General features: G+C 40.9%; 61 protein-coding genes (1 of these 61 cut by a window edge). 31 read left to right on the top strand and 30 right to left on the bottom strand.

Annotation, left to right across the window (positions count from 1 at the left end):
* On the bottom strand, positions 1-370 hold the 5' end (the start) of the coding sequence (locus ACM0OR_RS01365) for a LysR family transcriptional regulator (protein WP_414574702.1). It extends 644 nt beyond the left edge of the window; 370 of the gene's 1,014 nt are visible here — the first part of the coding sequence; its start codon is at positions 368-370; its stop codon lies beyond the left edge, outside the window.
* Positions 371-566: 196 nt separating this feature from the next.
* Between ACM0OR_RS01365 and ACM0OR_RS01360 the strand changes: the two genes are divergently transcribed.
* The 4 genes from ACM0OR_RS01360 to ACM0OR_RS01345 all read left to right on the top strand — a co-directional run bounded on the left by ACM0OR_RS01360 (position 567) and on the right by ACM0OR_RS01345 (position 6,428).
* Positions 567-1,283 carry an NnrU family protein gene (locus ACM0OR_RS01360; RefSeq protein WP_190702403.1) on the top strand — a complete coding sequence of 239 codons (717 nt, stop codon included), beginning with the start codon at positions 567-569 and terminating at the stop codon, positions 1,281-1,283.
* Positions 1,284-1,661: 378 nt separating this feature from the next.
* On the top strand, positions 1,662-2,048 hold the full coding sequence (locus ACM0OR_RS01355; RefSeq protein WP_323268927.1) for a thioredoxin family protein: 387 nt from the start codon (positions 1,662-1,664) through the stop codon (positions 2,046-2,048).
* 393 nt (positions 2,049-2,441) lie between these two features.
* Positions 2,442-4,538 (top strand): NAD(P)H-quinone oxidoreductase subunit 5, encoded by a 2,097-nt coding sequence (locus ACM0OR_RS01350; protein ID WP_414574701.1) that lies wholly within the window; start codon positions 2,442-2,444, stop codon positions 4,536-4,538.
* Positions 4,539-4,850: 312 nt separating this feature from the next.
* Complete coding sequence (locus ACM0OR_RS01345; protein ID WP_323269213.1) at positions 4,851-6,428, top strand: NAD(P)H-quinone oxidoreductase subunit 4; 1,578 nt, start codon at positions 4,851-4,853, stop codon at positions 6,426-6,428.
* 80 nt (positions 6,429-6,508) lie between these two features.
* On the opposite strand, the gene ACM0OR_RS01340 is transcribed toward ACM0OR_RS01345, so the two are convergent.
* Entirely contained in the window at positions 6,509-6,793 is a 285-nt protein-coding gene (locus tag ACM0OR_RS01340) for a hypothetical protein (protein ID WP_414574700.1), read from the bottom strand.
* Between the two features lie 311 nt (positions 6,794-7,104).
* Here ACM0OR_RS01340 and ACM0OR_RS01335 point away from each other — a divergent pair, with 311 nt between their 5' ends.
* Together ACM0OR_RS01335 and ACM0OR_RS01330 are read left to right on the top strand one after the other, a co-directional pair.
* The gene (locus tag ACM0OR_RS01335; RefSeq protein WP_414574699.1) at positions 7,105-7,824 is read left to right on the top strand and encodes a Uma2 family endonuclease; all 720 of its coding nucleotides are present in this window, start codon (positions 7,105-7,107) and stop codon (positions 7,822-7,824) included.
* 351 nt (positions 7,825-8,175) lie between these two features.
* Positions 8,176-8,865: a hypothetical protein gene (locus ACM0OR_RS01330; protein WP_414574698.1), complete on the top strand. Its 690-nt coding sequence runs from the start codon at positions 8,176-8,178 to the stop codon at positions 8,863-8,865.
* On the opposite strand, the gene ACM0OR_RS01325 is transcribed toward ACM0OR_RS01330, so the two are convergent.
* A complete protein-coding gene (locus ACM0OR_RS01325) occupies positions 8,862-8,945 on the bottom strand; it encodes a DUF433 domain-containing protein (RefSeq protein ID WP_414574773.1) in 84 nt (27 codons plus the stop codon). The genes ACM0OR_RS01330 and ACM0OR_RS01325 overlap by 4 nt on opposite strands.
* Before the next feature lie 237 nt (positions 8,946-9,182).
* Here ACM0OR_RS01325 and ACM0OR_RS01320 point away from each other — a divergent pair, with 237 nt between their 5' ends.
* The 3 genes from ACM0OR_RS01320 to ACM0OR_RS01310 all read left to right on the top strand — a co-directional run bounded on the left by ACM0OR_RS01320 (position 9,183) and on the right by ACM0OR_RS01310 (position 10,117).
* Positions 9,183-9,425, top strand: coding sequence for a CopG family ribbon-helix-helix protein (locus ACM0OR_RS01320; protein ID WP_414574697.1), 243 nt, complete (start codon positions 9,183-9,185; stop codon positions 9,423-9,425).
* Positions 9,415-9,693, top strand: a complete 279-nt coding sequence (locus ACM0OR_RS01315) for a type II toxin-antitoxin system RelE/ParE family toxin (protein ID WP_414574696.1) — start codon at positions 9,415-9,417, stop codon at positions 9,691-9,693. The genes ACM0OR_RS01320 and ACM0OR_RS01315 overlap by 11 nt, the downstream gene beginning before the upstream one ends.
* Positions 9,694-9,883: 190 nt before the next feature.
* Entirely contained in the window at positions 9,884-10,117 is a 234-nt protein-coding gene (locus tag ACM0OR_RS01310; RefSeq protein WP_414574695.1) for a DUF433 domain-containing protein, read from the top strand.
* Between the two features lie 26 nt (positions 10,118-10,143).
* Here the strand turns inward: ACM0OR_RS01310 and ACM0OR_RS01305 are convergent, their stop codons facing one another.
* Both ACM0OR_RS01305 and ACM0OR_RS01300 read right to left on the bottom strand, forming a co-directional pair.
* Entirely contained in the window at positions 10,144-10,350 is a 207-nt protein-coding gene (locus tag ACM0OR_RS01305; protein WP_414574694.1) for a type II toxin-antitoxin system HicA family toxin, read from the bottom strand.
* Entirely contained in the window at positions 10,347-10,547 is a 201-nt protein-coding gene (locus ACM0OR_RS01300) for a type II toxin-antitoxin system HicB family antitoxin (protein WP_190702374.1), read from the bottom strand. The genes ACM0OR_RS01305 and ACM0OR_RS01300 overlap by 4 nt, the downstream gene beginning before the upstream one ends.
* A gap of 209 nt (positions 10,548-10,756) precedes the next feature.
* Here ACM0OR_RS01300 and ACM0OR_RS01295 point away from each other — a divergent pair, with 209 nt between their 5' ends.
* Positions 10,757-11,128, top strand: coding sequence for a hypothetical protein (locus ACM0OR_RS01295; RefSeq protein WP_414574693.1), 372 nt, complete (start codon positions 10,757-10,759; stop codon positions 11,126-11,128).
* A gap of 89 nt (positions 11,129-11,217) precedes the next feature.
* On the opposite strand, the gene ACM0OR_RS01290 is transcribed toward ACM0OR_RS01295, so the two are convergent.
* The 3 genes from ACM0OR_RS01290 to ACM0OR_RS01280 all read right to left on the bottom strand — a co-directional run bounded on the left by ACM0OR_RS01290 (position 11,218) and on the right by ACM0OR_RS01280 (position 13,981).
* On the bottom strand, positions 11,218-12,039 hold the full coding sequence (locus ACM0OR_RS01290; protein WP_414574692.1) for a hypothetical protein: 822 nt from the start codon (positions 12,037-12,039) through the stop codon (positions 11,218-11,220).
* A 175-nt stretch (positions 12,040-12,214) separates the two neighbouring features.
* On the bottom strand, positions 12,215-12,487 hold the full coding sequence (locus tag ACM0OR_RS01285) for a DUF1049 domain-containing protein (RefSeq protein WP_414574691.1): 273 nt from the start codon (positions 12,485-12,487) through the stop codon (positions 12,215-12,217).
* Positions 12,488-12,556: 69 nt separating this feature from the next.
* A complete protein-coding gene (locus tag ACM0OR_RS01280; RefSeq protein ID WP_414574690.1) occupies positions 12,557-13,981 on the bottom strand; it encodes a phosphoglucomutase/phosphomannomutase family protein in 1,425 nt (474 codons plus the stop codon).
* Between the two features lie 107 nt (positions 13,982-14,088).
* On the opposite strand from ACM0OR_RS01280, the gene ACM0OR_RS01275 reads away from it, so the two are divergent.
* A complete protein-coding gene (locus ACM0OR_RS01275) occupies positions 14,089-14,976 on the top strand; it encodes a PD-(D/E)XK nuclease family protein (protein WP_414574689.1) in 888 nt (295 codons plus the stop codon).
* A 286-nt stretch (positions 14,977-15,262) separates the two neighbouring features.
* Here the strand turns inward: ACM0OR_RS01275 and ACM0OR_RS01270 are convergent, their stop codons facing one another.
* The 4 genes from ACM0OR_RS01270 to ACM0OR_RS01255 form a co-directional block, all read right to left on the bottom strand.
* Entirely contained in the window at positions 15,263-16,135 is an 873-nt protein-coding gene (locus ACM0OR_RS01270; RefSeq protein ID WP_414574688.1) for a DUF2382 domain-containing protein, read from the bottom strand.
* A 251-nt stretch (positions 16,136-16,386) separates the two neighbouring features.
* Positions 16,387-17,334 carry an S-layer homology domain-containing protein gene (locus tag ACM0OR_RS01265; RefSeq protein WP_414574687.1) on the bottom strand — a complete coding sequence of 316 codons (948 nt, stop codon included), beginning with the start codon at positions 17,332-17,334 and terminating at the stop codon, positions 16,387-16,389.
* Positions 17,335-17,621: 287 nt separating this feature from the next.
* The gene (locus ACM0OR_RS01260) at positions 17,622-17,861 is read right to left on the bottom strand and encodes a hypothetical protein (protein ID WP_414574686.1); all 240 of its coding nucleotides are present in this window, start codon (positions 17,859-17,861) and stop codon (positions 17,622-17,624) included.
* A gap of 137 nt (positions 17,862-17,998) precedes the next feature.
* Positions 17,999-18,640, bottom strand: a complete 642-nt coding sequence (locus ACM0OR_RS01255; RefSeq protein WP_414574685.1) for a PAP/fibrillin family protein — start codon at positions 18,638-18,640, stop codon at positions 17,999-18,001.
* 216 nt (positions 18,641-18,856) lie between these two features.
* Here ACM0OR_RS01255 and ACM0OR_RS01250 point away from each other — a divergent pair, with 216 nt between their 5' ends.
* The 6 genes from ACM0OR_RS01250 (at position 18,857) to ACM0OR_RS01225 (ending at position 23,645) form a co-directional block, all read left to right on the top strand.
* Complete coding sequence (locus tag ACM0OR_RS01250; protein WP_414574684.1) at positions 18,857-19,510, top strand: hypothetical protein; 654 nt, start codon at positions 18,857-18,859, stop codon at positions 19,508-19,510.
* A 64-nt stretch (positions 19,511-19,574) separates the two neighbouring features.
* Positions 19,575-20,921 carry a four-carbon acid sugar kinase family protein gene (locus ACM0OR_RS01245; RefSeq protein WP_414574683.1) on the top strand — a complete coding sequence of 449 codons (1,347 nt, stop codon included), beginning with the start codon at positions 19,575-19,577 and terminating at the stop codon, positions 20,919-20,921.
* A gap of 129 nt (positions 20,922-21,050) precedes the next feature.
* Complete coding sequence (gene minC / locus ACM0OR_RS01240) at positions 21,051-22,118, top strand: septum site-determining protein MinC (protein ID WP_414574682.1); 1,068 nt, start codon at positions 21,051-21,053, stop codon at positions 22,116-22,118.
* 46 nt (positions 22,119-22,164) lie between these two features.
* Positions 22,165-22,971, top strand: coding sequence for a septum site-determining protein MinD (gene minD / locus ACM0OR_RS01235; protein ID WP_190702347.1), 807 nt, complete (start codon positions 22,165-22,167; stop codon positions 22,969-22,971).
* 32 nt (positions 22,972-23,003) lie between these two features.
* Positions 23,004-23,300 (top strand): cell division topological specificity factor MinE, encoded by a 297-nt coding sequence (gene minE / locus ACM0OR_RS01230; protein ID WP_323268856.1) that lies wholly within the window; start codon positions 23,004-23,006, stop codon positions 23,298-23,300.
* 204 nt (positions 23,301-23,504) lie between these two features.
* Positions 23,505-23,645 (top strand): hypothetical protein, encoded by a 141-nt coding sequence (locus ACM0OR_RS01225; RefSeq protein ID WP_414574681.1) that lies wholly within the window; start codon positions 23,505-23,507, stop codon positions 23,643-23,645.
* On the opposite strand, the gene ACM0OR_RS01220 is transcribed toward ACM0OR_RS01225, so the two are convergent.
* Positions 23,642-24,907, bottom strand: a complete 1,266-nt coding sequence (locus ACM0OR_RS01220; protein WP_323268855.1) for a hypothetical protein — start codon at positions 24,905-24,907, stop codon at positions 23,642-23,644. The genes ACM0OR_RS01225 and ACM0OR_RS01220 overlap by 4 nt on opposite strands.
* A gap of 844 nt (positions 24,908-25,751) precedes the next feature.
* On the opposite strand from ACM0OR_RS01220, the gene fmt reads away from it, so the two are divergent.
* Positions 25,752-26,762 carry a methionyl-tRNA formyltransferase gene (gene fmt / locus ACM0OR_RS01215; protein ID WP_323268854.1) on the top strand — a complete coding sequence of 337 codons (1,011 nt, stop codon included), beginning with the start codon at positions 25,752-25,754 and terminating at the stop codon, positions 26,760-26,762.
* A 64-nt stretch (positions 26,763-26,826) separates the two neighbouring features.
* Here the strand turns inward: fmt and ACM0OR_RS01210 are convergent, their stop codons facing one another.
* On the bottom strand, positions 26,827-27,177 hold the full coding sequence (locus ACM0OR_RS01210; protein WP_190702318.1) for a DUF6464 family protein: 351 nt from the start codon (positions 27,175-27,177) through the stop codon (positions 26,827-26,829).
* Between the two features lie 753 nt (positions 27,178-27,930).
* On the opposite strand from ACM0OR_RS01210, the gene ACM0OR_RS01205 reads away from it, so the two are divergent.
* From ACM0OR_RS01205 to psaI, 5 genes are all read left to right on the top strand, one after another.
* Complete coding sequence (locus ACM0OR_RS01205) at positions 27,931-28,707, top strand: RNA polymerase sigma factor SigF (RefSeq protein ID WP_190702315.1); 777 nt, start codon at positions 27,931-27,933, stop codon at positions 28,705-28,707.
* Between the two features lie 157 nt (positions 28,708-28,864).
* A complete protein-coding gene (locus ACM0OR_RS01200) occupies positions 28,865-29,692 on the top strand; it encodes a hypothetical protein (RefSeq protein ID WP_323268853.1) in 828 nt (275 codons plus the stop codon).
* 2 nt (positions 29,693-29,694) lie between these two features.
* Positions 29,695-29,940: a hypothetical protein gene (locus ACM0OR_RS01195; RefSeq protein WP_414574680.1), complete on the top strand. Its 246-nt coding sequence runs from the start codon at positions 29,695-29,697 to the stop codon at positions 29,938-29,940.
* A 247-nt stretch (positions 29,941-30,187) separates the two neighbouring features.
* Complete coding sequence (locus ACM0OR_RS01190; RefSeq protein WP_414574679.1) at positions 30,188-32,800, top strand: hypothetical protein; 2,613 nt, start codon at positions 30,188-30,190, stop codon at positions 32,798-32,800.
* 110 nt (positions 32,801-32,910) lie between these two features.
* A complete protein-coding gene (psaI, locus tag ACM0OR_RS01185; RefSeq protein ID WP_323268850.1) occupies positions 32,911-33,021 on the top strand; it encodes a photosystem I reaction center subunit VIII in 111 nt (36 codons plus the stop codon).
* A 114-nt stretch (positions 33,022-33,135) separates the two neighbouring features.
* On the opposite strand, the gene ACM0OR_RS01180 is transcribed toward psaI, so the two are convergent.
* The 6 genes from ACM0OR_RS01180 to ACM0OR_RS01155 all read right to left on the bottom strand — a co-directional run bounded on the left by ACM0OR_RS01180 (position 33,136) and on the right by ACM0OR_RS01155 (position 35,511).
* Positions 33,136-33,258: a photosystem II reaction center protein J gene (locus tag ACM0OR_RS01180; protein ID WP_015139786.1), complete on the bottom strand. Its 123-nt coding sequence runs from the start codon at positions 33,256-33,258 to the stop codon at positions 33,136-33,138.
* A gap of 71 nt (positions 33,259-33,329) precedes the next feature.
* Positions 33,330-33,449, bottom strand: a complete 120-nt coding sequence (locus ACM0OR_RS01175; RefSeq protein ID WP_214438853.1) for a photosystem II reaction center protein L — start codon at positions 33,447-33,449, stop codon at positions 33,330-33,332.
* Positions 33,450-33,452: 3 nt separating this feature from the next.
* Entirely contained in the window at positions 33,453-33,590 is a 138-nt protein-coding gene (gene psbF, locus ACM0OR_RS01170) for a cytochrome b559 subunit beta (protein ID WP_011318656.1), read from the bottom strand.
* A gap of 9 nt (positions 33,591-33,599) precedes the next feature.
* The gene (gene psbE / locus ACM0OR_RS01165; protein ID WP_190702302.1) at positions 33,600-33,848 is read right to left on the bottom strand and encodes a cytochrome b559 subunit alpha; all 249 of its coding nucleotides are present in this window, start codon (positions 33,846-33,848) and stop codon (positions 33,600-33,602) included.
* Positions 33,849-33,967: 119 nt separating this feature from the next.
* Entirely contained in the window at positions 33,968-34,990 is a 1,023-nt protein-coding gene (locus ACM0OR_RS01160) for a photosynthesis system II assembly factor Ycf48 (protein ID WP_414574772.1), read from the bottom strand.
* Positions 34,991-35,175: 185 nt separating this feature from the next.
* Positions 35,176-35,511, bottom strand: a complete 336-nt coding sequence (locus ACM0OR_RS01155; protein ID WP_190702299.1) for a rubredoxin — start codon at positions 35,509-35,511, stop codon at positions 35,176-35,178.
* 195 nt (positions 35,512-35,706) lie between these two features.
* Here ACM0OR_RS01155 and ndhC point away from each other — a divergent pair, with 195 nt between their 5' ends.
* The 3 genes from ndhC to ACM0OR_RS01140 are packed head-to-tail and all read left to right on the top strand — an operon-like array spanning position 35,707 to position 37,317.
* Positions 35,707-36,069, top strand: coding sequence for a photosynthetic/respiratory NAD(P)H-quinone oxidoreductase subunit C (ndhC, locus tag ACM0OR_RS01150; protein WP_190702296.1), 363 nt, complete (start codon positions 35,707-35,709; stop codon positions 36,067-36,069).
* Positions 36,060-36,797, top strand: a complete 738-nt coding sequence (ndhK, locus tag ACM0OR_RS01145) for a photosynthetic/respiratory NAD(P)H-quinone oxidoreductase subunit K (protein ID WP_414574678.1) — start codon at positions 36,060-36,062, stop codon at positions 36,795-36,797. Before ndhC ends, ndhK begins: the two co-directional genes overlap by 10 nt.
* Positions 36,790-37,317, top strand: a complete 528-nt coding sequence (locus tag ACM0OR_RS01140; RefSeq protein ID WP_190702292.1) for an NAD(P)H-quinone oxidoreductase subunit J — start codon at positions 36,790-36,792, stop codon at positions 37,315-37,317. The genes ndhK and ACM0OR_RS01140 overlap by 8 nt, the downstream gene beginning before the upstream one ends.
* Before the next feature lie 308 nt (positions 37,318-37,625).
* On the opposite strand, the gene ACM0OR_RS01135 is transcribed toward ACM0OR_RS01140, so the two are convergent.
* Positions 37,626-38,459: a photosystem II manganese-stabilizing polypeptide gene (locus ACM0OR_RS01135; RefSeq protein ID WP_414574677.1), complete on the bottom strand. Its 834-nt coding sequence runs from the start codon at positions 38,457-38,459 to the stop codon at positions 37,626-37,628.
* A 386-nt stretch (positions 38,460-38,845) separates the two neighbouring features.
* Between ACM0OR_RS01135 and ACM0OR_RS01130 the strand changes: the two genes are divergently transcribed.
* Entirely contained in the window at positions 38,846-39,208 is a 363-nt protein-coding gene (locus tag ACM0OR_RS01130; protein ID WP_414574676.1) for a hypothetical protein, read from the top strand.
* 16 nt (positions 39,209-39,224) lie between these two features.
* On the opposite strand, the gene ACM0OR_RS01125 is transcribed toward ACM0OR_RS01130, so the two are convergent.
* Positions 39,225-44,210 (bottom strand): hypothetical protein, encoded by a 4,986-nt coding sequence (locus tag ACM0OR_RS01125; RefSeq protein WP_414574675.1) that lies wholly within the window; start codon positions 44,208-44,210, stop codon positions 39,225-39,227.
* Between the two features lie 250 nt (positions 44,211-44,460).
* Entirely contained in the window at positions 44,461-45,792 is a 1,332-nt protein-coding gene (locus ACM0OR_RS01120) for an ATP-binding protein (RefSeq protein ID WP_323266043.1), read from the bottom strand.
* A 508-nt stretch (positions 45,793-46,300) separates the two neighbouring features.
* Between ACM0OR_RS01120 and ACM0OR_RS01115 the strand changes: the two genes are divergently transcribed.
* The 3 genes from ACM0OR_RS01115 to ftsZ all read left to right on the top strand — a co-directional run bounded on the left by ACM0OR_RS01115 (position 46,301) and on the right by ftsZ (position 49,239).
* A complete protein-coding gene (locus tag ACM0OR_RS01115) occupies positions 46,301-47,137 on the top strand; it encodes a cell division protein FtsQ/DivIB (protein WP_414574674.1) in 837 nt (278 codons plus the stop codon).
* Positions 47,138-47,674: 537 nt separating this feature from the next.
* The gene (locus tag ACM0OR_RS01110) at positions 47,675-47,860 is read left to right on the top strand and encodes a hypothetical protein (protein ID WP_414574673.1); all 186 of its coding nucleotides are present in this window, start codon (positions 47,675-47,677) and stop codon (positions 47,858-47,860) included.
* Between the two features lie 92 nt (positions 47,861-47,952).
* Positions 47,953-49,239: a cell division protein FtsZ gene (ftsZ, locus tag ACM0OR_RS01105; protein WP_190706243.1), complete on the top strand. Its 1,287-nt coding sequence runs from the start codon at positions 47,953-47,955 to the stop codon at positions 49,237-49,239.
* Positions 49,240-49,522: 283 nt separating this feature from the next.
* Here the strand turns inward: ftsZ and gshB are convergent, their stop codons facing one another.
* From gshB to ACM0OR_RS01075, 6 genes are all read right to left on the bottom strand, one after another.
* Positions 49,523-50,491, bottom strand: a complete 969-nt coding sequence (gene gshB, locus ACM0OR_RS01100) for a glutathione synthase (RefSeq protein ID WP_414574672.1) — start codon at positions 50,489-50,491, stop codon at positions 49,523-49,525.
* A gap of 149 nt (positions 50,492-50,640) precedes the next feature.
* Positions 50,641-50,904: a glutaredoxin 3 gene (gene grxC, locus ACM0OR_RS01095; protein ID WP_323266039.1), complete on the bottom strand. Its 264-nt coding sequence runs from the start codon at positions 50,902-50,904 to the stop codon at positions 50,641-50,643.
* A gap of 131 nt (positions 50,905-51,035) precedes the next feature.
* Complete coding sequence (locus tag ACM0OR_RS01090; RefSeq protein ID WP_414574671.1) at positions 51,036-51,836, bottom strand: cistern family PEP-CTERM protein; 801 nt, start codon at positions 51,834-51,836, stop codon at positions 51,036-51,038.
* A gap of 337 nt (positions 51,837-52,173) precedes the next feature.
* Complete coding sequence (hflX, locus tag ACM0OR_RS01085; RefSeq protein WP_414574670.1) at positions 52,174-53,757, bottom strand: GTPase HflX; 1,584 nt, start codon at positions 53,755-53,757, stop codon at positions 52,174-52,176.
* A 282-nt stretch (positions 53,758-54,039) separates the two neighbouring features.
* Entirely contained in the window at positions 54,040-54,369 is a 330-nt protein-coding gene (locus tag ACM0OR_RS01080) for a type II toxin-antitoxin system PemK/MazF family toxin (RefSeq protein ID WP_414574669.1), read from the bottom strand.
* Entirely contained in the window at positions 54,347-54,568 is a 222-nt protein-coding gene (locus ACM0OR_RS01075) for a hypothetical protein (protein WP_414574668.1), read from the bottom strand. The genes ACM0OR_RS01080 and ACM0OR_RS01075 overlap by 23 nt, the downstream gene beginning before the upstream one ends.
* 122 nt (positions 54,569-54,690) lie before the next feature.
* Here ACM0OR_RS01075 and ACM0OR_RS01070 point away from each other — a divergent pair, with 122 nt between their 5' ends.
* Positions 54,691-55,332 (top strand): Uma2 family endonuclease, encoded by a 642-nt coding sequence (locus tag ACM0OR_RS01070; protein ID WP_414574667.1) that lies wholly within the window; start codon positions 54,691-54,693, stop codon positions 55,330-55,332.
* A 34-nt stretch (positions 55,333-55,366) separates the two neighbouring features.
* Here ACM0OR_RS01070 and ACM0OR_RS01065 read toward each other — a convergent pair.
* A partial coding sequence (locus ACM0OR_RS01065; RefSeq protein WP_414574666.1) for a tetratricopeptide repeat protein occupies positions 55,367-56,026 on the bottom strand: 660 nt, incomplete at its 5' end.

Below are 56,026 nucleotides of genomic sequence, written 5' to 3'. Positions count from 1 at the left end.
CGGGATATTTTTGGCGGAACATCCCAATCATTTTAGGCAGTAGATAAGTCCCAGTGGTTTGAGAAGCACCAACAATTAAAGTACCGCCTTGGAGATTTTGTAAATCCTCAATAGCGCGGCAAGTTTCCTGACACAAACTGAGAATTTTTTCACCGTAGCTCAATAGTAGATGTCCTGCTTCGGTTAATTGGGCGCGTCGTCCGCCACGGTCAAATAAGGGGACATCCAACTGCCGTTCTAAGTTCTGCACTTGCAAACTCACAGCAGGTTGGGAGACATAGAGACTATCAGCAGCGCGCTTGAAACTCCCTTCTACCGCGATCGCTTTGAGAATACGTAACTGATCTAAAGTGAATGGAAGGTCAGACATAAGGCTCAACCCACAAACTTTGAAAGGAGCAACTTTGGCAATCAATCATATCCATCATGATTGATTACATTTTGAATTTAGAGGCTTGACTGGAAAAAGACAGTACCACAACATTTTGACGCAAGTCCCCTGTTGAATACTTTGTGGTATTGGTTGTATATCGTTAACTTTTCTTTAAATTACTTTACCTGTTTTTATGATTTTGAATCCTTGGTTAGCTCCGAGTCATTTTGTCATGCTGGGGTTACTGTTAATTTTTGCGATCGCCCACAGTGGAGGGGCAGCTTTGCGACCTTGGGCAGAAAAGCGCATCGGGCCAAGGCTTTATCGCATTATTTTTGCATTAATTAGTCTACCGTTGGCTGTCATAGTCATTACTTACTTTTTTAATCACCGTTATGAAGGAGCGCAACTTTGGCAATTACAGGGTGTACCAGGGGTAAAAGCCACAGTCTGGGTATTGTCAGCGATTTCATTCTTATTTTTATATCCTGCCACCTTCAATCTACTAGAAATTGCTGCTATTCAAAAGCCCCAAGTACATCTATATGAGACAGGTGTGATCAGAATTACCCGTCACCCCCAGATGGTGGGGCAAATAATTTGGTGTATTGCCCATACCCTGTGGTTAGGGACTAGCTTTACCCTAGTGACATCTATTGGCTTAGTGTTGCATCATTTATTTGGGGTATGGCATGGCGATCGCCGCTTACACTACCGCTACGGCGAAGCCTTTGAAATTGTGAAACAACGCACGTCTATCATGCCCTTCGCGGCAATTATTGATGGTCGTCAATCTCTTAAATGGCAGGAATTTGTCCGTCCTGCTTACTTAGGTGTTGCTATTTTCATCGGATTACTTTGGTGGGCGCATCCCTTGTTAATTATGGCGACCAGTAGGGTAAATTGGTAGTTTTGACTGATCCCCAATCCCCAAAAAAATACTAACCCAGGAAAAAATTCCCCTGATCAATTGCTACCAAATCAATGTAGAATTAATTGAAATAGCTGTTAGTCAGGGTGTGGTCATTGGGTTCCATATTTTTATATGCGTAAGTCACTAAGCAATCACTTTCTTTGGGGAGTATACAGCACAGCACTTAAAACACCCTTTCTGCAAGAAGTTGCCAGGACTTGAATAACCTAATTTTTGCCGTTAAAATCGTGCTGACTTTTGTGTCAGAAACAACAACAATTTTGAAAAATACCTGCTACGAAGCGTTGACTAGCTTGCTAACTTCTTCTGCTGATAGCTAGTTTGATAATAAAAACCTATAATTCTAGAGGCATCATGGTGTTGTCGGTTAGTGAGCGGACATTTACTCAAGAAGTTTTAGAATCTCCAGTTCCGGTTTTAGTGAATTTTGAAGCACCTTGGTGTGGACTATGTCGCATTATCCACCCTTTACTGCTGGAATTTCAAGTTCAATGTAGTGATCAAATTAAGCTAGTTGGGATTAACGCTGATGAAAATTTCAAGCTATCTAACACCTATCGCCTCAAGTCGCTGCCAACCTTACTGCTAATTGAAAATGGCATAATTCGGCATCGTCTAGAAGGTTTCCGTGGTAGAGATGACTTACGCCTAGCTTTAGAGGAAATTAAACTCAACTACAGTAATCGTCCAAAAGCTTACAGTAGCGTCACAACATCCGAATTAGAATTACATTTAGCCTAATTGGGCATTGGGCAATTCAATGCGTGGATTGTGGATTGATGATTGTGAATAGAGATTTAATCTAAAATCCGTCTTAAAAAATTTCCTACGACGGGAAACCCGCCGTAGGAAATTTTGTCTACGACACGCTACGCGAACGCAAAATCCAAAATCTAAAATTCCCAGTCCCCAGTCCCCAGTATTTATTTAATTTTGAATTTTGAATTTTGAATTAATTTGTCCCTAAATCTAAAACCATGCTTAACACCCCACTCAAATGTGTTCGAGTGGGGTATTTTATCATCTAGGGTGTGTGTCACAATTGTTAACAGTTCCGACCTGGACAGTTGCTGCCGGCAAGACCGTACAGTAGAGTCCAAAGTTAGTCAAGAATCCTAAAAGTACCCGTCAGTGATGGAAGTAATCTATCAATACGCCTGGCTGATCCCGGTATTGCCACTTTTGGGGGCAATGCTAGTCGGTCTAGGCTTGATTTCGTTTAACGAGACGACAAACCGCCTGCGGCAGCTAAATGCTGTGTTGATCATTTCCCTGATGGGCGCAGCGATGGGTCTGTCCCTTGCCTTGCTATGGAGTCAACTCCAAGGACACCCAACCTATCTCCACACCCTAGAATGGGCAGCAGCAGGCAATTTCCACTTGAGCATGGGCTACACTATCGACAACCTCACATCCCTGATGTTGGTGATTGTCACAACGGTAGCCTTCTTAGTCATGGTTTACACTGATGGCTATATGGCTCATGACCCAGGATATGTGAGATTTTACGCCTATCTCAGCTTGTTTGGCTCATCAATGTTGGGTTTAGTGATCAGCCCTAACCTAGTACAGATTTATATCTTCTGGGAACTAGTGGGGATGTGTTCCTACTTGCTAGTTGGCTTCTGGTACGATCGCAAGTCAGCCGCAGATGCAGCCCAAAAAGCATTTGTCACCAACCGCGTCGGCGACTTCGGTCTACTCCTCGGCATTCTGGGGCTATTTTGGGCTACAGGCAGCTTCGATTTTACCGTGATGGGCGATCGCCTAGCAGAACTGGTAGAAACAGGCTCATTGAGCAATTTCCTGGCAGTTGTGTTTGCGATTTTAGTTTTCCTCGGCCCAGTTGCTAAATCCGCTCAATTTCCCCTACACGTCTGGCTACCAGACGCAATGGAAGGCCCCACCCCCATTTCTGCCTTAATCCACGCCGCAACAATGGTGGCTGCTGGGGTATTCCTGATTGCCCGGATGTACCCGGTTTTTGAACACGTTCCAGCCGCAATGAACGTGATTGCCTTTACAGGGGCATTTACGGCGTTCTTGGGGGCTACCATTGCCATGACCCAAAACGACATTAAGAAGGGTTTGGCTTACTCCACCATCTCCCAGTTAGGCTACATGGTTATGGCCATGGGAGTAGGTGCGTATAGTGCTGGTTTATTTCACCTGATGACTCACGCCTATTTCAAGGCGATGTTGTTCTTGGGTTCTGGTTCAGTGATTCACGGCATGGAAGGTGTCGTAGGTCATGACCCAGTATTGGCACAAGATATGCGCTTAATGGGTGGACTGCGGAAGTATATGCCCGCTACCGGACTGACATTCTTAATTGGTTGCATGGCAATTTCTGGGCTTCCTCCCTTTGCTGGCTTCTGGTCAAAGGATGAAATTCTCGGTTCAGCCTATGCTGCTAACCCACTTCTCTGGTTTATTGGCTGGATTACTGCCGGAATTACAGCTTTCTATATGTTTAGAATGTATTTCTCGACATTTGAAGGTAAATTCCGGGGTAATGACGAGAAAATCAAAGATAAGCTCAAGAAAGCTGCAACAATTGTTCTCGAACTAGATTCAGCATCAGCAGCACCAGTACCAAATTTTGGCCCTGGGGCAATGAAAAAAGGAGAATTGGCAGCTACAGGGGATCATCATGGTGATCACGGCCATCATAGTCATTCTCCCCATGAGTCGCCTTGGACGATGACCTTACCCTTGCTAGTGTTGGCTATACCTTCAATGTTGATTGGTTTAGTAGGTACACCCTACAACAATTACTTTGAACGGTTTATCTTCTCCCCGACAGAAAGCATGGCTGAAGTTCTCGAAAAAGCCGCCGAGTTCGACCCCAATGAGTTTTATGTCATGGCGGGTGGTTCAGTCGGTGTTTCCTTAATTGGGATTACCTTGGCTTCTTTGATGTATTTGCAGCGCAAAATTGACCCAGCTGCGATCGCCGCTAAAATCAAGCCACTTTACGAACTATCCCTGAACAAGTGGTACTTTGATGACATCTACCACCGTGTCTTTGTCCTGGGTTTACGCCGCCTAGCTAGACAAGTCATGGAAGTAGATTTCCGAGTGGTTGATGGTGCAGTTAACCTTACAGGCTTTTTCACCCTTGTTAGTGGTGAAGGTCTAAAATACCTAGAAAATGGTCGTGTTCAATTCTACGCCCTCATCGTATTTGGGGCAGTTTTGGGCTTAGTTATTTTCTTTGGTGTAACTTAATTGATCAGTGGGTGCTGAGTCCTGATTTATGAGTCATGAGTAGGAAAATATCAGGAGTCAAGATAATGTAGCTTATGTCTTTACTCAGCACTCCCAACTTTCAACTCACAATTGTGTTAGTTCAGCATTTACTACGTATTACCCAGGCATTAAGTTTAATCAGGATGAAGGCATTGCTACCGAGGAGGCGACCTTCATCTTGATTCATTTTTATTAAATCAACATAACATTGACACTCAAAGCTAGAAAAAGCTGTTAGTTAATAGCTAGTGGCTTTTTGGCAAACATGATTTTGATAGCAGACGAATTGTGATGAATACAGCTAATTTCCCGTGGCTGACGACGATTATCTTGTTACCGATCGCTGCGTCGCTACTGCTCCCCATTATCCCAGATAAAGACGGGAAAACAGTGCGTTGGTACTCTCTGATTGTCGGGCTGATAGATTTCGCGCTGATTGTTTACGTCTTTTATACCGGGTATGACTTTTCCAATCCCGATTTGCAATTGGTGGAGAGTTACCCCTGGGTTCCCCAACTAGATTTGAATTGGTCAGTAGGGGTAGATGGCTTGTCTATGCCCTTGATTCTGTTGACTGGATTCATTACCACCTTGGCAACTTTAGCGGCTTGGCCAGTGACACTCAAGCCGAAACTGTTTTACTTTTTGCTGTTGGCCATGTACGGCGGTCAAATCGCCGTGTTTGCTGTCCAGGATATGCTGCTATTTTTCCTGGTGTGGGAATTGGAATTGATTCCCGTTTACCTACTGCTAGCAATTTGGGGCGGTAAAAAACGCCAATACGCAGCCACCAAGTTTATTTTGTACACGGCTGGCGGTTCGCTGTTTATTTTAATCGCAGCCTTGACAATGGCCTTTTATGGCAATGATGTCACCTTTGATATGCGATCGCTCGCTCTCAAAGATTACGCTTTAAATTTCCAATTGTTAATTTACGGTGGCTTGTTGATTGCCTACGCCGTCAAGTTGCCCATTATTCCCCTGCATACTTGGCTACCTGATGCCCACGGTGAAGCTACAGCCCCCGTACATATGTTACTGGCTGGTATTCTTCTGAAAATGGGTGGTTATGCCCTAGTTCGGATGAACGCCCAGATGCTACCCGATGCCCATGCTTATTTTGCCCCGGCTCTGGTAATTCTGGGGGTAGTTAACATCATCTATGCGGCCTTAACATCCTTTGCCCAGCGTAACCTCAAGCGCAAAATTGCTTATTCCTCAATTTCTCACATGGGCTTTGTGATTATTGGGTTTGCCTCCTTCACCGATTTGGGATTAAGTGGGGCAGTATTGCAAATGGTGTCACATGGATTAATTGGCGCGAGTTTGTTCTTCCTTGTCGGTGCAACCTATGACCGAACACACACCCTGATGTTGGATGAAATGGGTGGTATCGGTAAGCGGATGCAGAAGATTTTCGCCATGTTCACCACTTGTTCAATGGCTTCCTTGGCATTGCCAGGTATGAGTGGTTTCGTGGCAGAGTTAATGATATTTGTCGGCTTTGCTACCAGCGATGCTTATAGCCCTACATTTAAAGTCATCGTCGTATTTTTGATGGCAGTGGGAGTGATTTTAACTCCAATTTACTTGCTATCAATGTTACGGGAAATTTTCTACGGACAAGAAAACGAAGAATTAGTTTCTCATCAAGCTTTGATAGACGCTGAACCCCGTGAAGTTTTTATCATTGCTTGTCTGTTAGTACCAATTATTGGTATTGGTTTTTATCCCAAGTTACTGACTCAGATGTACGACGCTACAACTGTACAACTGACAGCTAGGTTGCGTGATTCTGTACCCACCTTGGTAGATCAAAAACCAGAAGCAGCAGCAGTTTCTTTGAATGCACCAGCAATTGGTAATTAATTGGGATTTGTTGAGAATTACGAAATTTTAGAACCCCGGTTTCTTGGAGAAATCGGGGTTCTCTGCTCACTATCACAACACTAATTAGGGATGTTGGGGAAAAATAACTTGATAGCTCCGGCTGTCAATGCTAAGACAAAGCCAACTACCACAGAACGATTGATAAATTCTTGGGTATCTAACCGCTTGCCGATGCCCTTAACCTCTGTTTCCAATGCCTTAATTTCTCCCTTGAGTTCAGCTTCAAGTTTGATTTGGCCAATTTTAATATCTGTAATATCTTTTTGTAGGACATCTAGCTTTTGGTTGATTTGCCCTAAGATTTCCTCTAATGAATAAGTGACTGTAATAGGGGTTTGACTCATAAGTTACACTCTTATTAAGAAAATCAAAATATTTTCTATTCCTCCTTAACTTTATTATCCTTTGATAGTGCCTAGCACCGCTAGGCGGAAGTCAAAAGTCAAAAATCAAAAGTCCTGTATTTTAAGATTTTGAACGATTGAGAATGGTATCTTGATTTCCGCCGCGCTTTACTAATATCTGATGAAAACCCACAATTTATAGAGAGTGCGTTATGTCCAGCATATTGATGTACGCTATCTTTAGTTACTTGTTAGTCAATTTATGTTCAATAAATTTCTATATCTAAAATTAGAATCTGTGAAAACCTCTCATGTTAAACTACAATTCGTTACACTGTTTACCATCTTCCGAAGAGCTACCGAACTCCGAGGATACGCCTGTGGATAATGAAATACAAGATTTAATTCCTAGTTTACTAAAAGCTACACTGGCTTTGGTTTGGTTAGACCGATGGGATTGGTACTTTGGTGTCAAGATGGGTATTTATTATGACCCAAAAAAACCAGCGATCGTCCCTGATGGTTTTCTCAGTGTAGGAGTCAAACGTTTTGTTGATGGGGATTTACGCCTCAGCTATGTGCTGTGGGAAGAAGAAAATCCGCCAATTATAGCAATAGAAGTAGCCTCGCCCAAACATCTAGGAGAATACAGCACCAAAAAAGAAGTTTATGCTGAGATGGGAATTTTGTACTACGTTGTGTACAATCCTTTCCGGCGCAAAAATCCGGCTTTGGAAGTCTATCGCCTAGAAGATGGGGAATACTTGCTCATGTCAGGAAATCCCATTTGGTTGCCAGAAATTGGTTTAGGAATTGGGAGGGAACGAGGACTTTATCAAGGAATCGCTAGGGAATGGTTGTATTGGTATGACAATCAAAAACGTAGATTGCTGACACCAGAAGAACTAATTTTCGTAGCACAAGAAAAAGCAAATGTGGAAGAACGGCAACGTTTAGAAGCAGAAGAACGGGTGAAAATGCTAGAAACCAGGTTAAAGGCGTTAGGTTTCGAGCCAGAAACTATAGTGTGAGATCATCTTTGGGTGCGATCGCATAACCACTGCATAATTCACTAAATTTGAAAATTTCTGTAATAATTTTTCACTTTCACATTAACCTGCTTTATATCTTAACCTCACATCAAGGCTCAGATTTCCTTGATGTGAGGTTTAATTTATGGGAGTGTCCGATTGGATTTTTAAACGCAGAGGGGCGCGGAGGTTCACGCGGAGGAGCGCGGAGGGTTAACCGGAGTATTTTATGATGTTAATTAGCTTGACGGTTGGGGAATTATATCTATTAACGATACTCAGCATTTGACTATGTAATTTATCAAAGTTGGGTGTCTGCTCAATCTATTTAGCAAAATCGTCAAGCTAATTATGGATGTTAAATTAGGGTTCGGCTCTATCCCAAAAGCTCAATATGTTTTTGTCAGCAAAGAAAACGATCACTGTTGGTATATGCTCTCAGATGATACTAAACCAATTCCGATTTATGATAGAGCTTTGACAGGATTAATTACAGGCGTAGAAGTTAATAAAAAAGTAGAGACATCACACGGTGAAGCCTGGAAAATAGATTTACATATTTTGGTAGATAAACCTTATGTAATTCGCTCAGGTAGTGAATCTTATTTTTCTAAAAGTTTGTTACTTTCACTGGATGCTTTGACATATGAACAATTGTGTCATCCATTGACAATTGCAGTTAGCCCTGGTGATAAAACAATCGTATTTTGTACAATCTATAATCCAGTAACTTATCGTGCTGTAGGTGTTAGCTGGGATGGACATAAAGAAATAGATTGGCCAGCTTTAGGGCAGAAAGTTAGTCTGAAAATTAACAATATTCAAAATTCCCATCAAGAGTTAAATTCATCTGAACATCGTGCAGGTTTCATTGCTCAAACTGATACATATTTATCACAATTAAATTGGAGTCCAGAACAGGGACGAGAGTTTTTACAGCAAAAATATGGCAAGCGATCGCGCTATCATCTTTCTGAAACAGAAATGCTAGATTTTATCGATTACCTGAAGCTACAATTAACCCATAGCTACCAAACTTAGCTGTTGTTTTTTCTGTCAACTGCGTAACTGAGACAAGCTAAAATGTCTTCTTGCCTCAAATAAGGAAAATCATCAAGTATTTCCTTATATAGCGGTTATCGTTTTAGTGAGGTACAAGAACCCCACCCCCAACCCCCTCCCCGCACGCAAGGAGGGGGCTATGATATACATCATGTGATTAAGAAACGCTATAGGTCATACCAGAGGCAAGATAAGATAACACTCATACTGCAAAGAGAATTTTTAACAATGTATTGCACTGCAAGACAAAATAATGCAAAGTAATATTATGGAAAATAATCTAAGCTAAAACAGTTATGAGTAAAGAAAATATTACATTTCGGATAGAGAGTGACAAAAAACTCGCACTAGAAGCAATTGCCAAAGGTATAAACCGCGATCGCTCTCATGTACTCAATGAAGCTATAGATGCTTATCTAGAGATGCACCAATGGCAAATAGAAGAAATTCACAAGGGAATTGCTGAAGCTGATGCAGGGGAATTTGCCAGCGATGAGGAAGTAATGGCAACTTTTGCAATGCTTACTAATGCAGATTAAATGGCTACGTCGTGCGCTGCGTAATTTAGAACAAGCACATGATTATATCCTCAAAGATAATCCACAAGCAGCGCGAGAAGTCATCTTGAGGATTCAAAGTGCTGCGAACCAATTGGATATTTATCCATTGATGGGACGACTAGGACGTGTGGAAGGTACAAGGGAATTAGTAATTGCTAATACGCCATACATTCTAATTTACCGAGTCAAACTAGAGTCTGTGGAAATTCTTCGCGTTCTCCACACTTCCAAACGCTATCCAGATTGAAGCGAACTTGAAAAATTTTCATCATCAACGAAAATTATATAATCGCGCTATTGGGTAGATATATCTGAGTGTGACAATATTGAAGTGTATTTTTAATGAGTGCGATCGCTTTACACCGAATTTAGGCGATCGCTAGAAATATGACTTATTCTATATTATCAGGACAAAGAAATTTATATTGGGTTACTAAATGAACTCAAAAGTTGAATTATTAACACGCATGACCCAAACCCCTGGTCAATGTGGTGGTCGTCCTTGTATTCGCGGTATGAGAATCCGCGTGAGCGATATTTTAGAAATGCTGGGGGAGAATGTTAGCGTTTCTGAGATTCTAGAAGATTTTCCCGACCTCGAAGCAGAAGATATTCAAGCCTGTTTGTTGTTTGCTGCACGCCGAACTGATTTTCCCCGACTGACAGCATGAAAATTTGGATTGATGCTCAGTTTTTACTATAAATCTTCCTCACTCAGTCCAGCATCTTTCATGATGCTTTTTAAAGTTCCAATTGGTAAATCTCGATTACTATGAACTGGAATTGAAAGAATGACATCTACACCTTCTTTAGTATAAATGTGATGACTGCCTGTAATCCTTTTTAATTCCCAACCTTGCTGTTCCACAATTTTACACAGTGCTTTACCGGAAACTGATTTCATAGGGATAGCTCAACTATCTGTTTCTCTGGTTCAAGCTCTTCTCGTTCACTAGCAACTTCCAGCCAGCCTTGAATCGCATCTTGTAGCATTTCTAATAGATGTTCGTAGCTATCTCCCCAAGTGTGACATCCTGGTAAAGCTGGTACAGAACCACACCATACATCATCTTCTTGCCAGATAACTGCTTTAATTTTCATTACTCATCATTTTTACAAGACTACGCTTCATTATTTTAGCTTTAGTTTGAGTGCGATCGCTCATTCACTGTACTTTGTTGAATATGCGATCGTACTGCCTTAAGATGCTTCCTATTGGGAGGCTTATGACTGACTTTTGGTTTGGATATGCAAATGGGCTAGGTTATAGGTATTGAAACCTGAATAGCATACATGAGAGGTATGAAAACATGAGCGATACTTGGGATTATGATTTGGAATATGAGCAATTCTTGAGATTGGCATTTGGGATTGAACAACGTAAAATACTTTCTAGATATGATGATCCTGCTGGAGTTGCTGATACTGATAAATTCAGTGCTGATAATCTAGAAGTAGTGAAAGCATCTGTTGCATATGCAATGATGGTTTACCGAAATACCATTCGTAAACAAGCTGAGATACAACAGTCTGACAAGACAAGAATTTCCAACTACGTAATAAAAGTAGTTAATGCTGAATGTCTCATTGATATTTCAGACTTAATAACTGGTTTTAACGAATCTATTGTTAATAGATATTTCAAAATAGAAGATGGTTGTATTGATTTAAAAAACATCTAGCTATTGTGGAGGTCATCTTACCAATCCACGTTATAAAATTTAAATGTATAGGAGTTTATTTTTTAAAATTTGTAGATTTTTATATCAAATTAAGTCAATATAGGAACTGTTATATTGAGTTTATATTCAATTTTGACAAAAGCCTTAGTCATCTCACTCAATATGGTTGCCTGATCCTTAGATATTTCTGGCTTTTTTGTGCTTCCATGTCCAGCTAGAGGAGTAGTGTTTCTTGAATCGTAAACATTAAGTATGTAGTTCAGAATTTCATCTGGTAGCTTTGAATCTTTACGATAACGGTCAAAAAAGCTTTTCAGAGTGTTTTCCTGAACTGTTGCGATGTTAATAATATCTTTAGCGAGTGTTTCAAAAATTGATGCACTTGTATGTAAAACACCCGCAAAATCTTCTCTTTTAAGTGCATCCTCCATACGTCTGACAAGAATGCGAATGTTAGGATGTTCCCTTTCCTCTTGATCAGACATATCATCTAATGGAGTAAGGCAGACGTTAATTTTATCAACTATTCTTTCAAAATAGAAAGATAATCCGTCCTTTACAAGTAGGTCATTAATTTCCTCTACAGTGAAATACCCTTCTTCAATTAAAAAGCCTAGAAATTCAACTATCTCAGTCGTTTTAAACCGCCTTAATAGTAGTTCAAACTCTCCATTATGCCAAGCATATTCATGCGGTTCATACCCATCATCCATCATAAGTTCAAGTACGTAGATTGGAAGACCGATGAGGCTACGAGCCTTGTTGATAAGCTGGTTTTGTACTATTATTGTCAACTCACCTTTTATTTGTTGTGAAAGTAACCGAGTTATATGAACTCTAAGTTCAGTCGAAACTACTTCATACTCTAGTTCATCAACTTGATTCTGTTTTAAATATAATGTGTACTTCACTTGCTTTCACTTTATTGAATAATTTATAGCTTTTACTACGCTCAATTGACTTTCGCTAAACTTATCACAATGTTTCTTCTCAAGTTTTATGATATTGCTGAATTTACTCAAACAAGAAATTGTTAATCAACGCCTCCGCGCTTACCCTGGCTAAAATCATATTCAGTTTCCATACTTAAAAATCTTCATCATCAACGAAAAATTCTGCGTCTTCTTCTAAACGGGAGTTACCAGAATCAGCAAGATTCCAGAGGGGTTGTAGAATAGCTACACCAACCAATCCCACACCAGCACTAAACGCCAGCACTATACCGACTGGGATTTTAATTGATTGGAATGTTAAGAATTTTAACGATACTGGCTCGAAATTTTGGACGGAAAGAATAGCGATCGCTATTACCCAAATCGCTACAATTAAAGATATCAACAAATTAGCAAAGCTTTTCATAAAAAATATAACCATAGATAGATGCAGATGTACACTAAATATCTCAGTGTGCATCTGCGGTCTAAAGTTCTATGCTAACTTAGCGATCGCACTTTCCATTTCTTGGGCGAGTTGGCTAAGTTTTTCAGGCGAGTTGGTTTCCAAATAAACGCGTACCAGTGGTTCAGTACCAGAGGGACGCAGCAATATCCAGCTACCTTCTTCGAGATACAGCTTAATCCCATCCTTGCGTCCGACTTCTTTGACTTTAATCCCAGCTACCTCGGAAGGAGGATTTTTAGTAAAGGAGTCAATGACGGCGACTTTGTGGGCTTCTGTTAAGTGTAAGTCCAGGCGGTTGTTGTAAAGTGGCCCATCAGCTTCTGCGATCGCTTCTTTGACTAATTGACTCAAAGGTTTACCTTCGTAGGCGATCGCCTCAGCAATCAGCATATCAGCTAAAACGCCATCTTTTTCGGGAATATGCCCAATAATACTCAAACCGCCTGATTCTTCACCACCAATCAGGACGGCAGTTTCCCGCATTTTTTCCCCAATGTATTTAAATCCTACAGCTGTCTCATAAAGTGGTAAGCCGTGTTTAGCCGCAAAGTTATCTAATAGGTGAGTTGTCGCCACTGTACGGACGATCGCACCAGTTTTACCTTTGTTTTTGATTAAATGTCTTGCTAACACTAACAGCACCGTGTTAGGGGTGAGGACTTCGCCTTGTTCATCCACAATACCAAAGCGATCGCTATCTCCATCTGTCGCCAAACCCAAATCTGCATGATCTCGACGAACGGCTTCTACTAATTCAACTAGCTGTTCTCCCTTGGGTTCTGGCATTCCACCGCCAAACAGCACATCACGCCAATCGTGGAAACTTTCTAATTGTGTGCCACTTTGTTGCAAGATTTCATCTAAATAGCCACGGGATGTAGAATATAACGCATCATACTTGACTTTTAGCTGTGCGCTCTTAATTCGTTCCACATCCAGCAATGTATAGATAAATTGGAGATAGTCTGGCTTGGGATCGAAAATAGAAATAGAACCTGATGGGTTGTCACCGGGTAACTCATCCGATGAACTTTCTATATTTGCCACAATAGTATCAGTAATTTCTGGAGTGGCAGGGCCAGCATAGTCAGGGATATATTTAATCCCACAGTAAGGTGCTGGATTATGACTAGCCGTAAACATCAATGCCCCAGCCGAATTCAGGTGACGGGCATTATAGGCAATTACTGGTGTGGGGCAATCCCGATCAGTGATTTTGACATTCCATCCTAAGTCAGCTAAGACTTGGGCAGATGCCTGGGCAAACTCGTCAGCTAAAAAGCGCGTATCGTAAGCAATCAGAACTGGTCTATCTTTTGTATAGGCTGTTTCCAAATAACTAGCGATCGCTCTTGTTACCTTCCGTACATTGGGAAAAGTGAAATCATCGGCGATAATACCTCGCCATCCATCAGTGCCAAATTTTATCTTGCTAGAATTGCTACCACTCATGTTTGCCACTTTCTCCCATATCTTGTGAACTCTATTAGGAAGCTTCCCGCAAAGCGTGCGTAGCTGCAAGCGTCTTCCACCGTATTATTTCTCACTGCTATTGAGCAATGTCAACCCCCGAACGACTTTTTGTTAGTTATCACCTCTGGTCTTTAGTTGCCCCAGCTATAGGGCAAGAACGTTGGCACTGCCAGATGAGACGGGGGTTTATCAAAGCGCGTCAAAATGAACCACAGGTTAAAGCACTATTGGCAAATGCTACTCCACCTCAGCGAATTGGGTTGCTGGCACAAAAAGGTGTTTATGAGTTTCATCATAATCGACATCTGTTGACGCGATCGGATGGAGTAGAGCAAGTTGCACAATTATTAAAATTAAATAACTCGGCTGTACAAGTGCAACAGCGAGTGCTACAAATTCTGAAAAAATATTATGAAGCACCGTTACTTTTAGGGAAACGGATTCTCCAACTAACTCGCGGTGACGAAGGTTTTCCCAAACCAATTTTCATTGAACAGGAAAATTATCGCTTCCGTTTATATGCAGCAATGGACTGCGTTTTTATTGAATCAGATGCTCAAACTTTACATATTGTAGATTTTAAAACTGGCAAATCTCATTTTGATAAAAGACAAGCATTAGTTTATTTATTAGCTGCTAGTTATCTTTATCCTGGTAGGGAAGCTGTCGCCTCATTTTATAATCTAGAACTTCGTCAAGCGTCAGAACTAATTCAACTTAAAAATAATGAATTAGAATCTTTAAAAATTGAGTTAGTGAAAATTGCTCAAAAACATCAATTAGACATCCAAAAATACCAGGAATCTGTTCAGAGTTTCAGCGAAATATTTCCCCCAAATCCAGGGAATCACTGCCGCTTTTGTCCCTTTCAATCTATTTGTGATTTTGCAAGTCAACCATCACACATTACAGGGGAATTAAAAATAGCATACGGAAAAACCAAAACCGTACAATATCCTAAATTGAAAACTTGATCAAGAAGTAGTATTGTAAATGTAAAATGTCCCTACATTTAGCCTATCAAAGTCCGGGGATATTTTACTGGGGGAATACTTGATATATAAGACTCATATTTGATTTTTGAATAGATACCTCGTGGGGTGTGTTAGCAACAGCGTAACGCACCCCCCAAAGCTTTCAGTGCGTTACGGCTTACGCCTCCTAACACACCCTACATATACTGAGATTTTTCGAGAAATCAAACCTGATTCTTGTATCAAGTATTCCTGTTGCTCTGATGACAGTTATCTGAAATTTACGTTATCGCTCATTAGATTTATCAATGTCTAATTCCTCACGACGAAGAGTATCTTGAGCTTCAACGTTGTCCTGTTCAACTACTTTCTTAACTTTCACTTCCTCTCGCAAAACTGCTTCCTTGTGAATATCAGGGTTTTCTTCATAAATACCCATGCGAGTAACTTCGCCTTCACGGAAGTCAGGTTCAGCAGAAGATACAGTTCTAGCACCCCCTTCTGGAGTAGTGCGTTCAATCACTACGCGTTCTTTTTCAACTGGTACAGAAACTCTTGCTGTTTCACTTGCTACGTGCTTACCAACAGATACTTCTCCTGTTTTCACACGAGATTTATTGGCCACTAAACGTTCTTCGTATAGTTTCAGGTTTTGGTGATCCTGCTCATTCATATCGTAAAGATTTGGCTCATGTTCATACCTATATGTATTACGATCATGAGCAACTGACGATTGGCGATCGCTAGATACTGGAGGAGCATTTACAGGTGTTGATGTTTCTAAAGGTGTTTGTGCTAATGGAGTACGATAAACTCCACGCACCCGTTCCTCATAGTTGTAATCAATCTGCTCCAAATCATTAAAATCTGGTAAATTTTCTACTTGCTCCTTCGTCAGTCCCTTAGCATATACACACCGATTATTGTAGTCAATTCTGGAACGCCCAATTGGTAACAATACTTGTCTACCAAAGAACCAAAAACCTGTATCAACTACTAAATAGCGGAAACGACCTGAATCATCTAGTAAAATGTATTTGACAGTGCCAACTTTATCATTATTGATGTCCGAATAAACATCAAAATTTTTGATGTCATAGTTATCAAGATCAGCATCTCGATAGTTGGCAGCAAACTCTTCAAGTTTGTATAAAGCCATTTTTTATTCCTCCAAATGCTATACTTACAATGCTAAAAATTTATTTTTTTATGCCGTATTCCTGAAGAGAGATTTAATAACGAATCGTTTCAAGTCAACTTTGAATGTTACTTAGACTCTAAACTATTTTTTAAGTTACTATCTAAGTTGTCTATTTCACAGAAAGCAAGTGAGCTGCTGACATTAACAGTCAGCTAGCTCTAAATATACTCTTAACCAAAAACTATGTACTGAACTAATGAATTTCGCATTTATTGAACGTTTTGGTTGTTAATAGGAGCGCGGACAATATACTGATTTACAGGTAAATTATCTGCAAGTGGTTCTATTTTATTTTGAGCGGCCAAAGTTTGATAAACTAAACCGGCAATTTCCCCTCTAGTTGCAGGTTTAGTGGGATTAAGAACATTGGAATTTGGATAGTTGACCACTATATTTTCCTTGGTGGCTGCTACTACGCTTCCAGTAGCATATTGTGGAATCTCATTAGCATCGGTGTAAGTTTTATTAAGAATCAATGATGCAGGATCTTTAAGATTCGCCGCCTGTTCCTCAGTTGTTGAAGGAGTCGCAACATTAGCTGGAGCAGCCTGGGCTTGTGGTACTAATAAAGGCTGCATCAAACTAGTAATTGCTAATGGTAAGAAAATAGGTCTTTTTGTGACTCTGCGTGTGCTTTGTGGAGGAACTATCCTTTGTGGTGTAACAGTAGGTTCAGTAGCTGCTGATGTACCAGCAGTTAAATTTAAACCTTTATCCAAGGCAACTATAGCCTCAACCTTAGAAACGGGTTGATTGGGACGAAAATAACCGCCAGGTAAGCCCGACATAAATCCTTGTTGATAGGCTTCTTCAATGGGACGAACAGCCCAATAGTTAGCAGGAATATCTTTATATACAGCACCACTTTCGATCTGACGAATTGGTGGCTGATCAAAAGCTTTACGAATGATAGCGGCAAACTCATCCCGTTGCACTGGTTGTTCTGGTCGAAATGTACCATCAGGATACCCAACCACAATATTTCTTGCAGCCAAACCCCGAATAAATGGCTGCGCCCAGTAACTAGATTGAACGTCACTAAAGGTAGTTACAGGGGAAGGTTGGGCATAAGTTTCTAATGCACCAACTGCAAGCACTGTCAAATTTAGAGCTAGTAAAGATATACCTGCTGATGCTAACTCCATTAAGCGAGTCATTATGTATACCTCCTAATTTTTTAAAATTTATTGTTCTAATAATTCCATTATTATTAATAAATAGAGGCTTTTTTATAGACTCATGCTTTTCACAAGACAAATTACTACCAAAGTGTGAGACTACCTTATTTCTTTAGGTGTAAATAACCCATTCTTGTAAAGGATAAATCTTACTTTCTTTATCTTTGTTCTCTATGGAATGCTGGCTTTGAGCTTGCTTAACCAGAAGTTAAGCGTAGCGTCTGTCTACAACACGCTACGCCAAAATTTTGAATTGTGAATTGCGATTACATCTTACCGTGCTGCATTACTTCTTGCAGATGACGACGGATTTCTTGTGCTTGCTCAATTTCTGATTGACGCAACTTTTGAAATAAATCTACGCAAGGTTGGGAGTTAACAGCTTTTGCATCTTTGATATAAGTTTCATACGCTCTCACTGCTTCGGCCTTGTTATGTAATACGGTAAGAAAGTCATATTCTAAGTTGCTAATAGGTTCTTGAGAATGTCCGTTACCTTGAGTCATTAATTTACCCTCCTGTTAGGCTTTTCATTAATTTCTACTCATCTTTACGGAGTTATTCATCCACCCAAAAGCGTAGAAAAAAGTACAAGGATTGCTGAGGCGATCGCTTTTGGTGATGGTACAAAGCGATCGCCTTTTTACAACTCAGGTATATCAGCAGATTTAGTCAGAATAAACAAACTACCATCGCCGCCACGTCCAATTCTTAAGGTTTCATCTAAATAAGTAATGTCAAGGGTGGCAATTCTACCTTGAGGATTATTAGCTGGAACAACCTTAAATGGATTGAGTAGTGGTGTATCAATCCCCAAAATTTTCTCAATCGCTAAATAACGTTTGTCAAAATAGACATTGATACGTTTATTCGGTACTGGTGATACATCTTCAATAGCAGGTTCAAAACTAGCTGTCACTTTTACATATCCTGATAGTAGCCCCAGTGAATGTTTGACAAAAGCTAAGTTAAAAAATTGTTTATTGGTAATATCAATTGCTTGGTAAACTTTACCTACCTGTAATCCTAATGGTAAGGAAGCTAAAGCACGTATTTCTCTAGCAGTCGAGTATTTTAATAGCCAAGCTCCCTCTAGCAAAGCAGTAGCAGAGACAAGAGGATGAGGATGAGGGTTGCAGTTTTCTAATTCCGCCGTCAATTGTGCAATTTCTGCAACTAAGGTTTTGTTTAGCTGCAAATTGGTAATAGGATATCCGTCATTTTTGCTTTGGATATCCTTCAGCTTGGTTTGTAATTGTTCCTTTAATAAAATTTGGTTATTCAAGGTTTAATTATCTTCCTTCATGGTGCTTATAGCTTTTATTAAGCCCTATCTCGTTACAGGATGGGATTAAATTTTTGAGGAAAGTGACTTATTATGAGAAGGAATGTAATCGTCTCAATGACTTGCTAATATCTAGAGATAGCCAGTTTAGAACATAATTGATCCGAAACCAAACTAAAATAAATCAAATTGCACTGTCCTAGGGAGTTTCCAGTTGTGCAGCCGGATTTGATAGGGTTGGAAATTAGCAAGGGTGAACTGAGACGGTTGAGTGGGGTATCTCCCGATACAGTTCTACGACCTGTCATAATCGCAGATCGCGAACAGCGATTAAAATTTTGGAAAAGGGAGATACTAAAATCCCTGGAGTTAGCCTTAATTATTATTGCCTGGATTTATGGCTTAATTATTCTTTTAACTGGTTCTGCGATTACTTGGGGAATCATTCTGCTGATTGTAGTACCGATCGCGGTGTTATTGGGGCGATCGCTCTGGCGGTGGTTCAAAACTCCTAAAACCCTGAGAAAACTTTTAGATGCAGTTGATCAATATCACTCTTTGATTGTGGCGGTGGATGTCAATGATCAGTTGGCAGTCTCAGGAGAATTAGATGATAGCCTCAATGATAGAGATAAGGTTATCACTGCTCTACAACTGCTGCGCGAAGATTTAGTCCGGGCTTTAACAAGCGATCGCCTTTTGCGGGATAATAAAACACTGCTTGCAGATAATCAAGACTTATCTGTCAATAATTTCACCAATATCCAAGCTTTACAAGCCAACACTGAGGCTAGCGAATACACCCTAATTTTCAATCAAGCATTGCAGATTGCCTTGGATGTGCAAGCACAAAGAACAGGTGACAGGTGACAGGTGACAGGTGATAGGTGACAGGGAGCAGGGGAAGAAAAACTAATGACTAATTTTGAATTCCATGAGTAACAAACCCAAAATAATCGTCTTAGATGATGATCCTACCGGTTCTCAAACAGTCCATAGCTGTTTGCTGCTAATGCGTTGGGATGTGGAAACTTTACGTCTGGGGTTACGGGATGATTCGCCGATTTTCTTTGTCCTGACAAATACTCGATCCTTACCTCCAGAGTCAGCTACATCGGTAACAAAGGAAGTATGTCAAAACTTAAAGGTGGCTTTAGCGGCTGAGGGTGTGACTGATTTTCTGGTGGTGAGTCGTTCTGATTCCACCTTGCGGGGACATTATCCCATTGAAACAGATGCGATCGCCCAAGAACTAGGTTCATTCGACGCACATTTTCTTGTACCAGCTTTCTTTGTTGGTGAAACACCTCTGACAGAAGGGGGACGCATTACCCGTGACAGTCTGCATTACCTCATTATCGATGGTGTACCTACCCCCGTTCACGAAACTGAGTTTGCCCGTGATTCAGTTTTCGGCTACCATCACAGCTACTTACCGAAGTATGTCGCAGAAAAAACCAAAGGACGCATTCCAGAATCAGCAGTAGAAAGGTTTGTACTGGCTGATATTCGTGCTGGGAGCTTAGAACGCTTACTTAAACTCACAGGTAATCAGTGCTGTGTCGTCGATGGTGAAACTCAAGCGAATCTCAATCGCTTTGCTGTAGATATATTAGCCGCCGCCAGTCAAGGTAAACGCTTTCTATTCCGTAGTGCAGCCAGTATCTTAACAGCTTTAGCGGATTTACCTCCCCAACCCATCGCCGCCGAAAACATGGCTGAGTACGTGCGTGAAGGTAAACCCGGTGCAGTGATTGTAGGTTCTCATGTCAAAAAGACTACGCAGCAACTAGAATCGTTGTTAAAAGTAGCGGGAACTGTGGGAATTGAGGTAAATGTATCACGGTTACTAGATGAACAAACAGACGCAGCTGCTACACTCCTCAGTGAGATTCTCGATACAATACATCAATTACACAATTCAGGTAAAACCCCAGTAGTTTATACCAGTCGTCAGGAACTCACATTTGCTAATGTCACCACCCGATTACAATTTGGGATTAAAGTTTCCCAATTATTAATGGATATTGTCCAAGGCTTACCCTCTGATATTGGCTTTCTGATTAGCAAAGGTGGGATTACTTCCAATGATGTCTTGAGTACAGGCTTGGAATTAAGATCAGCCCGATTACTAGGTCAAATTTTAGCAGGGTGTTCAATGGTAATTACCCCAGCCGATCATCCCCAGTTTCCCAACTTACCAGTAGTTCTATTTCCCGGTAATGTAGGAAATGCTGACGCTTTGGGGACAGTTTACAAAAGATTAACTAAAAATACTTAAGTAAAAACGTTGCTGTATTTTGCAACTAGTCTAATATTGGTAGTTATACCATTTCCTACGGAGGTGTAAGCCTAGCAGTAGGGTATTACGAATTACCGGGTGTATTTGTTTAATTTTGGCTGAAGCTGCATGAGTTCTGATTCTCCTATCCCCAATTTAGAGCAAAATTCTGCACTATCTGATGCAGAATTTACTGCCAAGAGTACCGCTCATAATGTAAATGCTGCCAATTTGCAGGAAGAATCTAATTCCATTATTCCTGATGCCGAGCTAGATTCTGTGCTTCTCTATCTCAAGTCCAATTCTGGTGATGGCGAACATCAGGCTGCAAGCCTAGATGAACAGCCAAATTCTACTCCTAGTGATGTAGAATCAAGTGCTGCCAAAACAGAAAATGTCGAGTCTAATTTAGATTTATTGAATCTTGATGGTACTGATTTCGTCGAGAATCAAGTCAAAAATGATATTCAAGTCCACTTCAAGACGGAAGAGGGGAGACTGTTAGTAATTTTACCGACAGAATTACAAGTACCTGCCACAGAGTTTGCTTGGTCTGATATTTGGCAGCAATTAAAATTTCGCTTGATGGCAGGCGATCGCCTGCGTACACCAAATACAGACGTGCATCTAATTGCACATGATCGCCTGTTGGATACGAGACAACTACAACAACTCGCTGAAACCTTTGGTGAGGTGCAACTGCAACTCAAGTCTGTAGCAACTAGTCGGCGACAAACAGCGATCGCAGCAGTCACATCGGGTTATTCTGTAGAACAATTACAGCCAGAAACTATCCTCTCTTCAGAACCGAAAGCAACTGCTACACCCCAAGCTGATGCCCTATATCTGGAAATGACAATCCGTTCTGGGATGGAAATTCGTCACCCCGGTACAGTAATTTTATTGGGAGATATCAATCCTGGTGGTATGGTATTGGCAGATGGAGATATCATCGTCTGGGGTCGTCTCCGGGGTATTGCCCATGCTGGGGCATCTGGCAATAGTGAGTGTCTAATTATGGCACTGCATATGGAACCAACCCAGCTGCGAATTGCTGATGCTGTAGCTAGGTCGCCGGAAAAATTACCGACGCAATTTTTTCCAGAAGTGGCACACATCACCTCTAGAGGAATTCGCATCGTCAGAGCTAATGATTTTTCCAGAAACCTTTTAAATAGGATCAATCAAGCACCATAAATACATTTAATATAATTCTTTAACCCTCATCCAGCACACTTGTATCATGACTCGTATCATTGTCATTACCTCCGGTAAAGGAGGTGTGGGTAAAACTACAGTTTCGGCAAATCTGGGCATGGCTATAGCCAAAATGGGTCGTCAAGTTGCCCTAGTAGATGCAGATTTTGGTCTACGAAATTTGGATTTGCTGTTAGGTCTAGAAAACCGCATTGTCTACACAGCAGTAGAAGTTCTGTCTAGAGATTGCCGTTTAGAACAAGCATTAGTCAAAGATAAGCGTCAACCAAACCTGGTACTTTTACCAGCAGCCCAAAACCGTACCAAAGATGCTGTCACACCAGAACAGATGAAGTTATTGGTGAATGCACTGGCGCAAAAGTATCAATATGTGGTCATTGATAGTCCGGCTGGGATTGAAAATGGTTTTAAAAATGCGATCGCTCCAGCCAAAGAAGCCCTCATTGTCACCACACCAGAAATTTCTGCTGTGCGCGATGCTGACCGCGTAGTTGGGTTATTAGAAGCTCAAGGTATTAAACGCGTTCACCTGATCATCAACCGCATCAGACCAGCAATGGTCAGGGCAAATGATATGATGTCCGTGCAGGATGTCCAAGAACTGCTAGCGATACCCTTAATTGGAGTGATCCCTGATGATGAGCGTGTGATTGTCTCCACCAATCGCGGCGAACCTTTAGTATTAGGGGATACCCCCTCCCTAGCTGCTGTAGCCTTTGAGAACATTGCTCGGAGATTGGAAGGAGAAACAGTCGAATTTCTCGACCTTGACGCACCTCCAGAGAACATATTCAGTCGTCTACGAAAGTTGTTACGTACTAAAATCGTTTAACTAATTCTCCAGTCTCCGCACACCTACAAGCAATGATCCTCGAATTAATAGATAAGCTGTTTTCCCGCACTCCTGATACCAGTCGCTCTCAAGTCAAACGCCGTCTGCAATTGGTAATCGCCCACGATCGCGCTGATTTAGATCCTCAAACTCTAGAAAAAATGCGGCAAGAAATTTTAGAAATAGTCTGTCGTTATGTAGAAGTAGATACAGATGCCCTAGAATTTGCCCTCGAAAGCAATCAACGCACCACAGCTTTAATTGCTAATTTACCCATCCGGCGAGTTAAAGAAGCTATACCCGAATTGGAAAGGAGTGAAACGCCTTAGATGAGTAATGAGTAGTGAGTAGTGAGTAGTGAGTGATGTTAGAGTTAGCCGATCTTTGAACACCCTGCTGAGTTCAGACAGAGTTTCATGGCATCCTTAGTACGATTTATTACATAAGTTTCCAGCCTAGAAATAGAGGCTAGAAAAGATAGATTCCCATCCCATTATTATGTAATTTATTACATTTATATCTACCTGATAAAAATGCTTTTTGAATCAGAACTCAGCACTCAGCACTCATTACTCAGCACTCATTACTCAGAACTCATTACTCAGAACTCATTACTCAGCACTCATTACTCAGCACTCATTACTCAGAACTCATTACTCAGCACTATCTCCTAACGAGATGCAACTTGTGGCCCTGCCCAAATTTCTGTCAGCTTGTCACCAAAAGTTACAGGCTGATCGGCATCTGTAGTAGATCCAGTTTTACCGTCAACAGCTACTTTCACCAAAGGCCAGTTTTCTTCCCCCATTTCCCCAGCACGGAACAGGACATGATCGGGTTCGTTTTTACTCCAGCCTAACAACACAGCAATTTTTTCATGCTCATCTTCATTTTGCGCTGGAGCAACTGTGTTGGTTTGGTTTTTCTGCCGATCCCAAATTACTGCCTGATCTGTAGAATCGCCTGTATTGAAAACCCCTTCAAACCTACGTGCTAAGAAGCGATCGCTTTTTTCTGACCAACTAACAGGCACTAATACCCCTATTTTTCCATCTGTACTAACTTGATCTGCTGATTCTGCCTGCTGGGTATTTACTAGTGGGTCGTGTAAGGTGGTTGTAGAAGCCATCACCCGTAATCTCTTGGTTTCTCTCTCTTCTACAAACAAAACACTAGTAACTTTCGTGTTGTACATTTCGGGTTTAACTTCGATCTGTACTCTGCTATAAACCGCAAACTTACCATCAGGAGATACTACAGGGACACTGCGGTAATGGCGCACGCCAGTCATACCTTTAGAACCAATAGCTTCCTGAGTGCTGACAATCCATTTCCAGGGAATCGGATGAGGACTACCTATGGGATCAGTTGGCAGTTCTGAAGTGTCTTCAGGTTGTGGCTGAGTCACAGGTGTGTCTTCCGCAGCATCCGGTGAAGGTACTGGCAGAGTAGGTAGAGGTTGAACTGCTGCCAATAAGTTATTATCAGACGTCTCCCTCAAGAGAGTAGCAATTTTTTTGGTTCGTTTGGTAGTGACTGATGGTGCAAGTTCTACAGATGCCAATGAATCAACACCAGCACTCTCACTACTAAAATCAGAATATTGTTTAGCTAATAAAGATTCAGAAATATTTTCTGCTGGTAATATTGGCGGCGCAATTGCTAGTGGTGTAATCTCCTGTTCTCTGGTGTTGGAGTCTATGGGGGCTACTGTTAATACTTCAGCTAACTCTGATTCACTAATAGCAGCTTTGTCCTGGGATACGGTGTCAGACTCTCCAGTTTCAGCCGTAATTTTTGCTACTACTTTCGATGGTCTTGCTGAACTAGAGTGACCTGAAGCAGCAACCAACGGAGCAATTAGTATAACAACAACAAAATAATTGAAAAATGGTTGCACTCGGAACCATCCTGACAGCAAGAGGGGTTTAAGCATGGGTGGACTCTCCAGAGGGGCGGTTGCTGTGTAAGGAGCAATATCTATCTGACAAAAAAGCAGGTCTTGATTACAGGTATAACAACAAACTTCAGGGTTTAGCGAATATCAAGACACAATTTCTATAAATTTGGAGATGTTTACTTATATCAAGCTTCATAATTTACTTTTTGTTATTCAAACTAAGGGATTTTCCTGAAACCTTGCCAACAAAAAATACCAGCAGGTTAACTACTAAGCTACTGCTTAAAATCAAATTTTTTTGTCGGCACTTAAGACCAAAAACAGACAAAAGCTATTTTTGCCCAAAGATGAATAAAAATATATGTCGGACTAAAGACATCAATAGCCCAAAGGTAGATCATCTATAAACTAAACTGTTGGGGTTAGGGTAACAACAGAGTTAGCCAGAGAAGGCTATTCTGTTTAACACTTGCTACAACAGTACAGACCCCGATAGCGGTTTGAGTGAAGCGTTACTTCAAAATTAGATAAAGCTGACGCACAACATATAATACTCGAAAAACACAATTAACATCTACCCTAGGGCAGAAATTCTGATTGCGTCTCTCACAATCGCGATAATACTGAGCTTTAGAGCAAAGCAACTACACTTTTTTGAGGCTAAACAGGTCTAATATTTCCTAAGAGCTATTTGGTAGACGTAGCCAAATTGTGAACTCTATTAGCTACAGATGCAGTTAACATCCACTTTTCGGCTAGGAAACTCAATTATAAGTGTATCAAGAAAATTTGGATTTTGTCATGGGTAATACAGTTATTCATGATTGTACACACTTTAGGCTGAACACTTTACTATTGACTAGTGACTATCGCCTAATTCATGAAAATTGTATTTTTTGGGACACCCCAATTTGCTGTTCCCACTCTCGCAAAATTATTGCATCACCCACAATTGCAAGTTTTGGCAGTTGTTACCCAACCAGATAAACGCCGAGAACGAGGCAATAAACTGACACCTTCACCCGTAAAAGTCTTTGCTAGCAACCATAACATCCCGGTATGGCAACCGCAACGAGTCAAAAAAAGTGCTGAAACTTTAACAAAACTCCAGCAACTAGATGCAGATGTGTTTGTTGTAGTTGCCTATGGACAAATTTTGTCGCAGAAAATTTTGGATATGCCAAAATTCGGGTGTGTGAATGTGCATGGCTCGATTCTGCCCCAATATCGGGGTGCTGCACCTATTCAATGGTGTTTATACAATGGTGATCCAGAAACCGGCATCACAACCATGTTAATGGATGCAGGTATGGATACTGGCGCAATGCTACTCAAAGCAACTACACCCATTGGCTTGTTAGATAATGCTGACGATGTAGCCCGCAGGCTATCTGAAATTGGTGGTGATTTATTAATAGAAACCTTATTCAAACTAAAAAGCCAGGAAATTCAACCAATCCCACAAAATGATAGCACAGCAACTTATGCCTCTTTAATTCAAAAACAAGATTATGCCTTAGATTGGTCAAAGAGCGCGATGCAACTGCATAACCAAATCAGAGGATTTTACCCCAATTGCACAGCTACCTTTCGTGACCAAACTCTGAAAATTACAGCTACCCTTTCCCTTGACGTTGCTTACAGAGACGAACTACCACCAGAAATGCAAAAAGTATTTCAAAAATTACCTGATTTAGCGAATATATCGGGATCAGGTAGTCCAGGGGAGATAGTAAGCATCGCCAAAGGAATTGGCGCAGTCGCTCAAACTGGTGAAGGTCTGCTACTGTTACGAGAAGTGCAACTAGCTGGCAAACGTCCCCAATCAGGATGGGATTTCGTTAATGGTACGCGCTTAACTGTAGGAGAAGTATTAGGTAATGGCAGTTAGGATGTGTGGAGTTAAAGGAGATTTACAGGTGATCATCGCCTAGATTGCGATCGGCACTCACAACTCACTGTTCATAAAAACGGCAAGATTCGCAAGGTCCATCAGGATTTACGGCACAGCGAATAATTTCTGAATTGGCATTATATCTACAGGTAGCATCCCCAACTACCCAACGCCCTGCTATGAGAGTTTTTTCTGTTGGTCTTTGAGCAGACTGTACATAGAGGGCAATATTATGCAAGCGATAACGTCCTGATTTTAATTGATATCTATGGCGGCGTTCTAAAACTGCGTAGGTTTTACCTTCCAAGTCGAGATAGTTTCCGGGTTGAGGTGTCCAGTCTAGTTGGACTTTACCGAGAGAACAACGTGGATGGGTCAGAATGACCTCAGTTGGTAAAGAGTCTGGCTCCATAAGTTTATGTGATGTGATTTACATGATAAAAATAGTATCGCAGCAGCCTACCCGGAGTTACTTGATTCAGATTATAGTTAGCGGCGGCCTACATTTCTTCTCAGGTTGGGTCTAGCGATCGCAACTAATCCAACGACTCAATGGGTTATACCGTCAAGGCAAGTGTGAAATATTGACTGTAGACTTTCAGTTGGAAAAGCAGAGTTAGTTGTTCACAATGCAGAATCTTATCAGGAACTTTTAGATGCTGCTGAGTTAGTAGCAATTATCAAGGGGATTAAACTTGCTTTGGAACAGATACCGGCAGAGAAAGGGAAAAAGCAGAAGATTTTTTTTATAAACTCTTTGATAAATTAGACAGTTACCAATGAATCTACTATAGTAGCTTTACTGAGAATTAAGGGTCAGTAACTTACCCAAATGTATTGAATAGTCACACTTAATTATTTCACAAATAATTAAGTACAATTTCGGTTTTTAATTTAACCAAAAATTATATATTTTATCTTTATGTAGCTCAATAAAGCTGCATCAAACACAAAGAATAAATACAAAAGACAAAACTATTTTCGCTCATTGAAATTTGGCTCGATTGTCAGTCCTTGAGTATTTTGATCATATAAATTTTAAGCCTGTCAACGACTACAAATTTTCCTGGACTATATAGCACGATATTTATTTTGATATCGCGCCCTAAAAGCCTTGTTTAAAAGTCAGAAATTGATTGTTTATTAATTAAATAAACGCGGTGCTATGCCTACTTTAACTACCAATGAACTGAAGTCCGAAATTTGGCAGTTGTTGCGAGAATATCAACTATCTCGCTCAGAAACTGTTCGCAATCAACTGGTAAAACTCAATTTTGGTCTGGTGAGAAAAGAAGCTCACTACTGGATAAATCAATGCCATGAAAACTATGATGATTTAGTTCAGGTTGGTTGCTTGGGTTTAATTCGAGCGATTGAAAGATTTGAACTGACCAAAGGTCATGCTTTTAGTTCCTTTGCCATTCCCTATATTCGGGGTGAAATCCAACACTATCTTCGAGATAAAGGTGTGACAGTCAGGATTCCTAGACGCTACTTAGCACTGCAACAACGGGCAATAGGGGTTTCTCGTTCTTTGCGAGTCAAATACAATCGCCAACCTACTGACTCGGAATTAGCAGCAGCACTAGAAATTTCTCCCAACGAATGGCAAGAAATCAAATTAGCTTGGGTAAACCGTGCGCCTTTGAGTTTAGATGTTCCAGTACAAGATGGTGAAGAAGGATCTACTAGTCTGGGAGAGTTAGTTCCAGATCACCACTACCGCAGTTTTCAACTAGCACAAGAAGATCAGATTCGCTTACAACAAGCATTATTTCAGTTAGAACAACGCACCCGTGAAGTCTTAGAGTGTGTCTTTCTACAAGATTTGACACAAAAACAAGTAGCAGAACACTTGGGGATTAGCGTAGTTACTGTTTCTCGCAGGGTCAAGAAAGGATTGGATTTGTTAAAACATCTGATGTGTACGGCAGAAGATTAAGTTCTCATCAAGTCAACAGTATTTATCCTGAGATTTTAGTGCTAAAAATAACTCCTAAAATGTAAAAAATTAGGTTATAAAGAGAACAACACTTTGCTAGAAATATCAGCAGAGTGGGTTTCGATCAATCATTTCCTATAGCGGTTGAGAACGGCTAATGGGCAGAACATCAAAAATCGTAATTGCAGCTATTCTGACTGTAGCGATCGCTGGATGCGCTTCAGAAGATACACAACAAGCTGTTAATCCTATCCCCAGTGCAACACCTGTTGCCAAATCACCAGCAGCAGCGCAATCTTTTAATAATCCTGTAGTGTCTGGTCAGCAAACAACAAAGCCGACAGGGGCAGCCTCCAACTTAATTCAACCTACCAATGCTACAGAACGGATAATTTTAGTTTCCAAAGGGCGGATTGACCCATTTGCCCAAATTGTCGGGCAACCAGTCCCCGAAATGTCACAAACTATCACCGCTAAACCAGTTCCTTCTTTACCCCCTTTACCCAATGCGACTAAACCGCAGAAGGGAAATACCAGCACCAATAAAACTACTTCGACTCAAAACAATTTAGCGCGGGTAGCAAAGCCACCTAGCTTAACTCCTGTCTTACCTAAAGTTTTACCGCAGGTAGTTCCTAATCCCACCTTAGTTTCAGTTTTACCGCCGCCAGCACAGCCTGATTTAGCAAAAGCTGTGATGGTGACAGGGGTTGTCATTATTGGTAAAGCACCCCAAGCAATTATCAAAATACCCAATGAATTAACAAGTCGTTATGTGGAAGCGGGACAACGACTGGCAAATGGTGTTTTGGTGAAACGAATTGAAATGAATGAAGGTTCTAATCCGATTGTAATTCTGGAACAATACGGTATAGAGGTTGCCAGAACGGTAGGTGAAGTACCAACAGGTACAACACCTGCGACAACAAATTCTGTTTCTGTGACAACACCTACCTCAAATACTGATAGTGTTGGAGTTTCATAAGGATGGAGACTAAAGAAAAAATTGAGTTTGCTGGTTTACCATTAGCAGTATATCGAGAGTTAGCAGCCCATCTGTGTCAAGTTGCAGGGGTAGAGGTGGATTTAATCCCCCAGACTTCTCAGCAGTTTGACTACCATCAAAGTCAAATTGCTGGCTTGTATATTTCTTGGACAGCAAACTCTAATGTTGAGAGTCGGCAACGTGTGCAGCAAATATTGGCTTACTACCAAAAACAGTATAGTATTTGACGTTTTGAGTAAATCTTGAAGTCTAGCTATATTTGGTATTGATCAGGATGAGTGGAATCTACTCTATCCTGATGTTGTGTTGGGTGGGAGTTGCCTGAACCCAACTTAAATTATTTATAAGAAAGTATCACTATCTGAATCAAAAAATTACATTACAGTGATGCAATTACAGATTGCTGAGGTAAACTTGCTAGCAATATAATGCAAAAAATTTCTCAGATGCTCTTCGGTCTGGGCATCACTTACAATGGAACACTGGCAATTTCTGATTCAGAAACAGGGCGATCGCTCCTGGCAATCTCTAGAATCGCCAAGCACAGAGATTCTTGAAGGTCGGTATAGGGTTTTGGCTCTGTCACAACTTCCTCATACGGATATAGAAGTACGCGTCATTCACTTTTCCCACCAGGAAACACCACCAAAACGACGCATTCAGAAGCGGTTACGTCGTACTAACTCGGACGGCTTAATGGCGGTTATTCCTTTTACCTACCTCAAACCGGGGATTTGGGAGTTGCGCTGTTCCGGGGATTTGATGTCGGATATGTTAGGACAATCCTGGCAATATGGTGTTTATTTACAAGTATTATCCCAGGAAGTACACGAGCGGGGTGTTTATACAGAGCCGGGATCATTTCATGATCCATCTGAGAGTAGTTTGGTATCTCATGAGTTTACAGAACTAGCTATTGCTCCCCAGAGTCAAATTTTAGCTACATCTCTAGATCAAGAAGCATTGATAGATGAACCTGCTAACCCAGTTTGGGTGAAAGGTGAAACAGCCGAGCAGATTTTACAAAATTTAATTGATTTAGCTTTACCCACCTCTGACCCCTTGATCGCAGAGGAAAAAGTTGAGGAATCTCCACCACAAAAGTCACAATGTCCTCTAGTTTTGACCTTAGATCGGGAAACTTATATTACTCGTTGGGGACACGTACTCACCATTCACGGGAATGTGGAGTTACAAGCAAATAACCAGGTAGATGAAAATTTAAAGCCAGAAAATTTCTATGATTTGGAGTTGAAGATTGAATTGCGATCGCCTCAAAGCTTGGAAGTTTTGACCCAGATACGGCAATCTTTAGGAGATCAAGCACTACCTTTTACTCTCCGTTCTGCAATTGATATTCCGGCTGAGTGTGAATCAAAGCTAATTTTGGCAGATATTAATTTGTATGGCTCTGTCTCGAATGCTGGGGAAGTAACACTGTTAGCGAGCCAGTCCTTCACAATTACAGCAGATGTCACACAATTGTTGGCAGTTACGACAACAACCCAATCTAGTTATGAAACTAGCACCCCACCCATATCAACGGTTGAACCATCAATAAGCCTTGATTTGGAATTATTCAATTTGGTGAAAACTCCTTCAACTGCGCCATCTCAGCTAACCTATCTAGTTCCAAATATCTCCCTACCAGGATCAATGGAACTGCTATCAATCAAGAAACCTGTTGATTCTCGTGGGTTACAATTACCGAAATTGCCTGAGAATCAAACTGATGCGATTACTTTAGATAGGGCGCAGCCCATTGCTAGTCAGCACACAATAGCAGAAGCTAATCTAGAAACCCCTGTGATCACACAGGATGAAATTACAGTTCCCATGACTCCTGCTCCCATTAACTTGGAGCAATTGGTGATTAAAAATCGGCGATCGCGGATGCTGGGCAGTAGTTTTCCCTACCTAAAACGCCTACAACCAGCTGCTACTGAAACTGAAGCAGTGAATAGCGAAATTACCGAGACTTTAAATATTCAATCTGCTGAGATATTACCAGAAATAGATTTACAAATAGCGGAAAATACTGAAGAATATGAGAATGATCAGGCTCAATTTACGGATGATTTCCTAGGCGAATCGGAAGTTATCCCAACTCCAGAATTAATCCCTGCTGCTAACCCTGAACAAGAAACTCTGGCAACCTCGGAATCAAGTGATGATTTAGTCCAGGAAACTCCTAATTTACCACCTTCCTACTCATCGCCTCTGATCAGAAAATGGATGCAGAGCCAAGGCTATACCTTGCCTGAAGCCACAGAAATGCAATATTCAGACCCAGAGGTGTTAGAGCATCAGATCACAGTTGAGAAACTACCTGTGCCTACTGTGAGTGATGAAGCTACAACGTTGGAAGTGAGTGGAGATGTAGCAACAGCAATCACAGAGACTGATACTTTTGGTGATGAGGCTACAACTTTGGCAGTAAGGGCAGATGTAGCCGCAGCTATTACAGAAACAGAGGCTTTAGGAGTAGAGGAGATAGAAAATCAAGAATATGAACCAGAATCCACGACAACAATTTCTGCACCACAACTATCACCTGCGGAGGAAATCGAGACAACTCTAGCTTGGTTAGCCCAAGAAATTGTTGTAGATGATATATTTACTGAGGAAGAGGTGGATTTAAGCAAAAGCTATGTTTCTCAAGTAGAGAATCCATCAATGACCAGTTTATCTATTTTTACGTCCCTGAGTGAAGAACCCATCGAACCTTTGCCAATTCCTCAACTGCACGTACCTGAAGGTGAACTGATTGCTGGTAATTCTATCAGGGTGCGCGTGGAACTACCTAAAGTGCCACCACAGGTTGTGGCTAAGTTATGGGTGGAAGATTGTCAAACGCGCTGGTTGCTAGATGGCCCTCACTTGCTGACAGAATTATTACCTAATTCCTCCGGGGGAATGGAAGTGATGATTCCCTTGAATATTCCTTTTGGCTGCTTAGAAATTCGCATAGAGGCGATCGCGTTAAACAGGGCTACTCAACAAGAAAGTCACAAAGTTACCGTATTTCGGACTGTAATTCCTCCAGACTTGCCAAATTTACAACTAGACGAATTATTTGGTCTTTGATCACTCCCTGAATGAATCTGTGTTAAAAATCTTGAGAATTTAAAAAAATCGGGTTGAATTTGCAGTAAGCTCGTCTTGAATTGTAGTGTAACTTAACAGGAATCTTTACTATGGCAGCTTCATTTTTGCCCTCTATCTTTGTTCCTCTGACTGGTTTAGTTTTTCCAGCAGTAGCAATGGCGTTCATGATGTTATACATTGAACGCGATGATATTGGTTAATTAACTTGATTGGTTGACTAATCAATAATTAAAAAACCGCCTGTCTTTTTGAGATAGGCGGCTTTTTGATGACAATTTTTAAACAAGTGCTAGATCAATTGGTTCAATTTCCAATTACATCGAAGAACCGATTCCAGCGTAGGCCCCATAAAAGAAAATACCTACAACAGTGATTACACCTAAACCTGCGATCGTAGCGACGACCCACAGGGGAATTCTCCCAGTTCCAGCAGACACAGATTTTCCTCCTCTCTTAATAAAAAATCAACACAGGTTCAATAAACCCAGATTCAAAACCAGAGTTCCAGTTAGTTAAAGAAGTAACTGGAAAACAGAATCCCTAGAACGAAAATTAGTAGTAGTCCCAGGTACAGAGAAGTCCGGTTCAGTTCTACCGGCTGATTATTAGGGTTGGGCGTTTTTTCCATGATTTACCGTTGAATAAATTGCATTGAGGCGATCGCGCCCAAAAAGAATACGGTAGGCACAGCTAATGTATGCACTGCAAGCCATCTAACCGTAAAAATAGGATAGGTAACTGGTTGGTTGATGTTATTGCCGCTAGTCATGATTTCAAACTAATTTCCAATAAGTTGTTCAACTTGCTTTTTCGCGTCAAAACGATTGTTCACGATTGGCACTTCTTGCCGTGCTTGCGTGAAATACTCATTAGGGCGAGGAGTGCCAAACACATCATAAGCCAGCCCGGTGCTGACAAATAGCCAACCGGCAATAAATAATGCTGGAATGGTGATGCTGTGGATTACCCAGTAACGAATACTGGTAACAATATCGGAAAACGGACGTTCTCCAGTAGTCCCTGACATTTAGATACCCACCTTTACAAAAATGTTATTGAGTTTATTATCCTACAAAGTTTAGAAAGAGTTACAAGTTGCAACTAGCTTCTCATAAAACAGGAAGATACTGAAAGCCTAGATTATCACTAAGCTGCTGCTGCTGTTTTGGCAGATTTAGCCATATTGGGTTGGTATTTTAGCAATACCCCGCGATCGCCAATGATAAATCCTTGTTCTGGGTGTAAAAACACAATTTTGTAAAAATTAGCAGCAACTGCTTCTACATCTCTGTCTTTTTCCCAGGTTTTACCGCCATCGGTACTCATGAGTAAATTGCCACTACCGCCACTAATCCAAAGTTCGTCGGGTGTACGATAAGCCAAATCTAATAAACCCCAACTAGTAGCCAGTTCAGGAGTTTCAGCTTTTAGCCACTCATCTGGTTTAGTCGGGTCACTAAACTGTACCTGACCTCCTCTTGCTAGTAACCACAACTGCCCATCTTGAGCGAATCCCATATTTTCTACCCGACGGGAACTGTTGCGGTTATGAGGATCCCAAGCATCTTGTCCTGGTTTCCAAATTGAGTAGAAGCTGCCCTTAGCAGAAACGGCTACATATTTGCCATCAGCAGAACGTTCTAAGTTACGTACCACCCCTACGGCTGCTTCTACCTGAGCTTTCCAGTTCTTGCCACCATCTGTAGTTTTGTATATTGCGCCTACATCAGTAGCCATTTCAGCTGTATTCTCAGCCAAAGCATGAATAGAAATTGGATTACCTGGTAGCTGAGAACTTAGAGGAATGCGTGACCAAGAATGACCCTCGTCCGTGGTGTGCAGTAGCAAAGAAGGCTCTCCAGCAATCCAACCTTCTTGTCCAGCAAAACTTACTGAATCGAAGCGATACCGATCATCATCTAATTCCAATTTCAGAGGCTGCCAAGTGTCACCACCATCTCTAGTTTCTAAAAGAGTGGTGTTGCTACCAACAAGGAAACCATGTTGGGGATTGTTAGTAAAGCCAATATCTAGTAGTTTTGCCTTAGTTGGCACAGAAATTACTGCCCAAGGGTTGTAGCTTGTAGATGGAACTTTACTACAACCAATACACAAGAAAACGACCATCAACAAAACAAAGATTTTCTGCCAACTTTTCACAATAACCATCGATCTCATGAGATTTTTTTGTATTCGTTTCTAAATTTGTGTAAGGTTTCTCTAAAAGGTTTACCTATCGAGTAGAAAAAGCTGATTGAGTGTTGTTAGCAGTAGCGCGGCGTTTCGCCGGTGCTGAGTATAGTTTTCTCCTCTGCCCACTGCGCCCCTGCTTCCCTGCTTCCCTGCCTCCAGTCTCACTGCAAGCCGTAGAGACTAATAAAAAACAAAATGGCAAGACCCAAAGCACCAAAAATCAGGAGATTTTTTTGATTTGGGGTTAGGGTATTTACACCTAAACCATAACTGAGATTTTCTTTGAAACCGGATGCTGTGCCTGCTGGGCCAATATTGCTGAAAGCAGTTTTTTTAGCCGTACAAACAGGACAACGCCAATTTACTGGTAGTTCTACAAAAGGTGTCCCTGAAGTAATGTCATGCTTATCATCACCCTTTTCAGGTTCGTAAACATAACCACAGGCGCGACACTCGTAGCGGTCTAATGCTGTAGTTTCAACAGCTTGTTCGCTCATGACTCAGGTCTCGCAGAGAGGAATTATTAAATATACGTTAAAAATTATGACATATTCGTTAGACTTTTCTATCACCCTGACAAATGAATCAAATACCTGAAATCCGTTTGTTTCACAGATTTCAGAAAAACTAAACAGATATAATGTAAAAGAAAGTAACAGCGTTATTTACACTATAAGCGGTAGATATTCATTGTGTTTGTCCTTAGCGGTTACGAATACCTTCTAGGCTTTTTCATTATCTGTAGCCTAGTTCCTGCCTTAGCACTGTCTGCGTCCAAGCTTCTCAGACCCACGGGTAACAGCCTGGAACGTCGCACCACCTATGAATCTGGGATGGAACCCATCGGAGGGGCCTGGATTCAGTTCAACATCCGCTACTACATGTTTGCTCTAGTCTTTGTAGTCTTTGATGTAGAGACTGTGTTCCTTTATCCTTGGGCGGTAGCCTTTCACCGTCTGGGGTTATTGGCATTCATTGAAGCACTGATTTTTATTGCAATTCTTGTAGTCGCCCTAGTTTACGCCTGGCGTAAAGGAGCTTTGGAATGGTCTTAGATTCTAATTTAACCACCCAGGACAAAGAGCGCATCATCAACCCCATTGAGCGTCCTCAAGTCACTCAAGACCTGTCAGAAAACGTAATTTTGACTACGGTTGATGACCTCTATAACTGGGCGAGGCTTTCTAGTCTGTGGCCTTTGCTGTTTGGTACAGCTTGCTGCTTTATTGAGTTTGCAGCTTTAATTGGCTCACGTTTTGACTTTGACCGCTTCGGATTAATTCCCCGTTCTAGTCCTCGTCAAGCTGATTTGATTATTACAGCCGGGACAATCACCATGAAGATGGCCCCTCAATTGGTGCGTCTTTATGAACAAATGCCCGAACCTAAATATGTAATTGCGATGGGGGCTTGCACAATTACAGGCGGGATGTTTAGCGTTGATTCTCCCACGGCTGTGCGCGGAGTCGATAAACTGATTCCTGTGGATGTATACTTACCCGGTTGTCCTCCTCGTCCTGAAGCAATTATTGACGCAATTATTAAGCTGCGGAAGAAGATTGCTAATGATTCGATGCAGGAACGGGGTCAAATTAAACAAACCCACCGTTTCTACAGCACGACTCATAATATGAAACCAGTGCCAGAAATTTTAACTGGTAAGTATATGCAGTCAGAAACCCGCTTCAACCCACCCAAAGAATTAACAGAAGCCATCGGTTTGCCTGTTCCACCTGCGCTGTTGACAGGAAAGACACAGAAGGAGGAACAAGGCCGTGGCTGATGAAGAAGTAAAACCAGTTCCAACAGAGGTAGAGGCTATAGTCCCAGCCGGTCAAATTTCCCAGTGGCTGACTGAAAATGGCTTTGCTCATGAGTCTTTGACAGCTGATAAGAACGGCGTAGAGATAATTAAAGTCCAGCCAGATTTCCTGCTTCCTATCGCTACAGCTCTGTACGCTTACGGGTTTAATTATCTCCAGTTTCAATCAGGTATTGACCTTGGGCCAGGAGAGGATTTAGTCAGTGTGTATCACTTGGTGAAAGTAGGTGATAATGCTGATCGACCTGAAGAAATCCGGGTGAAGGTGTTTTTACCACGGGAAAATCCTGTAGTGCCTTCGGTTTACTGGATTTGGAAAACTGCAGATTGGCAGGAACGTGAATCATACGATATGTTCGGCATTATCTACGAAGGACACCCCAATTTGAAGCGGATTTTGATGCCTGAAGATTGGGTGGGTTGGCCTTTGCGGAAGGATTATGTCTCGCCTGATTTCTACGAGTTGCAGGATGCTTATTAGGTTATGCTGAAGTCCTAATTGCTGAGTGTCAGCTAGTGAGAATTTTAATGTCTCATCTTTAACCCTTCTCCGGCGGCGGAGAGGGGTAATGTTTTTTGGGGGTGGTTAGGGGTAGAGGCGTAGATATGATTATCTAAATCCACTAATACTTCTTTGAGATTTTCATGTCCTTGAACTAAAGCAATTTCATCTATGACCTGCCAATAAAAAAGGGCTTTTCACCCTTTTGTGATCATAAATTCTGTTGTGATTTACCCCCAAATAATTAGGGGGTAAATTGGTTAAAAGGTTTTTCGCATCAAGGGCATTTAGCCACGATTTGGTTCAACCCTAGCGAAAAATAGACCGCGAACCTTGACTTCTTTGGGTTCAGCCGCACCTAAATCAGTATCAGAGGGCTGTTCACTCTCGAAAGTACCAGCAATTTCACCACTTGCGCTATCCACTTTAGCTACTTGTAGAGAAATTTTACCTTTGAGAATTTCCGCACGCTTGACGTTAGCGCGGGTGAGTTCTTCATCATCAGATTGGGCTGGTAATGCTACAGCATTGTCATAGCCACTAACGATACCGCGACCTTTAGGATCGAGGAAAGCAGCACCACGATAGGAAGGTACTTTAAAAGTTCCTTCAAAGTCCGTGGAAGTATTGACACTGGTTAAACCAGGTTGGGTTTGAGCAACTAAGTTTTTAATAGTGAACAGAAATGGTACTAGTTCACCACCAGGCAGTTTTACGGTGATGGCTTGGAAGTCAAGACCATCTTTCTCTGCAAAAGTCAAGCTGTTATCAGGGTTGATAGTCAGATCGCCGGAAACTTGGTCAATGGTGGAAGTATATCTAGTCAACAATTTGCCGGCGACAAATTCGGCTTTTTGGCGTTTATTCGCAGGCTCTTCTTTGACAAAGAAATTGGTTGGTTCTAAGCAGAGTTCTTTAATGGCGTAGGACTGACTAGAATCCAATGGAATTGAGCCACGGCTTGTTTCTGCTAGTTGGGGGCATTTGTTAGCCAAGCCAGTGCCTCGAATTTGTTCGTAAGTGAGTATATCCCTACTGCTAGCAGCAGGCGCATCACTACAAGCAGTGAGTAGCCCCAAGCACACAGCTAAGAATGCAACAATTAAAGCGCGATACCTCATGGTCAACCTCAATGTCAAAAATTAGTATCTAAAGGGTTTGGGCGCATGGATGATTACACCCCGTTCCAGATCGGCATAAGTGCTTGAATAACGCGAAGATTGGCTTTGGCTTCGCGCTTTGCAAATACTGTAGGTATTTGCAGTGTCGCCTAAGTCGTTCTGTAGTATGTATGTATTGCCAATACATACAGCCCATTGCTTTATAAGGAAATCAGCCAGATCATACGATTTTTTTTAACTCAAAATCAAAGCACTCTGATCTCAATTAAGCACTCTTGATCCCATTTAGCTACGATAAGGGACTTGTGAGGCGTTACTGCTCACCAAATGAAAGCCCATAATCGTGAGTAAATTTGAGTAGACTTAATTGTAATGGAGAGAGTGGAATGAGTAAAAACAGTAGTTCTGAATCAGGGCAATTGCCCGAAAAGTTACAAAAGATTGCGGCTGTAGTGCATGATGTAGCCCAGAGTTGTCAAGGAGATGTGACAAACCTGTTAAAATTGCTACGCCAGTTGGAGTATTTACATCGAGAGATTCGAGATAGTTCCTTTCAGGAGAGTTTGCCTAATAACCGTCAGCAACTCTACGCATTGCTGAAAGATATTGAATCTGAGGGTGGTTGGCCTTATATCGAACGGATGAGGCTGCAAGCTTTTTTGAAATATTTGTTACAAGAGGAGGCTAGTCAAAACGGGGAGTTGGAAACCATTGATGGAATGTTAAGTAGCGATCGCCTCTCACCTTGATCTGATCAGCTAGACTCTAGCGATTTGCGCTGTTATCTTCACAGAGTGAGCGATCGCTGGCTTCTACATTGTTGTTGTGTTTGAGGTAATTATCTACCCAATAACAACCACGAGATAGTAGGTCATCCAGATGCAAATTCCAGAGAATAATCGTATTGTCATCACTAGCCGATGCTAACGTTTGACCATCAGGGCTAAAACTGACACTTAAGACCGGAGATTGATGCCCGTTGAGGGTTTTAATTAATTTGCCCTCACGGCTCCAAAGCTTAACTGTGCTGTCCCAATTAGCAGAGGCGAGGATTTCACCATTAGGACTGAAAGTTACAGCATTAACACTGTCGCTGTATCCCTTTAATAAGGTTTGTAACAAAGTTCCGTCTCGCCGCCATAGGCGAATTGTATTATCCCAACCGGCAGAAGCTAGCAATTGATCTTTGGGACTAAAAGTCACCCCTAGCACCCAGCTATCGTGGGGGGTAAAGGTTTTAATTAAAGTTCCATCCCGTCGCCACAGTTTGATGCTTTTGTCGTCGCTAGCAGAAGCTATCACCTGACCATCGGGACTGAAACTAACGCTGTTTACCCGCTCTTGATGCCCTTCTAAGGTTTTGAGCAAACTACCGTTACGATTCCACAGTTTGACGGTTTTGTCCCTACTAGCTGACACTAACAACTCACCATCAGGGCTAAAATTCACACTGATCACACCATCACTGTGTCCGAGGAGAGTTTTGAGTAAAGTCCCGTTGTGTCGCCAAAGTTTTACAGTTTGGTCATAACTACCTGAAGCGATAATTTCACCTTTGGGGTCAATACTGACGCTATTAACGATGTCTGTATGACCTACTAAAGTTTTGTAAATTTTTGTTTCGATTTTACCATTGACCAAATCTCGTCGCCAAAGTTTCACGGTGCGATCGCGACTTCCAGAAGCCAACATCTGACCATCAGGACTCCATGCAACGCTCAAAACCCGCCCCTCATGACCGTGCAGAATAGGTAGTGTGGTAGATTCAAGACTCCACAATCTCACACTTTTGTCATAGCTGCCTGATGCCAGCATTTTGTTATCTGGACTAAAAGCCACGCTAACAACTGCATCGCTATGACCTTTAAAAGTTTTGATTAATATCCCAGTTTGAGTCCAGAGGTTGATGATATTGTCATCGCTGGCAGTAGCTAACTTTTGACTATCAGTGCTAAAGCTCAGACTCCAAACTGTACTGGTATGTTGAGTTAAAGTCTTGTACATTTGAACATCGACAATATCTCGTTGCGTGCGCTCTATTTGCCAAAGTTTAACTGTTTTATCTCGACTGGCGGAGGCTAGTAGTTCACCATTGGGGCTAAAAGCCACGACTGTTACACCCAATTCATGACCTGACAAAGTTTTGACCAAGCTACCATTCCTCTGCCAGATTTTTACTGTTTTATCTTCACTAGCTGAGGCAATAAATCGACCATCAGGGCTAAAACTGACCCAATTTACTGCTCCTTCATGTCCCTTGAGTGTCGTGACTAAGCCACCGTCTCGTCGCCAGAGTTTGACAGTTTTATCTCTACTTGCGGTAGCTATTAACTCCCCATCAGGGCTGAAGGTGATGTTATAAATCCAATCTCCAGCATTATCAAGGGTTATGGATGGTTGTTGGTCAAATATTCCCGTTGTGGGGTTTTTGCGCCAAATTATTACAGTTTTGTCGAGGCTAGAAGAAGCCAGACTTTGACCGTCAGGGCTAAAACTCACGCTAGTTACAGCACTACTATGACCGACAAGACTTTGGCTTAAATTGCCATCACGATGCCATAACTTGATTGTTTGGTCAGTGCTTGCTGATGCCAATAATTTACCATCTGGGCTAAATGTTACACCCCAGACAATATCAGTGTGTCCTTCTAAGCGATTTAACTCTGTGACTCCATAAATTGCCTGTTGCAAGGCACTCACCACTCGCATTTGAGTTTCTGGGAGGATTCCCTTTGAGTGTTTAAGTTTTCTCCAAGCACGCAAACTTTCTAGTAGGGCATCAAATTGCTGATTAGAAGTGTATAAGGCTTCACTAGAGGAAGCGATCGCGCTAATTTGTAAGTTGGTTTCACTGCTTTCAGCGCGGATTGTTTGCATCTCTGCGGCTCTTTTTTGGATGTCAGCTTGCCACCACAGAGAGGCGATAGTGCTACCCATGATTGCTAACAGGACACCAGCTATGCGTGCTTCTCGCAATCGCCTTCGCAAAACCAAATTGAGTTGTTCTTGAGAAACCTGTTGAGCTACTTCAGCTTGCTTTTTTTCGCCTTTTACCTTCTCTAATTCAGCTGCTATACCGTGATTATTTTTTTGACGAATTGGTTCTACTAAATAATCATGCACCAGTTGGTAGCAATCGCCTGTTTCTTCTCGCCAACGTAATACTAACCCTGAACCGACTAAAATCTCTAAAATTAAGTCTCCAGATGAATCAAAATCGGATATTGCGTTACTATATTGTTCGATGACGTGGGCAAAATCAATTTTATTTTTTAATGGACGTGTACCTTTTTCATCAGTTAGCTCAAATAATAATTGCCAACTTAACGCTTCATTTTTTATCCCACAATCTTTGATAACCTCTTCTAACCATCGCTCTACTAATTTTTTCGAGCCACCACAAAGTTTATATTTTTCTAAAGTTGTAATATTCTCTGCTTGTAATTGTGCGCCTACTATTTGCAATTCAATTGGATGTACTTCTCCTATATCTCCTGCTAAATCTTGTACTAGTTTGTTAATTAGTTCACTGCTCATTTCATAGTGAGAGTTTTGAGTAAAGCTACATATAATACTTAAAGCATCCTCAATCGAAAAATTTCCTAAATAATAGCGAATATCTTTATCTAAAATATTTTGGTTGATTACACTTAAATCATATAAAATTTCACTACTACTCTTACTAAGACGTTCAAATTCCAATAAATAGTGTAAATAATCTTCTCTCAAAGAAATAATTATTTTTACATAAGGAATATTCAAACATTGACTCAAAAAATAATAAAAATTCATTCTTTGATCAACATGATTAATAAAGAAAAATTCTTCAAACTGATCAAGAATAATAATTATTGTGTAATTTCGTTCAACAATTAAGCGAATTTTTTCAATAATACTAGTCGGAGTAAATTCAACTAAACTTGAGATATCTGTCTGTGAGATCGCTTGATTAACACAGTTTCCTAAAGCAGAAATCCAATCAGTATACGCAGATAAAACAATGGATAAAGGGATACGATCACCAATAACTTTTCCCATAAGAGCAGGGACTAAACCTGCTTTCAAAATTGAGCTTTTGCCAACTCCAGATGGGCCATGAACTATGGTAAGTTTATAATCAGAACGAGTAATTCTTTCAATTAAACGATGAATATCTTGCTGTCTTCCAGATACAGCTATTTCCTGGGCAATATCATCAGGAATAGATGCTATTTTTTGAGATTCTAAAACTGAGTTTATTTTGTAACGTTGTGGTTGTAATTGACTAGCACCAATAAAAGCACGAAAGCCATATTGATGCTCAATTTGAATTTTTTCTTGTTTGATTTTAAATGCTTCTAGATAGTCATGCCGTTCGATAAAATAGAGCGATCGCAACTCGTCTAAAATTTCCAAATAAAGTGAAGGTTCATGGTGTACTTCACAAACTACCTTAGCCCATTCTAGGTTACTAATTGCTTCTTCTGGCTTTCCTAAATGCCATTGTGTTCTGGCTAATAATAATAGATATCTACTTTCTTGGTGGGGAGAAATTTCTGAGGATTGTTCTGCGATCGCTAGGGATGAAGTGACTAGTTCATGAGCTAATATCCAATTAGATTCCGTAATTGCGATCGCAGCTAAAAAGCTATAATCTTGAGCAATTTGTGCTGGGAAACCATATATTTTATGTAATTTTAAAGATTTGTGAGTTAATATCTTTAATTCTTCCCAGCCTTGTAAGTGTTGTAACATTTCACAGGCTGAAAGAATAAACTTAGCAACTAAATCTTCTCTTTGCGCTTCTGCCAATATCTCTAGACATTGTTGAAACCATAACAAAGCACGTTGCCAATAGCTACTCTTACTACCTCGGTGTAAATCTGCCATCCGGCGATAACACAAACCCAGGTGAAATGATATGATTGCCTGCCAAAGCTCATGAGAGTAATGACACTTGACAGCACCTAAATCTCTTAGCTTTCTTGCTTCCCTCTGCCACAAAGCTAGGCTTTTTTGGTAATGAGCTAAAGCACTATTAATTTGATCATTTGCATATTTATCTCTTCCCAAAACAAATTCTAAGCTAGCTTCTAGTCCCGGTTCTAATTGCAAACTATATAAGCGCAGTAAATCATTACGAGCTGACTCTATTTCGTGACGGTGTTGCGACTTAGGGTCTAAATTAAGAGCAGCATTAGATATAAATTTATCAGCACCTGTTTCTAACACTCTAGCAAATAAAGACTCAGTTTCTTCCCTAATTAAGGCAATTAAATCTTCTTTTGCAAGTTCAAATTTAATTGTGGTTGCTGCCCAACTTTTAAAATCAGGTGCTAACCTAGAAAGTGATGATGCTACTTCATCTTGTAGCCATAATACTAGCGGAAAAGGGAAAGTAGCTGCATAGATATCTCGTGCTTGATTAATACCAATAATTAAATCATCAAGAGAAATGATTGACTCTAGACCAAAAACCATTACAGATGATGGTAATGAATCTGTAGCAACAGCAGGTTGTTCTAGAAATAGTTCTGAGGATATGGTTGTATGTAAGGTGGTAGTAGATGAGGGCAAAAATAGCTCTCTGATATTCATATCTTGACTTTGAGAGCGTAGTTCATTTAGCATTTGCTCTCGTAGATGTTTATAATTACAACGTACTAAAATTAGAGCAAATTGGTCTTTAGAAAGCTTAATAGACCTAATTAGTCTTTGTAGAGAATGCTGATTATTATTAGTGATCGCTGTCGTCAGTTGGCATTGTGTCATAGTTATAAACTTTAGAAATAGGAATAAAATACAAAAATTTCACCACGGCAGAATGTAAAAGGCATAGTTAGCCTTTTACACTTTTATTCATCCAACGATTTACACATAAAAATGTGTTGTGTCAAAAAATGGATAATTGCTTTTGCAGCGTGCTTGTACCAATTTAAAATTAATCATAATTCAAACTTCCATAAAGTTGAGGATTTTAAGTTTGAATTTTGCGTATTGAGTTGCTTAAGCTATTGTTTTCTTACTTAACTTTTTGCCAAGCAACAACTTTTTCTGTCTCTGCTAATGCAGGGCTAATACCAAACCAACGACCTCTAGGATCTCGATATTCAAACAGATACATACTTCTGAGCAAACTCTGGTAGTCTGACTCTCCTTTAACACTCTGCTGTTGTACTACTTCAAATAGCAATTCCCACTGACATTCATCAATTGCTAATAGCAGATCATCACGGTAATCTTTAATGACAGCTTCTAAACAGTCTCTGGAAAATGGCGGATCTTGTCTTTGCAGACAACTGTAAAGTAACCCCAATAAATTACGTATGTGTCCACCACTGACACGACATAAACGATCTAAAGTTTCTGGTGAATCAAATAACTCTCTAATAAATTGCTCCCGGTCATTAGAGGTAAATTCTGGAAAAGCTCTTGCTAAAACCAACTGGCGCAGTAGAGACATCCCTGGTTCATAATCACTACCATCTCTTTGTCGCACCAGTACCATTGGTAAAACCTTGGGTGCAATACCCCCACCTAAGCGATTTTTGAGTGCTTCGTACTCATTAGAGAAAATTAATGCCAGTGGAATAGTGTAAACTAGATGACATTTAAGTCGGCGTAACTGTTCGCCTCTATCAATGAAGAGATATTCTGGTTGCGTTCGTCCAGATGCCATTGGACGCATATCTACTCGATCTAAGTTATCTACAATTACTACTAGTCCTTTTTGACCCCGTAACTTTAGCTGTTCAATTGCTTTTTCTAATATCTCTTCATTAATCGCTTGCAGAATGCTATTGGTACGAGGTTCTAAATACTGTCTCAGTTGATTGCGTAACTGAGTGCTATCTTTGGTTTTAGCTGTAATTTTGGCAATACCCAAGGAAAATTCGGCTTCTCCTGAAAGTTCTATGGGTGTTTGCAAAAAATCGCCTATTTCTCTAAATAAATTGGTAAAATAGCCTGGTTTTTGCTTGATACCAATTGCTTCTAAACTGACACTAACTTGACGAGCCACACTCAGTAGAATATCACTGATGTCAATATCTGCCATGTCTAAGTCTTGGCTGGACTCAAAATAAACTACATGAAATCCTGCTAGTTCTAGCTCTGCTTTGAGGCGTTGTAGCTCTGTTGACTTACCGCAACCAATATGACCTGTAAACAACTGACAGGTAGGCTCGTCAGGAGAAATACGACTGATTGTACGTTGTAATTCTTCGACAATCTTGCATCCACGCACATCAGCAAAATCTATATAGTATTGCTGATCTAACTTCACACTCATATTCAATGTGTAGCTAGGATTACACGCTTTGTAAAAGCGCGACAAGTTTAATGTATTTCCCATTTGCAGATGTAGATGCTATTTTCTGTCTTCTTAGACACTAATTATCTCTAACTTTTAGTGATACCCCGTATGTAATTATTCGTATTTTATTATTTATTTGTCATGAAAATTATCACTTATTTCTGACAACAGCTTCTTAAGTAATCTTCTGACAACTTGAAATTATTCTGGGATTGACAACATAGTAGTTCTCGTGTGCGTGAGATATACGGATAGGATCGCAATACTTGGCACTATATTTTTTAAACGTAAAATTTTTAAACGTAAAATTTTTGACAGTTTATTTTTGGCTTGCTTGATTAGGAGTTCTGTAATTGATAGTTGACACCCCAAGCTACATCCGAGATAAGGATTACACCTGAATTTTGTTAGGGTTGCTGTAAAGTGTTACTAGCAATCACACCACTTTTAAACAAGGCAGCTAGTTCATGACAGTATTTATACTGAACTTGACCGAGAATTTAAGCCTAACAATGAATTTAGCCTGTAATCTAAAGATGAGGTATTAATGCCTGAGATTGTATCTGTTTCTCGCAAAGATTTAGCCCAACGGCGCCAAAAATTACGCCGACAACGCCAAGTAAAAATTTTGCAAACGATTTGGCGTAGCATTGCCATCAGTGGACTAGCTGGTGGTTTGCTGTGGGTGGCTATCCAACCGATATGGGTGTTAAAAACACCTAAACAAGTATTGATAACATCAGGTAATCAATCACTTTCACAAGAGGCGGTTCGGTCGGTGTTACAACTATCTTATCCTCAGTCTTTATGGCGGATTCAACCCTCTGTTATTGCAGAATCCTTGAAGAAACAGCCTACTATTGCACAAGCGACTGTTAACCGTCGCCTTTTTCCTCCAGGATTAATGATCGAAATTGAGGAAAGAGTACCTGTAGCGGTAGCGCAAAAAACTAAGGAACAAGGAAATACTAATAAAGATAGTACAGGTTTATTAGACGCAAATGGGATTTGGATACCTTTAGAAAAATATATACTGATAAATCCTGACTTTAAATTGCCTAGTCTGAAAGTGATTGGATTACCAGAAAAATACGGCTCATACTGGAATCAACTGTATTCCTATGTCAGTCAAAGTTCCGTCAAAATTACGGAAATTGATTGCCAAGACCCTACAAACTTAAGATTGAAAACAGAAATAGGAAATGTCTATATCGGGGCTTTCAGTCCTCAATTGCCTGAGCAGATTAATTTACTTGCTAGAATGCGTAACTTACCCAAAAAACTCAACCCCAGTGAAATCGAGTACATTGACTTGACAAACCCTGACTCTCCATTAGTACATATGATCCAAAAAAAGGAGATCCTTAACTCTTCAAATCCTTAGTACCGCTACACTGAATGCAACATTTAAACAGCCTGTACTTCAAGACTTTTAAGGCTTAGAACTATATATTTAATTTCGCCATATTGCACTAGCAGTAGACTGTTCTATAACTGATAAGCAGAGTCTCTCTTTTTGGGGAATTCCCTGATGAACCACAGTTATAGAACTAATTTTTGCCAAAACTTGGAATTATTCCCAATTGTGAAACCTATAAACTATATTATTAAGGCAGATAAGACATACTGTGGCTTATATTTGCAAGTTGTGTTATAAACTCATAATTTTTAGAGATGTTTTAGTAGTATTTTTATTAAATGTATGTCTAAGTGCTTAGATTTAACCCCTAGAACTAATCATCAAGGAATCAAAAACATTTATTACAAGTATTACTTTTCTAAAATCTGTAAAAATAAACACAACTAATGTCTAGTACAGACCACAGTAAGTAAGATAAAAAGCAATAGTGTGAATAGTAATAGCAGTGATCAATTTCCACCCTTAACAAAGAAAGTGTATCGTGTATGCCAAAGGTATACTATGCAAAATCGACAATGTGGCAAAAATATTAATATCTTGTTGAAGTTATACAGATCAATTTTAGGTGAATATAGGTATACTTCTCTAGAATTAGCTGTGCGACCAGCTGCCTTTGTAGCTTATGCCATAGCCAAGTTTCCCACTGACAATCCTATTAAGGCTGGAAGTGGTGACAACAATAAATAACAGTGCCATAAATTTTGGCCATGTCGAACTATAGTTGACTTCTAGGCAAATAACATCGGAAATAAAGTCGTTTATCTACCTTTCTGAATCCAATGACACTTGATAATAACCAAGAGCTTACCTATAAAAACTCCCAATCTTTGGGGCAACCTGGTTTCTCCTTAGCAGTAAACGCATCTAACCCCTTTAATCATTCTGGACTGAATTTTGCACAAAACCACGACAGCAAGAAAATTAATACTGAAAGTGGCAGAATTGGTGAGATTGTTCCAGGACGGGTAGCCAATATTAAAGTGATAGGTGTAGGTGGTGGTGGTGGAAATGCGGTGAACCGCATGATTGAATCTGATGTTTCTGGGGTAGAGTTTTGGTCAATTAACACGGATGCCCAAGCTTTGACTCTAGCAGGTGCGCCTAGTCGGTTACAAATTGGACAAAAACTCACACGAGGTTTAGGGGCTGGTGGTAATCCGGCTATTGGTCAAAAGGCCGCAGAAGAATCGAGGGATGAAATTGCTACAGCTTTAGAGGGTGCTGATTTAGTGTTTATTACTGCTGGTATGGGAGGCGGCACTGGTACTGGTGCTGCGCCCATTGTCGCAGAAATAGCGAAAGAAATGGGCGCACTAACTGTTGGTGTGGTGACACGTCCTTTTGTCTTTGAAGGTCGTCGCCGTACTACCCAGGCAGAGCAAGGTATTGAAGGACTCAAAAGTAGGGTTGATACACTAATTATTATTCCTAACAATAAGCTATTGGAAGTGATTCCTGAACAAACACCAGTGCAAGAAGCTTTTCGCTATGCAGACGATGTATTACGTCAAGGTGTGCAAGGTATTTCCGATATCATTACGATTCCTGGCTTGGTAAACGTAGACTTTGCTGATGTTCGCGCTGTAATGGCTGATGCAGGCTCGGCGTTGATGGGAATTGGTGTGAGTTCTGGAAAATCAAGAGCGAGAGAAGCTGCGATCGCCGCTATTTCTTCACCACTGTTAGAATGTTCTATTGAAGGAGCTAGAGGAGTTGTCTTTAATATTACTGGTGGTAGCGATCTGACTCTACATGAAGTCAATGCTGCCGCAGAGACGATCTACGAAGTTGTTGATCCTAACGCTAATATTATTTTTGGTGCAGTCATTGATGACAGGCTACAAGGTGAGGTCAGAATTACTGTGATTGCTACTGGATTTACTGGGGAAATACAAGCAGCACCCCAACAGAGTGTAGCTAATGCCCGTGTAACAACTCCACCTAAACGGCAATCTTCGCAGCCACCAGCTGCTAATCCACCAGCAGTCACTCCAGAGCCTAAAGAAAAGTCTGGTTTAGATATTCCTGACTTTCTCCAGAGGCGACGCACACCACCACGGAATTAAGAGTTTAGATTTGAGATTATTAAAATTTGTAGTCTTAGGTCAGGCTGAGTGCTATATAAAATCTGTTAATTCTCAAGCAGAGAGATAGGGAAAATGCAGTGGTTAGCAGTATTGTTGCTATCTGCGTAAATATCTGTTTGTTAACAAATCAACATCAATCTTGGTTGATGTTGATTCGTGAACCAACGGCTTTGTCGTATTGCCTAGAAAAAACTTGCCTTGCCGTAACTTCAGGATAGAGCAAATTACAGATGTGGCAATAAATGTCAGTTATTTTAGTTTTTTATTTTTGCAAAGTTTGCGCGATCCACTTAATGACTTGATGAGCAAGGCGAGTACCATCCAGCCTGTCAATTTCTCTCAATCCGGTGGGACTGGTGACATTTACTTCCGTCAAGTAACCGCCAATCACATCAATACCCACAAAAATTAAACCGTCTTGACGCAATTTTGCAGCTACTTGGGAGCAGATTTCGTACTCTCTGGGGGTGATGTCGGTTTTAGCCACTGTACCGCCAGTTGCCATATTGTTGCGAAAATCACTCCCACTAGATAGACGATTGAGTGCGCCAATAGGCTCTCCATTGAGGAGGATAATCCGCTTGTCTCCTTCTTTAGCCTCTGGTAAATAAGTTTGTACCATGACTGGTAATCGACCTTGGTAGGTACTGAGTTCAACTATAGAATTAAAATTGCGATCGCCTGATTGCAAAAATAAAATCCCTTCCCCAGCTTTATTACCTAGTGGCTTGATAATCGCTGCTCCTTTAGCTGCAACAAATTGGCGAATTAACTCCTTATCAGCACTCACAATGGTTTCTGGAATGGCATTGGTAAACTGGAGAGCATACATTTTTTCGTTTGCGTCTCGGATACCACTGGGATTGTTGATCACCAAAGTTCTATTTTGGTCAATGTAATCCAGAATATAAGTAGCGTAGAGGTAAGAATCATTTACAGGTGGATCTGTCCGCATAAATACGGCATCCATCGTTTCCAGGGACAGGAAGGGACGCTGGCTCAACTTATACCAAGGATTCGCCGCTTTCCAGCGTCCCTCTAGCAACTCCACTGGTGTAATTTCCACCTGCTGTAACATCGCCCAAGCTTTGCTGTCTACTACACTCAGCCAGTTAACCTGAGTTACCCACACTTCATGTCCCAAAATTTGTGCTGCTTCCATCAAAGCAACGCTTGTATCATGACACGGGTCAAGCTGATGGATGGGATCAATAATAAAAGCCAGTTTCACACTTTTTGCCTCAATCGCCAGAACATTCCCAGGATAGTCAATTTAGATTATCTCAAGAAATACAGGTGATAGGTGACAGGGGACAGGTGACAGGAAAGAGAGTTTGATTTATTTGTTTGGTTTTTACCCTATTCCCGACTCTCTACTTACTAGCTACTTGCTAATAATTCATCTAGCTTTCCTTTAGCTTCCAAAGCGTGGATATCATCACAACCACCCACATGGCGATCGTTGATAAAAATCTGTGGTAGTGAACGTCTTCCATTTGCTCTTTCTGACATTTTAGCCCGTGCTGCTTCGTCTCCATCAATACTGTATTCAGTAAATTCAACACCCTTTTGAGTCAGCAAATTTTTGGCGCGGATGCAGAATGGGCAAGTCATCCAAGTGTAAATTTCTACCTTAGCAGCCATAAAGTCCTTGTGTAGTTCAATATCTATTAATTTTAGAACTTTACTTTTGCAATTTAGTAAAAAGGACGGCTGCTTCCTAACTAAGAAGGAATTGCAGCCGCCCTTGTATAATCTGAATAATTTCTGGAAAATCAGATTGAGACTGATAGCAAAGGCTGTTTCTTTTTAAGCTGCGATGCACCCACAGCAAATAAACCAAGAGCAGCTGCTGTAGCTGGCTCAGGTACTTTTTTAGGTGGTGGTGGCGGAGCGATATAATATCCTCGACCTGTACCGCTATCACCATTGAAAGTTTTGTTATCAATAGTGCTTTTACCGTTAATACTTTGGTAGCGCACGCCTAAATTACTTAGGGTAAAGCTGCTAACATTACCTGTGAAAGCAAGGATAGGCGAGAAAGTAGCCGCCTTGTCACCAGTGCTAACACCACCATTTGCACCACCCTTGCAGTTATTACCGTTAGTGAAGCAGACATCAACGTCGCCAAAATGATTGGGAAATGCACCACTTCTATCTTTAGTAAACAAACCAGAGACTCGTGTGCTTCCAGAAGTGTTGGTGTTTCCAATTCCTAGTAGGGTATTACTAACGTCAAAACCTAAAGCAGATGTTCTAGAGGTGATACCGTCACTAGATGTATTAGATAGGATGATATCAAATTTTGCTTCAGTCTTAATATTAGAGCCACTACCGATTGTATTGAATCCTAGGAATGTAAAGGTTGCTGTAGATGAGAGTCCTTGAACATTTTGTGTACTAACGTTTCCGTTGAAGTTAATTTCAAAAGTCTTATTTATATCTGCGGCGGTAATTGTGACACTACCGCCGCCTTGGGAAAAAGTAAAAGCTGAAGCAGAAGGCATTACAACTAATAAACAAGCCCCAAATCCATAGAGGGCAGATAGCCTAAAAATTATTTTTTGCACAGACATTGATAAACTTAGCCAACTTAGTAACTTGTATACATCAAAAATAATTGAGTATAAAAGATATTGTCTACTCTTTTACAATATATTCATTGTAGCTTCAATTAAAGGCTTGAATTTAATAAACTACCGTATAAATACTGCTATTAGCTATACTTTTATTTTATAGAGAATATTTAAGTAAGTTGATTTGATTATTTATATATTATTCACAAAATCAACATAAATTGGTTGCTAAAAAATGCAATTTGATGAGCGGTTGTCTGTAATCTTAAACTTTAAAATAAAAAACTCAGTGATAAAACTGAGTTCAAGGATAATATTTACTTTTTTTCTGTATTTATCAAGAGTCTACAGCGTATTGAATCAACTGGCTAAGACGATGACGTAGGGTTTCTAATCCTAAACGCTGACTTGCTGAAATAAACACGGCTAGGGGAAACTCTTCTTGAGCTAAAGCTAGAGTCTGGCTATCTACTTGATCAATTTTGTTAAAAGCCACCAACGCCGGACCGGGAGTTATGGGCATTTGGGCGAGAATTTCCCGAACTGAGCGAATATGACTCAACCAAGCCGGATGGGATAAATCTACTAGGTGTAATAGGGCATCCGCTTCTGTTACTTCTTCCAAAGTGGCACGGAAGGCATCCATTAGTGATGGAGGTAGCTCATGGATAAACCCTACAGTATCTGTAATCAGAATTTCTTGGGTTTGTCCATTCTCGTCACCAGGAATCACTAAACGGCGTGTAGTGGGGTCAAGAGTTGCAAATAATTGGTCTGCTGTGTAAACTTCCGCATTGGTGAGAGCATTTAACAGGGTAGATTTACCAGCATTGGTATAACCAACCAAAGCCACTGAGGGAACTTCCTGATGTTGTCGTCTTTGGCGTAAGCGTGAACGGTGGGCTTGTAATTGATCAACTTCTTGTTGTAGTCGGGAAATACGTCTTTGAATTGTGCGGCGTTCGGTTTCTAATTTAGTTTCACCAGGGCCGCGAGTCCCTATACCACCCCCCAGTCGAGACATTGCTTGACCTCTGCCGGTGAGCCTGGGCAGCATATATTCTAACTGTGCCAATTCTACCTGCAACTTACCCGCGCGGGATTGAGCGCGTTGAGCAAAGATATCTAATATAACTTCAGTGCGGTCAACTACGCGAATACCAATTTGCGCTTCTAAGTTGCGGACTTGGGCGGGTGAGAGGGCGCGGTCAAAGACGACGAGGTTACAACCCAAGGTTTGGGCAGTGAGGGCGACTTCTTGGACTTTGCCTTCACCGATAACGGTTTGGGGATGAATGCGCGATCGCTTTTGTTGTACTGTCTGTAATACATCACCACCAGCCGTATCTACTAATCGCGCCAGTTCTGCTACGGTGTCGTGGAATTGTTGGAGTGACATTTGCTCCGTCATTACACCCACAATTAACACGCGATCGTGGTCAGAATCTACATCCTGGGCGACAAATTCCCGGCGGAACTCTGCTTCTAGTCCTTCCACCAAGTCGATAAAATCTTGGTCTGCCAGATTATCTAAATCTAGTGGTGGTGATATGCTCCAACTGGGAGACTGACCATTATTTGATCCTGCGATCGCTGCACTAGGAATCAAAGCACGGGCATCTTGAGGGACTAAGTGCGCTAAATAAGCTTCTTTAACGTAACCTGTAGCCCCACCACCGCGCCGTGTAAAGCCTGTCCCAGTAATATTAATGATTACTAAAGCATCTAAACGTTGCATTGCCATTGCTGTTAAAGCCCCTTCATTCGGCGGTTCTGCCTTAAGATGGGTGGCTAGACAACGAATACCACTGAGACGTTCCGCACCATAACGTGGCAATTCCATTGGCGGGATTTGCGTTTGACGCGGTGTGCCTACGCCAACACGAATCACTTGTCCGCGACGGTTGACGTAGGCACACACAGGTTGATTAATTTCCGTGCTAATTGCTGCCAGACGCTGGGAGAACTCAGGCGTGGTGATGCGATCGCCTGGTATGCGCTGGTGGTACAGTCGCTGTAGTTGTTTCAGCTGACTGGACTTTAAACCCTGAAGATTACCGAAAATAGTTTCTATAGGCGTTTCGACCAGTTAACTGGCCCCCCGAATCCTTCTATTGTCTATTTTACAACAGTGCTAGGGGTGCAAACTCAATCTTTTAGGGGGTGCATAGGTCAGTGGGGGCGATCGCGGTTAATTCCTAGTTTAAAACTGAGGCTTAATGTACATATCCCATATTTCTTTTAGCCGCTTTGCATCTGATCCAGAAATTTGCCCGATTTTGGTGATTAACAAAGACTTTTCCAAGCAATCCAATCTAGACAGCCGCACAGTTGAAGCAACACGCAAGCTACTTGTAGACCAATCATTGAGAACTACATCAGTTTGTGTGCGCGGTTTAGCAGATGTAACTATTGCTGCGACAACATCATCCCCATCTAACCACAAAACCAGCACAGGACGCTTTTTAGAACCGCCACCACTAGTAAAGGGAATGTCTGCTACCCAAAACTCACCTGCTTGGATAGTCATCATAAAGTCCTTCGTCTTCTGGTGCATATCCTTTCAAAAAGGCATCATGACTACGGATTTTTTCAAGTGTTTCTGCTTTTTGTTGGATGGTGATTACCCAACGTCCGGTAGTAATACTGTTTAGGATTGGTTCTGGGAGATGTAATTTTTCTCCTGGTTGCAGTTCAATTTCATAAATCAACTTAATCAATTCACTATTCATAATTTTGCGTTAAGTGAGTAGAAATTTACTCTGTGATTTTATTTATGAATATCTCTTAGTTTATCAGCTGTTCCTTTCAGGATTATAATCAACACATACAATTGCCCCTATCTCATCCAGCAATGGTCACTACGCGTAACGCTTCAGAACAAAGAGTTGTGTTGAGGAATATTAGCTGGCAGACTTTTGAAACGATGCTAGCTGATATGGGAGAAGACCGGACTTCCCGAATGACTTATGACCAAGGAATGCTGGAAATCATGACCCCACTTTTCCCCCATGAGTATTGGAAATGTTTAATTGAACGCCTGATTTTTGTGCTAGGAGAAGAGTTAAATTTAGAAATTCTTCCGGCGGGTTCTACAACATTTAAAAGGGGAGACTTGCGGCGTGGTGCTGAACCTGATGGCAGCTACTATATTTGTAATGCAGTATTGATGAGGAATAAAACGGAGATTGATTTAAATACTGATCCAGCACCAGATTTAGTAGTAGAAATAGATTTGACTAGTTCTTCACTAGATAAATTCCATATTTACGCTTCTTTGGGTGTGCCTGAATTGTGGCGTTATGATAATGGATTACTTTATATTTATCAACTGCAACAAGGGCAATATATAGAGTGTAATAGTTCACCGATGTTTAACCAGTTGAATTTAACTGAAATTCCTAAATTTTTAGAAGAAAGTCAGCGAATTGGTGTGATGGCGATGACAAGAAACTTCCGTAGTTGGGTGAGGGAACAGCTAGGAATTGAGAAATAGTAGATTGGGAGGAACTGTAATCAAGTTACTAAATTCAGAACTTAAACTGAATTAACCTCAAAAAACTTCTCCAAATCCGAATCAATTTTTGCAGTAAACTATCGAGAATTTGTTTCCTCCGCATATCAAACAGAGTGTTCACAAAGTCTGGATTGATTTCAACAGCCTTGTTAATGCTTTCAATAGCCTCTATCCATCGACCTAATTTTAATAATGCAATTCCCCTATAATACCAAGCTTGGTGAAAATCTGGTTTAAATTTCACAGCTTGGTCGTAGGATGCGATCGCCTCTTCTTTGCGTCCTAAATCTGATAGCGCAATGCCGCGATAATACCAAGCTTCGTGATCATCTGGTTGAAATTTGACAGCTTGGTCGTAAGATGATATTGCCTCTTCATTACGTCCTAAATCTGATAGTGCATTGCCGCGATTTTTCCAAGCTTTGTGATCATCTGGTTTAAATTTCACAGCTTGGTCGTAGGATGCGATCGCCTCTTCTTTGCGTCCTAAATTTCTTAGCACAGTACCACGATTGTTCCAAGCTTTGTGATCATCTGGTTGAAATTTCAGTGCTTGGTCGTAAGATGCGATCGCCTCTTCATTCCGTCCTAAATTAAATAGCGCAAAGCTGCGATTGTACCAAGCTTGGTGAAAATCTGGTTTAAATTTCACAGCTTGGTCGTAGGATGCGAT

It is taken from the genome of Anabaena sp. CCY 9402-a, from assembly GCF_963920945.1.
GTDB lineage: Bacteria > Cyanobacteriota > Cyanobacteriia > Cyanobacteriales > Nostocaceae > Trichormus > Trichormus minutissimus.
This window is presented reverse-complemented; position numbering and strand designations above follow the sequence as displayed.

What these genes read in the sequence shown, in the direction of transcription:
- ACM0OR_RS01360 (WP_190702403.1), top strand. Translation starts at nt 567, where the DNA reads ATGATTTTGAATCCTTGGTTAGCTCCGAGTCATTTTGTCATGCTGGGG.
- ACM0OR_RS01355 (WP_323268927.1), top strand. Translation starts at nt 1,662, where the DNA reads ATGGTGTTGTCGGTTAGTGAGCGGACATTTACTCAAGAAGTTTTAGAA.
- ACM0OR_RS01350 (WP_414574701.1), top strand. Translation starts at nt 2,442, where the DNA reads ATGGAAGTAATCTATCAATACGCCTGGCTGATCCCGGTATTGCCACTT.
- ACM0OR_RS01345 (WP_323269213.1), top strand. Translation starts at nt 4,851, where the DNA reads ATGAATACAGCTAATTTCCCGTGGCTGACGACGATTATCTTGTTACCG.
- ACM0OR_RS01340 (WP_414574700.1), bottom strand. Translation starts at nt 6,793, where the DNA reads ATGAGTCAAACCCCTATTACAGTCACTTATTCATTAGAGGAAATCTTA.
- ACM0OR_RS01335 (WP_414574699.1), top strand. Translation starts at nt 7,105, where the DNA reads ATGTTAAACTACAATTCGTTACACTGTTTACCATCTTCCGAAGAGCTA.
- ACM0OR_RS01330 (WP_414574698.1), top strand. Translation starts at nt 8,176, where the DNA reads ATGGATGTTAAATTAGGGTTCGGCTCTATCCCAAAAGCTCAATATGTT.
- ACM0OR_RS01320 (WP_414574697.1), top strand. Translation starts at nt 9,183, where the DNA reads ATGAGTAAAGAAAATATTACATTTCGGATAGAGAGTGACAAAAAACTC.
- ACM0OR_RS01315 (WP_414574696.1), top strand. Translation starts at nt 9,415, where the DNA reads ATGCAGATTAAATGGCTACGTCGTGCGCTGCGTAATTTAGAACAAGCA.
- ACM0OR_RS01310 (WP_414574695.1), top strand. Translation starts at nt 9,884, where the DNA reads ATGAACTCAAAAGTTGAATTATTAACACGCATGACCCAAACCCCTGGT.
- ACM0OR_RS01305 (WP_414574694.1), bottom strand. Translation starts at nt 10,350, where the DNA reads ATGAAATCAGTTTCCGGTAAAGCACTGTGTAAAATTGTGGAACAGCAA.
- ACM0OR_RS01300 (WP_190702374.1), bottom strand. Translation starts at nt 10,547, where the DNA reads ATGAAAATTAAAGCAGTTATCTGGCAAGAAGATGATGTATGGTGTGGT.
- ACM0OR_RS01295 (WP_414574693.1), top strand. Translation starts at nt 10,757, where the DNA reads ATGAGCGATACTTGGGATTATGATTTGGAATATGAGCAATTCTTGAGA.
- ACM0OR_RS01285 (WP_414574691.1), bottom strand. Translation starts at nt 12,487, where the DNA reads ATGAAAAGCTTTGCTAATTTGTTGATATCTTTAATTGTAGCGATTTGG.
- ACM0OR_RS01280 (WP_414574690.1), bottom strand. Translation starts at nt 13,981, where the DNA reads ATGAGTGGTAGCAATTCTAGCAAGATAAAATTTGGCACTGATGGATGG.
- ACM0OR_RS01275 (WP_414574689.1), top strand. Translation starts at nt 14,089, where the DNA reads ATGTCAACCCCCGAACGACTTTTTGTTAGTTATCACCTCTGGTCTTTA.
- ACM0OR_RS01270 (WP_414574688.1), bottom strand. Translation starts at nt 16,135, where the DNA reads ATGGCTTTATACAAACTTGAAGAGTTTGCTGCCAACTATCGAGATGCT.
- ACM0OR_RS01265 (WP_414574687.1), bottom strand. Translation starts at nt 17,334, where the DNA reads ATGACTCGCTTAATGGAGTTAGCATCAGCAGGTATATCTTTACTAGCT.
- ACM0OR_RS01260 (WP_414574686.1), bottom strand. Translation starts at nt 17,861, where the DNA reads ATGACTCAAGGTAACGGACATTCTCAAGAACCTATTAGCAACTTAGAA.
- ACM0OR_RS01245 (WP_414574683.1), top strand. Translation starts at nt 19,575, where the DNA reads ATGAGTAACAAACCCAAAATAATCGTCTTAGATGATGATCCTACCGGT.
- minC (WP_414574682.1), top strand. Translation starts at nt 21,051, where the DNA reads ATGAGTTCTGATTCTCCTATCCCCAATTTAGAGCAAAATTCTGCACTA.
- minD (WP_190702347.1), top strand. Translation starts at nt 22,165, where the DNA reads ATGACTCGTATCATTGTCATTACCTCCGGTAAAGGAGGTGTGGGTAAA.
- minE (WP_323268856.1), top strand. Translation starts at nt 23,004, where the DNA reads ATGATCCTCGAATTAATAGATAAGCTGTTTTCCCGCACTCCTGATACC.
- ACM0OR_RS01225 (WP_414574681.1), top strand. Translation starts at nt 23,505, where the DNA reads ATGCTTTTTGAATCAGAACTCAGCACTCAGCACTCATTACTCAGCACT.
- ACM0OR_RS01220 (WP_323268855.1), bottom strand. Translation starts at nt 24,907, where the DNA reads ATGCTTAAACCCCTCTTGCTGTCAGGATGGTTCCGAGTGCAACCATTT.
- fmt (WP_323268854.1), top strand. Translation starts at nt 25,752, where the DNA reads ATGAAAATTGTATTTTTTGGGACACCCCAATTTGCTGTTCCCACTCTC.
- ACM0OR_RS01210 (WP_190702318.1), bottom strand. Translation starts at nt 27,177, where the DNA reads ATGGAGCCAGACTCTTTACCAACTGAGGTCATTCTGACCCATCCACGT.
- ACM0OR_RS01205 (WP_190702315.1), top strand. Translation starts at nt 27,931, where the DNA reads ATGCCTACTTTAACTACCAATGAACTGAAGTCCGAAATTTGGCAGTTG.
- ACM0OR_RS01200 (WP_323268853.1), top strand. Translation starts at nt 28,865, where the DNA reads ATGGGCAGAACATCAAAAATCGTAATTGCAGCTATTCTGACTGTAGCG.
- ACM0OR_RS01195 (WP_414574680.1), top strand. Translation starts at nt 29,695, where the DNA reads ATGGAGACTAAAGAAAAAATTGAGTTTGCTGGTTTACCATTAGCAGTA.
- ACM0OR_RS01190 (WP_414574679.1), top strand. Translation starts at nt 30,188, where the DNA reads ATGGAACACTGGCAATTTCTGATTCAGAAACAGGGCGATCGCTCCTGG.
- psaI (WP_323268850.1), top strand. Translation starts at nt 32,911, where the DNA reads ATGGCAGCTTCATTTTTGCCCTCTATCTTTGTTCCTCTGACTGGTTTA.
- ACM0OR_RS01175 (WP_214438853.1), bottom strand. Translation starts at nt 33,449, where the DNA reads ATGGAAAAAACGCCCAACCCTAATAATCAGCCGGTAGAACTGAACCGG.
- psbF (WP_011318656.1), bottom strand. Translation starts at nt 33,590, where the DNA reads ATGACTAGCGGCAATAACATCAACCAACCAGTTACCTATCCTATTTTT.
- psbE (WP_190702302.1), bottom strand. Translation starts at nt 33,848, where the DNA reads ATGTCAGGGACTACTGGAGAACGTCCGTTTTCCGATATTGTTACCAGT.
- ACM0OR_RS01160 (WP_414574772.1), bottom strand. Translation starts at nt 34,990, where the DNA reads ATGGTTATTGTGAAAAGTTGGCAGAAAATCTTTGTTTTGTTGATGGTC.
- ACM0OR_RS01155 (WP_190702299.1), bottom strand. Translation starts at nt 35,511, where the DNA reads ATGAGCGAACAAGCTGTTGAAACTACAGCATTAGACCGCTACGAGTGT.
- ndhK (WP_414574678.1), top strand. Translation starts at nt 36,060, where the DNA reads ATGGTCTTAGATTCTAATTTAACCACCCAGGACAAAGAGCGCATCATC.
- ACM0OR_RS01135 (WP_414574677.1), bottom strand. Translation starts at nt 38,459, where the DNA reads ATGAGGTATCGCGCTTTAATTGTTGCATTCTTAGCTGTGTGCTTGGGG.
- ACM0OR_RS01130 (WP_414574676.1), top strand. Translation starts at nt 38,846, where the DNA reads ATGAGTAAAAACAGTAGTTCTGAATCAGGGCAATTGCCCGAAAAGTTA.
- ACM0OR_RS01125 (WP_414574675.1), bottom strand. Translation starts at nt 44,210, where the DNA reads ATGACACAATGCCAACTGACGACAGCGATCACTAATAATAATCAGCAT.
- ACM0OR_RS01120 (WP_323266043.1), bottom strand. Translation starts at nt 45,792, where the DNA reads ATGGGAAATACATTAAACTTGTCGCGCTTTTACAAAGCGTGTAATCCT.
- ACM0OR_RS01115 (WP_414574674.1), top strand. Translation starts at nt 46,301, where the DNA reads ATGCCTGAGATTGTATCTGTTTCTCGCAAAGATTTAGCCCAACGGCGC.
- ACM0OR_RS01110 (WP_414574673.1), top strand. Translation starts at nt 47,675, where the DNA reads ATGCAAAATCGACAATGTGGCAAAAATATTAATATCTTGTTGAAGTTA.
- ftsZ (WP_190706243.1), top strand. Translation starts at nt 47,953, where the DNA reads ATGACACTTGATAATAACCAAGAGCTTACCTATAAAAACTCCCAATCT.
- grxC (WP_323266039.1), bottom strand. Translation starts at nt 50,904, where the DNA reads ATGGCTGCTAAGGTAGAAATTTACACTTGGATGACTTGCCCATTCTGC.
- ACM0OR_RS01090 (WP_414574671.1), bottom strand. Translation starts at nt 51,836, where the DNA reads ATGTCTGTGCAAAAAATAATTTTTAGGCTATCTGCCCTCTATGGATTT.
- ACM0OR_RS01080 (WP_414574669.1), bottom strand. Translation starts at nt 54,369, where the DNA reads ATGATGACTATCCAAGCAGGTGAGTTTTGGGTAGCAGACATTCCCTTT.
- ACM0OR_RS01075 (WP_414574668.1), bottom strand. Translation starts at nt 54,568, where the DNA reads ATGAATAGTGAATTGATTAAGTTGATTTATGAAATTGAACTGCAACCA.
- ACM0OR_RS01070 (WP_414574667.1), top strand. Translation starts at nt 54,691, where the DNA reads ATGGTCACTACGCGTAACGCTTCAGAACAAAGAGTTGTGTTGAGGAAT.